Origin of the sequence: Massilia sp. PAMC28688 (assembly GCF_019443445.1) — a bacterium.
Classification (GTDB): domain Bacteria; phylum Pseudomonadota; class Gammaproteobacteria; order Burkholderiales; family Burkholderiaceae_D; genus Telluria_A.
Window position 1 is genome coordinate 4,820,237 of record NZ_CP080378.1, and the last position, 57,671, is coordinate 4,877,907.

The 57,671-nt window shown below is 62.8% G+C and carries 45 protein-coding genes (2 of these 45 running past the window's edge); 21 read left to right on the forward strand and 24 right to left on the reverse strand.

Translation table 11 applies throughout. The features are described 5' to 3' along the window. Nucleotides 1-165: the 5' portion of a uracil phosphoribosyltransferase gene (gene upp, locus KY495_RS21480; RefSeq protein ID WP_219881317.1), read on the reverse strand. The gene continues 486 nt to the left of window position 1, outside the view; only the first 165 of its 651 coding nucleotides appear in the window; the start codon lies at nt 163-165; its stop codon lies off the left edge, out of view. 82 nt (nt 166-247) lie between these two features. Continuing rightward, nucleotides 248-1,924 (reverse strand): isovaleryl-CoA dehydrogenase, encoded by a 1,677-nt coding sequence (locus KY495_RS21485; protein ID WP_219881318.1) that lies wholly within the window; start codon nt 1,922-1,924, stop codon nt 248-250. Nucleotides 1,925-2,165: 241 nt separating this feature from the next. On the opposite strand from KY495_RS21485, the gene KY495_RS21490 reads away from it, so the two are divergent. Then, nucleotides 2,166-3,872 (forward strand): bifunctional diguanylate cyclase/phosphodiesterase, encoded by a 1,707-nt coding sequence (locus KY495_RS21490; protein WP_229518407.1) that lies wholly within the window; start codon nt 2,166-2,168, stop codon nt 3,870-3,872. Further along, on the forward strand, nt 3,869-5,332 hold the full coding sequence (locus KY495_RS21495) for an HDOD domain-containing protein (protein ID WP_229518408.1): 1,464 nt from the start codon (nt 3,869-3,871) through the stop codon (nt 5,330-5,332). The genes KY495_RS21490 and KY495_RS21495 overlap by 4 nt, the downstream gene beginning before the upstream one ends. An 877-nt stretch (nt 5,333-6,209) precedes the next feature. Here the strand turns inward: KY495_RS21495 and KY495_RS21500 are convergent. The 4 genes from KY495_RS21500 to aroC all read right to left on the reverse strand — a co-directional run bounded on the left by KY495_RS21500 (nt 6,210) and on the right by aroC (nt 11,193). Further along, a complete protein-coding gene (locus KY495_RS21500; RefSeq protein ID WP_219881319.1) occupies nt 6,210-7,919 on the reverse strand; it encodes a serine hydrolase in 1,710 nt (569 codons plus the stop codon). Between the two features lie 444 nt (nt 7,920-8,363). Next, the gene (locus KY495_RS21505; protein ID WP_219881320.1) at nt 8,364-8,933 is read right to left on the reverse strand and encodes a MerR family transcriptional regulator; all 570 of its coding nucleotides are present in this window, start codon (nt 8,931-8,933) and stop codon (nt 8,364-8,366) included. Nucleotide 8,934: 1 nt separating this feature from the next. Beyond that, nucleotides 8,935-10,086, reverse strand: coding sequence for an MFS transporter (locus KY495_RS21510; protein ID WP_219881321.1), 1,152 nt, complete (start codon nt 10,084-10,086; stop codon nt 8,935-8,937). A 12-nt stretch (nt 10,087-10,098) separates the two neighbouring features. Continuing rightward, nucleotides 10,099-11,193 (reverse strand): chorismate synthase, encoded by a 1,095-nt coding sequence (gene aroC / locus KY495_RS21515; RefSeq protein ID WP_219881322.1) that lies wholly within the window; start codon nt 11,191-11,193, stop codon nt 10,099-10,101. Between the two features lie 220 nt (nt 11,194-11,413). On the opposite strand from aroC, the gene KY495_RS21520 reads away from it, so the two are divergent. The 3 genes from KY495_RS21520 (at nt 11,414) to KY495_RS21530 (ending at nt 19,289) form a co-directional block, all read left to right on the forward strand. Continuing rightward, on the forward strand, nt 11,414-13,672 hold the full coding sequence (locus tag KY495_RS21520; RefSeq protein WP_219881323.1) for a bifunctional diguanylate cyclase/phosphodiesterase: 2,259 nt from the start codon (nt 11,414-11,416) through the stop codon (nt 13,670-13,672). A 129-nt stretch (nt 13,673-13,801) separates the two neighbouring features. Continuing rightward, nucleotides 13,802-16,906: a ligand-binding sensor domain-containing diguanylate cyclase gene (locus tag KY495_RS21525; protein ID WP_219881324.1), complete on the forward strand. Its 3,105-nt coding sequence runs from the start codon at nt 13,802-13,804 to the stop codon at nt 16,904-16,906. 133 nt (nt 16,907-17,039) lie between these two features. Then, the gene (locus KY495_RS21530; protein WP_219881325.1) at nt 17,040-19,289 is read left to right on the forward strand and encodes a response regulator; all 2,250 of its coding nucleotides are present in this window, start codon (nt 17,040-17,042) and stop codon (nt 19,287-19,289) included. Between the two features lie 24 nt (nt 19,290-19,313). On the opposite strand, the gene KY495_RS21535 is transcribed toward KY495_RS21530, so the two are convergent. The 4 genes from KY495_RS21535 to KY495_RS21550 all read right to left on the reverse strand — a co-directional run bounded on the left by KY495_RS21535 (nt 19,314) and on the right by KY495_RS21550 (nt 21,402). Continuing rightward, nucleotides 19,314-19,529 carry a helix-turn-helix transcriptional regulator gene (locus tag KY495_RS21535; RefSeq protein WP_229518409.1) on the reverse strand — a complete coding sequence of 72 codons (216 nt, stop codon included), beginning with the start codon at nt 19,527-19,529 and terminating at the stop codon, nt 19,314-19,316. A 7-nt stretch (nt 19,530-19,536) separates the two neighbouring features. Continuing rightward, nucleotides 19,537-19,998 carry a hypothetical protein gene (locus KY495_RS21540; protein ID WP_219881326.1) on the reverse strand — a complete coding sequence of 154 codons (462 nt, stop codon included), beginning with the start codon at nt 19,996-19,998 and terminating at the stop codon, nt 19,537-19,539. A 73-nt stretch (nt 19,999-20,071) separates the two neighbouring features. Next, on the reverse strand, nt 20,072-20,944 hold the full coding sequence (locus KY495_RS21545; RefSeq protein ID WP_219881327.1) for a PhzF family phenazine biosynthesis protein: 873 nt from the start codon (nt 20,942-20,944) through the stop codon (nt 20,072-20,074). Between the two features lie 5 nt (nt 20,945-20,949). Continuing rightward, nucleotides 20,950-21,402, reverse strand: coding sequence for a CBS domain-containing protein (locus KY495_RS21550; RefSeq protein ID WP_219881328.1), 453 nt, complete (start codon nt 21,400-21,402; stop codon nt 20,950-20,952). A 299-nt stretch (nt 21,403-21,701) separates the two neighbouring features. Here KY495_RS21550 and KY495_RS21555 point away from each other — a divergent pair, with 299 nt between their 5' ends. Next, nucleotides 21,702-23,012 (forward strand): O-acetylhomoserine aminocarboxypropyltransferase, encoded by a 1,311-nt coding sequence (locus KY495_RS21555; RefSeq protein WP_219881329.1) that lies wholly within the window; start codon nt 21,702-21,704, stop codon nt 23,010-23,012. Between the two features lies 1 nt (nt 23,013). Further along, a complete protein-coding gene (locus tag KY495_RS21560; RefSeq protein WP_219881330.1) occupies nt 23,014-23,826 on the forward strand; it encodes an alpha/beta fold hydrolase in 813 nt (270 codons plus the stop codon). 24 nt (nt 23,827-23,850) lie between these two features. Here KY495_RS21560 and KY495_RS21565 read toward each other — a convergent pair whose 3' ends face one another. Both KY495_RS21565 and KY495_RS21570 read right to left on the reverse strand, forming a co-directional pair. After that, nucleotides 23,851-24,984, reverse strand: coding sequence for a HAMP domain-containing sensor histidine kinase (locus KY495_RS21565; protein WP_219881331.1), 1,134 nt, complete (start codon nt 24,982-24,984; stop codon nt 23,851-23,853). A gap of 162 nt (nt 24,985-25,146) precedes the next feature. Further along, nucleotides 25,147-26,526, reverse strand: coding sequence for a YihY family inner membrane protein (locus KY495_RS21570; protein ID WP_219881332.1), 1,380 nt, complete (start codon nt 26,524-26,526; stop codon nt 25,147-25,149). A gap of 61 nt (nt 26,527-26,587) precedes the next feature. Here KY495_RS21570 and wrbA point away from each other — a divergent pair, with 61 nt between their 5' ends. The 11 genes from wrbA (at nt 26,588) to KY495_RS21625 (ending at nt 39,797) form a co-directional block, all read left to right on the forward strand. After that, complete coding sequence (gene wrbA, locus KY495_RS21575) at nt 26,588-27,196, forward strand: NAD(P)H:quinone oxidoreductase (protein WP_219881333.1); 609 nt, start codon at nt 26,588-26,590, stop codon at nt 27,194-27,196. Continuing rightward, nucleotides 27,196-27,591, forward strand: a complete 396-nt coding sequence (locus KY495_RS21580) for a DUF2069 domain-containing protein (RefSeq protein WP_219881334.1) — start codon at nt 27,196-27,198, stop codon at nt 27,589-27,591. Before wrbA ends, KY495_RS21580 begins: the two co-directional genes overlap by 1 nt. Beyond that, nucleotides 27,588-28,997, forward strand: coding sequence for an FAD-binding oxidoreductase (locus KY495_RS21585; RefSeq protein ID WP_219881335.1), 1,410 nt, complete (start codon nt 27,588-27,590; stop codon nt 28,995-28,997). Before KY495_RS21580 ends, KY495_RS21585 begins: the two co-directional genes overlap by 4 nt. 11 nt (nt 28,998-29,008) lie before the next feature. Continuing rightward, the gene (locus KY495_RS21590) at nt 29,009-29,485 is read left to right on the forward strand and encodes a hypothetical protein (protein ID WP_219881336.1); all 477 of its coding nucleotides are present in this window, start codon (nt 29,009-29,011) and stop codon (nt 29,483-29,485) included. Continuing rightward, on the forward strand, nt 29,479-32,028 hold the full coding sequence (locus KY495_RS21595) for an FtsX-like permease family protein (RefSeq protein ID WP_219881337.1): 2,550 nt from the start codon (nt 29,479-29,481) through the stop codon (nt 32,026-32,028). Before KY495_RS21590 ends, KY495_RS21595 begins: the two co-directional genes overlap by 7 nt. Then, the gene (locus KY495_RS21600; RefSeq protein WP_219881338.1) at nt 32,028-33,104 is read left to right on the forward strand and encodes a carotenoid 1,2-hydratase; all 1,077 of its coding nucleotides are present in this window, start codon (nt 32,028-32,030) and stop codon (nt 33,102-33,104) included. The genes KY495_RS21595 and KY495_RS21600 overlap by 1 nt, the downstream gene beginning before the upstream one ends. A 29-nt stretch (nt 33,105-33,133) precedes the next feature. Continuing rightward, on the forward strand, nt 33,134-34,954 hold the full coding sequence (locus tag KY495_RS21605) for an ABC transporter transmembrane domain-containing protein (protein WP_219881339.1): 1,821 nt from the start codon (nt 33,134-33,136) through the stop codon (nt 34,952-34,954). Further along, nucleotides 34,951-36,081: a low specificity L-threonine aldolase gene (locus KY495_RS21610; protein ID WP_219881340.1), complete on the forward strand. Its 1,131-nt coding sequence runs from the start codon at nt 34,951-34,953 to the stop codon at nt 36,079-36,081. Before KY495_RS21605 ends, KY495_RS21610 begins: the two co-directional genes overlap by 4 nt. Continuing rightward, nucleotides 36,065-36,859, forward strand: coding sequence for a thymidylate synthase (thyA, locus tag KY495_RS21615; protein ID WP_219881341.1), 795 nt, complete (start codon nt 36,065-36,067; stop codon nt 36,857-36,859). The genes KY495_RS21610 and thyA overlap by 17 nt, the downstream gene beginning before the upstream one ends. A 1-nt stretch (nt 36,860) precedes the next feature. Further along, the gene (locus tag KY495_RS21620; protein ID WP_219881342.1) at nt 36,861-37,343 is read left to right on the forward strand and encodes a dihydrofolate reductase; all 483 of its coding nucleotides are present in this window, start codon (nt 36,861-36,863) and stop codon (nt 37,341-37,343) included. A 198-nt stretch (nt 37,344-37,541) separates the two neighbouring features. Beyond that, entirely contained in the window at nt 37,542-39,797 is a 2,256-nt protein-coding gene (locus KY495_RS21625; RefSeq protein ID WP_219881343.1) for an arginine/lysine/ornithine decarboxylase, read from the forward strand. Nucleotides 39,798-39,890: 93 nt separating this feature from the next. Here KY495_RS21625 and dcd read toward each other — a convergent pair whose 3' ends face one another. Both dcd and KY495_RS21635 read right to left on the reverse strand, forming a co-directional pair. Further along, nucleotides 39,891-40,457, reverse strand: a complete 567-nt coding sequence (gene dcd / locus KY495_RS21630) for a dCTP deaminase (RefSeq protein WP_018058479.1) — start codon at nt 40,455-40,457, stop codon at nt 39,891-39,893. 56 nt (nt 40,458-40,513) lie between these two features. After that, nucleotides 40,514-41,323, reverse strand: a complete 810-nt coding sequence (locus tag KY495_RS21635) for an alpha/beta fold hydrolase (RefSeq protein WP_219881344.1) — start codon at nt 41,321-41,323, stop codon at nt 40,514-40,516. A 159-nt stretch (nt 41,324-41,482) separates the two neighbouring features. Between KY495_RS21635 and KY495_RS21640 the strand changes: the two genes are divergently transcribed. Beyond that, nucleotides 41,483-42,157 (forward strand): alpha/beta hydrolase, encoded by a 675-nt coding sequence (locus KY495_RS21640; protein WP_219881345.1) that lies wholly within the window; start codon nt 41,483-41,485, stop codon nt 42,155-42,157. A gap of 137 nt (nt 42,158-42,294) precedes the next feature. Here the strand turns inward: KY495_RS21640 and KY495_RS21645 are convergent, their stop codons facing one another. The 10 genes from KY495_RS21645 to KY495_RS21690 all read right to left on the reverse strand — a co-directional run bounded on the left by KY495_RS21645 (nt 42,295) and on the right by KY495_RS21690 (nt 55,688). After that, a complete protein-coding gene (locus KY495_RS21645; RefSeq protein ID WP_219881346.1) occupies nt 42,295-44,310 on the reverse strand; it encodes a UvrD-helicase domain-containing protein in 2,016 nt (671 codons plus the stop codon). Beyond that, nucleotides 44,259-46,190 (reverse strand): ATP-dependent endonuclease, encoded by a 1,932-nt coding sequence (locus tag KY495_RS21650; RefSeq protein ID WP_219881347.1) that lies wholly within the window; start codon nt 46,188-46,190, stop codon nt 44,259-44,261. Before KY495_RS21650 ends, KY495_RS21645 begins: the two co-directional genes overlap by 52 nt. Nucleotides 46,191-46,558: 368 nt before the next feature. Next, the gene (locus KY495_RS21655) at nt 46,559-46,702 is read right to left on the reverse strand and encodes a hypothetical protein (protein ID WP_219881348.1); all 144 of its coding nucleotides are present in this window, start codon (nt 46,700-46,702) and stop codon (nt 46,559-46,561) included. A 498-nt stretch (nt 46,703-47,200) separates the two neighbouring features. Further along, nucleotides 47,201-49,576, reverse strand: a complete 2,376-nt coding sequence (locus tag KY495_RS21660; protein WP_219881349.1) for a DNA internalization-related competence protein ComEC/Rec2 — start codon at nt 49,574-49,576, stop codon at nt 47,201-47,203. Nucleotides 49,577-49,673: 97 nt separating this feature from the next. Continuing rightward, nucleotides 49,674-50,834: a papain-like cysteine protease family protein gene (locus KY495_RS21665; RefSeq protein WP_219881350.1), complete on the reverse strand. Its 1,161-nt coding sequence runs from the start codon at nt 50,832-50,834 to the stop codon at nt 49,674-49,676. A 111-nt stretch (nt 50,835-50,945) separates the two neighbouring features. Beyond that, nucleotides 50,946-51,746: a TatD family hydrolase gene (locus KY495_RS21670; RefSeq protein ID WP_219881351.1), complete on the reverse strand. Its 801-nt coding sequence runs from the start codon at nt 51,744-51,746 to the stop codon at nt 50,946-50,948. A 2-nt stretch (nt 51,747-51,748) separates the two neighbouring features. Then, nucleotides 51,749-52,447, reverse strand: a complete 699-nt coding sequence (gene lolD / locus KY495_RS21675) for a lipoprotein-releasing ABC transporter ATP-binding protein LolD (protein WP_219881352.1) — start codon at nt 52,445-52,447, stop codon at nt 51,749-51,751. After that, complete coding sequence (locus KY495_RS21680; protein WP_219881353.1) at nt 52,440-53,705, reverse strand: lipoprotein-releasing ABC transporter permease subunit; 1,266 nt, start codon at nt 53,703-53,705, stop codon at nt 52,440-52,442. The genes lolD (KY495_RS21675) and KY495_RS21680 overlap by 8 nt, the downstream gene beginning before the upstream one ends. Continuing rightward, nucleotides 53,702-54,430: a lipoprotein-releasing ABC transporter ATP-binding protein LolD gene (gene lolD / locus KY495_RS21685; protein ID WP_219881354.1), complete on the reverse strand. Its 729-nt coding sequence runs from the start codon at nt 54,428-54,430 to the stop codon at nt 53,702-53,704. Before lolD (KY495_RS21685) ends, KY495_RS21680 begins: the two co-directional genes overlap by 4 nt. Further along, nucleotides 54,423-55,688, reverse strand: coding sequence for a lipoprotein-releasing ABC transporter permease subunit (locus KY495_RS21690; RefSeq protein ID WP_219881355.1), 1,266 nt, complete (start codon nt 55,686-55,688; stop codon nt 54,423-54,425). The genes lolD (KY495_RS21685) and KY495_RS21690 overlap by 8 nt, the downstream gene beginning before the upstream one ends. Nucleotides 55,689-55,859: 171 nt before the next feature. Between KY495_RS21690 and KY495_RS21695 the strand changes: the two genes are divergently transcribed. Then, nucleotides 55,860-57,041 carry a hypothetical protein gene (locus tag KY495_RS21695; protein ID WP_219881356.1) on the forward strand — a complete coding sequence of 394 codons (1,182 nt, stop codon included), beginning with the start codon at nt 55,860-55,862 and terminating at the stop codon, nt 57,039-57,041. A gap of 24 nt (nt 57,042-57,065) precedes the next feature. Continuing rightward, nucleotides 57,066-57,671, forward strand: the 5' portion of a protein-coding gene (locus KY495_RS21700) for a ferritin-like domain-containing protein (protein ID WP_229518410.1). The gene runs 186 nt beyond the window's last position; the window shows 606 of its 792 coding nt (coding positions 1-606); its start codon is at nt 57,066-57,068; the stop codon falls past the right edge of the window.

The window sequence follows — 57,671 nt, forward strand, 5'->3', positions numbered from 1 at the left end:
CGGCAGGTCGCGCGTGATCTCGTAACCCATGAGCAGCGTGATTTCCTTGAGCAGTTCGCGGAAGGTGCGCGTGGAGGTGTCGCGCTCGCGCATGTGGCTCAGCTTATGCTGGATCAGCGGGTGGTCGAGGATGAACAGATTGGGAAAGCGTGGATCTTGTTTCATGGTGTGGTCTTGTTCCTTATGGGGCCTGGCGCCATTATCCCAGCGCCTGACAGGTTTGTGCGCATTTTGACAAATATAGTTGCTATATCGGCGTAGGCAGCGATGCCGGCAGTGATACAGGCAGCGCCCGCGCCAGGATCGCGCCGCAGTCCACGCCGTCGGGCAAGCGTCCAAACGCGCCGCCGGCATCGCGCGCGATGCGCGAGGCGACAAAGGCCTCGCTCACATAGCCTGGCGCATGGCGCAGCAGCAGGGCTGCCTGCACCGCCACCACGATACGCTCGGCCAGCCGCCGCGCCCCGTATTCGTCGCCCTGGGGATGATCGAGGTCGGCCAGGAGCGCCTCGCGGAAGGCATTGAAAGGGGCGTTGTCATTGCCGGCCAGGGCCAGTTCGCCCGCCAGTGCCGCGCGCGCGGCCGGTGTCTTGCCGAAGGCGCGCAGCAGGTCCAGGCACATCACATTGCCCGACCCCTCCCAGATGGAGTTGACCGGCAGTTCCCGGTACAGGCGAGCCAGCGGGCCGTCTTCCACATAGCCATTGCCGCCCATGACTTCCATCGCCTCGGCGCCAAAGGCGGGGCCGCGCTTGCACACCCAGTACTTGCCGGCCGGCGTCAGGATGCGTCCCAGCAGCGCCTGGGCCGGATCATGGAGCTGGTCGAAGCAGCGCGCCAGGCGCAGGGCGAACACGGTGGCCGCCTCCGATTCGAGCGCCAGGTCGGCCAGCACATTCTGCATCAAAGGCTGCTCGGCCAGTGTGCGCCCGAAGACGGCGCGCCCGCGTGCGTGATGCAGCGCATGGGTGAGCGCGGCGCGCATGATGCCGGCGCTGCCCACCACGCAGTCGAGGCGCGTATAGCCGCCCATTTCCAGGATGGTCGGAATGCCGCGCCCCGCCTTGCCGACCAGGTAGCCGGTGGCGCCGGCAAACTCCACCTCGGACGACGCGTTTGAGCGGTTACCCAGCTTGTCCTTGAGGCGCTGTACGCGGATCGCGTTGCGGCTGCCGTCGTCCAGAAAGCGCGGCACGAAAAAACACGACAGACCGGCGCTGCCTTCGGCCTCGGTCTGCGCCAGCACCAGGTGGGCGTCGGACTGCGGCGCCGAGAAAAACCACTTGTGCCCCACCAGGCGCCAGCTGCCGTCGGCCAGTTCCTCGGCACGCGTGGTGTTGGCACGCACGTCGGTGCCGCCCTGCTTTTCCGTCATGCCCATGCCGATCAGGGCGCCGTGCTTCTGCGCCACGGGCAGCGAGCGCGGGTCGTAGCGGCGCGAGAGAATCTTGGGCAGCCACTTGTCGGCCAGCGCGCCGCCGGCCTGGCGCAGCGCCGGCACGCAGGCGTAGGTCATCGTGACCGGACACTGGGCCCCGTTTTCCACTTGCGCGAACAGCAGGTACTGGGCCGCGCGGGCCACCTGGGCACCCGCTTCGCCGCCATCCCATGGCGAGGCGTGGGCGCCGTTCTCGATCATCAGCGTCATGAGCGCATGCCAGGCCGGGTGAAACTCCACTTCATCGACGCGCCGTCCGCTGCGGTCGAAGGTATGCAGGCGCGGAGCGTTGATGTTGGCCTGGCGGCCCAGGTCCAGCACCTCGGCGCGGCCGAGCTGCGCGCCCAGCGCATGCAGGCGTGCTTCGGCACTGCCGCCACCCTGGTGCTGCAAGGCTTCCTGCAGCGCGGTATCGGCGGCGAACAGGTTGACATTCTCGAACGGCGCTGCCTGGTTCAGGACTTCATGGGTATCAAATGGGTGCATCTGGCTCTCCGTAGGGACTGCGAAGCAGGCTAGCGCAAAGCCATGGCGGTGGCAAGTATTGACAAAAAATGATGCATGCCGGCGCTGCTTGTCTGACCTTGATCAAGGAAGCTGCAGTCATTGCCGCATGGCGCCGTTTTTCATGCGATTCGGCATTTTTTGATGCTACATTTCTTGCCTTTCCTGTCGCTAACAGCTGACCCATCTGATGATGCAATCGCATACACGAGGAAAGTGAACCATGAATAGCGCAAGCGGCCCGTCCGGCCAGCACAGCTTACCGAACGCCTTCGAGCAAGTGATGGATGCGGCCGGCGACATTGCGCTGCGCCTTGACGCCAGCGGCACGGTGGCTTATGCCAGCGCGCGCAGCCGGCGCGCACTGGACCTGGCGCCCGGCATGTCGCTGCTGGCGCTGGCCCATGACGACGACCAGGCGCGCCTGCGCGCCGCGCTGCAGGCGTGTGCAACCGGCCACGCCAACGCGCCGACACTCATGCCGGCGCACCTGCACGCCCTTGGCAAGGCCACCTGCTACGAGCTGCGCCTCTCGCGCCTGGCCGAGGGCGACGAAGCCCTGCTGCTCATCGGGCGCGACATCAGTACCCAGAACGCGACCGAGCAGCGCCTGCGCCACCAGGCCACGCACGACGCCCTCACCGGCCTGCCCAACCGCCTGCTGCTGTCCGACCGCATCCGCATGGCGCTGGCGCGCTCGCGCCGCCTGGCCGAAGGCTTTGCCGTGGTCAGCATCGGGCTCGATGGCTTCAGGAAGGTCAACGATGGCCTGGGGCACACGGCCGGCGACGCGGTACTGCGCCAGGCCGCGGCCAGGCTGCGCAAGACGCTGCGCGACAGCGACACCTTAGCGCGCGCAGGCGGCGATGAATTCATCGCCCTGCTCCCTGCCACCCACAGCGAAGCGCAGGTCAAGCTGGTGACGGGCCGCCTGCTGGCGGCGCTGCAGCCTGCGTTCGAAGCGGAAAACCATGCCGTCTACATCGGCGCCTCGGTGGGCGTGGCACTCTACCCGGAGCACGCCGAAGACGAGGCGCGCCTGATCGCGCTGGCCGACGCCGCCATGGCCATGGCCAAGCAAGCCGGCAAGGCGCGCTGCGTGGTCTACAGCGCCCCTTGCGGTCCGGACGCGGAGCACGACATCTCGCTGGAAGCTGCCATGTTCAGTGCCGTACGCGAGGGTGAATTCATGTTGTTCTATCAGCCCATCGTTGACGCCTCCACGCGTGAAATCCAGGGCTTTGAAACCCTGATGCGCTGGAAGCATCCCACGCTCGGCCTGGTTCCGCCTGCCCGTTTCATTCCCATTGCCGAGACCAATGGCCTGATCAACCTGCTCGGCGCGTGGGCGCTGCGCTCGGCCTGCATGCAGCTCAAGCAATTCGAGGCAGCCTGCGGTCGCAAGCTGTACATGTCGGTCAATATCAGCCCGCGCCAGTTCCGCAGCGACCACTTCCTCAAGGTGCTCGACGAGGCGCTCGCGTTTTCCGGCGTCGACGGCCGCCAGCTGGTGCTGGAAATCACCGAAGGCACGCTGATGCTGGACCCGGCCCATGCCGAGGCGGTGCTGGTCAAGATGGCCGAGCGCGGCGCGCGGATTGCCATCGACGACTTCGGGACCGGCTACTCCTCGCTCGCCTACCTCAAGCGCTTCCCGATTTCCGTGCTCAAGGTGGACCGCGCCTTTGTCAAGGACTTGCCCGCGTCATGCAAGGATGGCGCCATCTGCAGCGCGGTGCTGGACCTGGCGCGCCACCTCGAACTGTCGGTGGTGGCCGAAGGCGTCGAAACGGAGGACCAGCTGCGCTTCCTCGACCGCCAGGGCTGCCACTACGTGCAGGGCTACCTGACCGGCCGCCCGATGCCGGCGCACGTGGCGCTGGCTGCACTGACCGACACCTACAACGAACTGCGCACAGGCCTGGCATGAACTCCAACACACTATCTCCCGTCCAAGCCCGGGCGGCGGCAGGCGCCACCCTCACCTTGTTATGGGAGCGCATCGGCCAGCACGGCGACATGCCCGGTTTCACGCGCGCCATCGGCGCCATCCTGTGCGCCATGCGCGGCGAAGACGATGCGCAATTCAACATGACGCGCACCGTGCTGTCCGATCCCGTCCTCACGCACAAGGTGCTGCGCCTGGCCAACAGCGGCATGTACGCAGCCTTCGGCCAGCGCGTGAGCACCGTCTCGCGCGCGGTACTGGTACTGGGCGCGGACGCCATCGGTCACCTGGCGCTGGGCCTGAAGGCAATCGAAGACGTGGCGGGATCGGCCAGCAGCGCCGTCAGTGCCCATGCGGAGATGGAAAAGGCGGTCCTGTCGGGCGTGGTGGCGCGCCAGATCGCCGACGCCGGGCTCCGGGGCGACGGCGAAGAAGCCGTGGTGTGCGCCATGCTCCATTCGCTTGGCCGCATGACCGTGACCTACTATCTTCCTGAGCGCTGGGCGGCCATGCAGGCGCATGCCGGCCAGGGTCTGGAAGAACAGGCCGCTCCCGCCGTGCTGGGGTTGACCCTGGAAGATGTCGGGCAGGCGACCGCCCAGCGGTGGGGGCTGCCACGCCGGCTGGTCGAGAGCATGCGCGCCAGCGGTCCGCGCAGCGCAGGCCAGACGGGAGCCGACGGTGACTGGCTGGCCACGGTGGCCACCCTTGCCTCGCGCTGCGCCGCCGCGCTCTGGCATGATGATGACCGGTCGCGCGCCACGCTGCGCGCGCTGGCGCACAGCTTCGGCCCCGTGCTGGGCCTGCAGCCCGGCCAGATCATGGGGGCCGTGGACCTGGCGCGCGGCGCCGCCGCAGCCCAGCTGTCCCTGGCGCCGCTTGCCAAAGACGTGGCCGTGGCGCCCGTGCCAACCGTGCGGGCGGCGCTCGCGCGCCGGATTGCCGATGGCGTGGCCGACATGCGCCAGGCCGGGGGCAGCGCCCGCCCCGGCCAGATGGTGGCGATGGCGCTTGAGACAATTTACCAGGGCCTGGGCTTCACGCGCGCGGTGGCCTTCCGGCGCCACCGCCAGGATGCGCGCTACGTGGCCAGCATGGGCCTGGGGGAAGACATCAGCGCGCGCCTGCCAGCGCTGCACTTCGATGACAGTTACCTGCCCGACGTGTTTCATGCGGCGCTGGCGAGCGACCGCGTGATCTTCATCGCCAATGCGTGCGAGCCGCAGTTCCGGCGCAGGCTGCCGGCGTGGTGGAGCGCGTCATTGGGGCAGGCGCGCAGCTTCGTGATTTTGCCGCTGTGCAGGAATGGCCAGCCTGTGGGATTCCTGTACGGCGACTGGGTGCCGGACCTGCCGCAGCCTCAGCTGGACCAGCAACAGTTCGCCGCGCTCAACGAGCTGCGCGCCATGGTGGTGGCATCGATCGCGGGACGCCGCGCGTGAGCGGAGGTTGGAGGTGCAGTGGAACGGTTATGCTCAGCTGAACATAAACGTTCTTATGGAAAGCATATTGTTATGCGGAGTAAACGGACTTGGGACGACGGCGACGCCTGTTTTGCCTGGTTCCTATCCACCACCCCGCTCTGGTTCTCTTCACATAACGCCGCAGTCCTTCAGGACAAACCTGCAAGGAGAGCACATGCTTACTTCCTCTTCAAATCCGCGTCGACCATTGCGCGGTGTCGGGGAGTGCCGGCCCACATCTTGATCGGTTCGTCGATTGGCTGGTCGATTGGCTGGTCGATCAAGGCTACCGACGTGCTTCCATAAGGCGTCATGTTCGCGAGGTGGTCAACTTCGCCGCGTGGGCGGAATCCGTCGGACTTGGCACTGCACCGCTGCACCATGACGCGCTGACGCAACTACACGACCATCCCACGACGCGCGGTCGACAGCGCGACCCACGCGGCAACCGCCCCATACCAATCAAAGCGCCTGCGTTTGTGTGCATTTCCTGGAAGCAGTTGGCGCCGTCGAGCCGAAGGACCTTGTCCAAGCGGACGAGGAGACAGCCTTGTTTGTCGAATTTCACGATTGGATGCCCCCCATCGCGGCACCCGCAGCATCACGCTGGCCAGCTACCGCCGTCCAGTGGAGAATCTACTTCGAACGCTGGGGCGGCCGGACACCTATTGGTCAAAGCGCCTGCGCGAATTCTTTCCCAAGTCAATCCGACCCAGCCGGCGAAGTCCAAAAATCTGGCTACAGCCATGCGGATGGCGTTTGGAACGTCATTGTTCAAGCCTGCTGCCTGTCATACCCAAACCAGCCGTCACTGCGGCGAGAAACAAGCTTGGGATGCCCAAGGCTACCGAATGTCTCAACGCCCTTGCCGGCCTGATGGCTGCGCGCCGCCTGAGGTCTTATCAAACTTGAGGCCAAGTACCCGGATATTGTCGGCGCTCAAGCCAGTGACGCGACCGGTCTTGTCGCGCATAAACCGGATCAGCTCCGTGCCAGCGCGAAAGCCATCCTGAAACACTGGAATCATCGGCGTATCGGCTGCGCGAACAGTCTGAATCGCCAGTTCGCCATCCTTGAGCACGACGGTCCAGGTAGCGCCAATTTCCTGGCTTGTATAAGTCCCGAGGTATGCCTGGCGTTCGACATCACGCGACGAGACCGGCACCACTTTGGTGAACTCGGAAGGCTCGCCATTGACGGGATGAAAACGCATCTGCTTACCCGGGACCGGGAAGCTGAGAAACGCCGAGCTGCCTTCCACGTCAAAGCCACGCTCGTTCGAGGACAGTTCACTGCGGCTTTTTTCGTTTCTGACGTACCAGAGCTTGCCGTCGGAGATCTCGATGCGGCGGATAGACTGATCAAACCGCTCAACGTACGTTCCGGCGATACGGGCCGTGTCCGGTCTATTGGCTCCCGCAGAAATCGCCGCAGTGCGAGTCGCGACCGCTGGACGCTGGGTGAAGTCGAGCTTATCGGCCAAGTACAGGTGGCTCACTCTACGCGCCAGGTTATCGACCCCGTTATAGCTGTTATTGCAAAGCACTGCGACCGAAAAGTGCAAATCGGGCAGGCGTAGCAGCTGCGACGCATAGCCGGCAGTGTTGCCGCCGTGATGGATCAGCGTCTGCCCGCCGAATCGGTCGACAAACAGGCCCTGCGCGTAATTGAGCTCAACGCCATCCCGGCGCCTTGATTTTTTTTGCATCTGCGTGAACACACTGGTATTGCCGACAACCGGTACATAAAAATTGCGATCCCACTTCGCTAGGTCGCCGATCGTGCTCAGGACGCGCGACTCGCCCACGTGCTCCCAGTTATTCATTGAAAGGGAAAAACCTTCGCTGGCTGACTTCTTATAAGCGCTAGCGAGATGCGGCACGATCTCATCGAAGTGTTCACCGATACGCGTCTGATGCATTCCCACCGGAGCAAAAATGCGCTCTTTCATAAATTCACCGAAAGGGCGCTGACTCACCTTCGCGACGATACGCGCCAAGAGAAAATAGTTCGTATTGCTGTACATGAAGTGTGTGCCAGGGGCGAAATTCAGCGCCTTTTGCTTTGAAATGAGGGCCATCCCCTCATCCGCAGAACGGTAGTCGCTTTCCAGGATGCCTGTTCCCATTGTCATGAGGACGGTATTGTCACGCAAGCCGCTGGTGTGCTGCAGCAAGTCACGTACGGTGATGACTTGGACATAGGCCGGAATCTCGGGAAGCCAAGTCCGTACGTCATCGTCCAGACTGAGTTTTCCTTCGCTCACTAACAGCAAAACTGCCGCCGCGGTAAACTGTTTGGAAGTGGAGCCGATGTTAAACACTGTCTGTTGCGGGTCGATCGGTACGTCGTGTTCCAAGTTGGCCAGACCGTATCCTTTCTCGTAGATCAGCTTACCGTCGCGGATGACACCGACCGCGCAACCCGGGGCGCCCGGCTTTGCAAACTCAGCAAAGATTTGGTCGACGCCCTGTTGCAGCGCTAATGAGTCAGAGCTGGCGTTGGCAAGAGAAGCGAAGCCGTACAGGAAAGCTGCGATTGTTACTTGAGTGCGAGATGTGGGCATGTAAGGAATTCAGACGTGATGACGTACTGGAGGCAATGAAGGCGGCGTAAAACGACAAACCGTTCACCGAAACTGGAAGAGCGTGACCATTATAACAATAGTTGGCGTTGGAGGAATGCCAGACTAAGCCCATCGACGGTCGCCCGCTCATCGTGCCACCCCTGCTGTAGACCGGCAACGCGATCGTGGCCGCCTGGTTTAAGCCGGTTAATCAAAAGATAGAACGCCGCTCAGGAACGGCTTACATGTCCGCTTGGGGCGTAACCGGTCATCCCCAAGTTGCTGACGCTGCCGATGCCGCCGGGGGGCGCTAGTGAAATATTATGAAAAGCAAAATTAGCTTGTGGCCCGCTACGTACGGCGTTTTAGACGGCAGCTTTCCATAAGCATCTGCTTTTCATAAGAACGGTTATGCTCAGCTGAACATAACCGTTCCACTGCACCTCAGCCCCCTGAACTGCCAGCAATCGCGGACGCTTGCGCCCCCCCGGCGCCGCTCGATTGGCGAATCCTGGCCACATCGGACTCCGAGATGCCAAGCGAGAGGAGAAATGTCCTGTGGGCGTCAGGATTCTGGCGCTCGAACACGGCGTGCCAGCGGTGCATGGCCGCGTCGTTCAGGCTGGTGGTGCTGAGGAGCTCGTCAATTGTTTCCGGCTCGAGGGCGGCATCGGCACTCTGCAGGCGCAGCAGTGCGTCGCGCTGCTCCTTGAGGAGCCGGATCGTATGATTGATGTCGCTGATGCGGCGCGCGATCTGTTCCGGCTCGCTGGCACCGGCCATGAGGGCACGGATCGCGTCCAGCGTGAGGCCGGTGGCGCGATAGTAGGCGATCTGGCGCACGCGCGCCAGCTCCCGCCCGCTGTACAGGCGGTAGCCGGCGTCACTGCGCCCGGCCGGTGCCAGCAGGCCGACCTGCTCGTAATATTGAATGGTGGTGCGGGGCAGGCCCGCTTCACTGGCCAGCTGGCCAACCGTCATCATGCCGCCCATGGCATCCTCCTGTTTTCCCATATCATAAGCCTGTTTTACCCTGCCGGCGGAAAGAATAGCTGGCCGCCGCCGCGCCCGCGACGCACAGCCCGGCCGCCACATAAAACATGGGCTGCGGCCCGATGCTGTCCCAGCAGGCAGTGAGCAGCAGGCCGCCCACACTGCAGCCAATCCCGTACCCCACACTCATGTACAGCGCCTGCCCGCTGGCCTGCAGCGGCCCGGCAAACCAGCGCTGCATGGCGATCACGGTCGCGCTGTGATGCGCGGCGAAGGTGGAGGCATGCAGCAGCTGGGCCATGACCAGGATCCACAGCACGCCCGGGAAAGCGCCGGTGATGACAAAGCGCAGGGCGGCCAGGGCAAAGGCACTGAGCATGAGCCGCCTGGCTCCGAAGCGGGCAAAGAACGGTGCCTGAAAGTAGAAGAACAGGACCTCGGCCACCACGCCGAGCGCCCACATGGCGCCGATGACGACCTTGCTGTAGCCGGCGCGCTCCAGGTACAGCGAATAGAAGGCGTACAGCGCCATGTGGGCGCCGCACATGAGGGCGGACGACAGGAAGAAGCTGGCCACTTCCGGCTTTTTCAGCACGCTCCACAGGGGCGGCTTTTCGTGCATGGCGTGCAGCGGCGCCCCGTCCCTGATCGGCAGGCTGGCCGCCACCACGGCCAGCAGCAGGAAGCAGCAAAACCCGAGCAGCGCCTGCACCCCGAACCACTCGAAGAAGTAGCCGGCACCGACGACGGCGGCCACAAAGCCGAGCGAACCCCACAGGCGCATCTTGCCGTAGCCGGACAGGTCGCCCCGCATTTCGGCCAGCATCAACGCTTCCATGAGCGGACTTTGGGCGCTGGTAAACAGGTTCACCAGCAGCATGATGGCGACCAGCTGAAAATAGGTATCGGCGAAATACAGCAGTGCGAACGACAGCAGTGCCCCGCATGCGGTCAGGCGCAGCGTGCCGGCGCGCCGGCCGTTGCGGTCGGCCAGCCAGCCCCACAGGTTGGGGCCGACAATGCGCATCACGGGAATGAGCGACATCAGCACCCCGATCTGGGGCACCGTCATGCCACGCGCGGCAAAGTACAGGGTGGCGTAGGTGCCGAAGGTGCCGGCGTAGGCGTAATAGGCGAACAGGAACAGCGAAAAATTGAACGCCTGCCTGGGCATGGCTCGCCCGCGTTACGCGATGGCGGGGGTGCTTACCTTGACGTCGCCGCACTGGGCGCGGTGCATGAGCGCATGGTCCATGATGACCAGGGCCAGCATGGCCTCGGCAATCGGGGTGGCGCGGATGCCCACGCAGGGGTCGTGGCGGCCAAAGGTTTCGACCGAGACCGGTTCGCCGGCCTTGTTGATCGACTGGCGCGGGGTGCGGATGGACGAAGTCGGCTTGATGGCGATCGATACCGTAATGTCCTGGCCGGTTGAAATGCCGCCCAGCACGCCGCCGGCATTGTTGCCGATGAAGCCGCCTGGCGTGAGCTGGTCGCCATGCTCGGAACCGCGCTGCGCCACCGAGGCAAAGCCGGCGCCGATTTCCACGCCCTTGACGGCATTGATGCCCATCATGGCGTACGCAATGTCGGCGTCGAGTTTGTCGTAAATGGGCTGGCCCAGGCCCACCGGGACATGCTGGGCCACCACGTCGATGCGCGCGCCGATGGAGTCACCGTCGCGCCGCAGCGCATCCATTGCCTCTTCCATGTGGGTGATCAGGGCGCTGTCGGCGCTGGCGGCAAAGAACGGATTGGCATGGACGTGGTCAAACGACTGGAACGGCACGGCGATCTCGCCCAGCTGGCTCATGCAACCCTTGAATACGGTGCCATATTGCTCGAACAACCACTTCTTGGCCACGGCCGCCGCACCCACCACCGGCGCCGTCAGGCGCGCCGAAGAGCGCCCTCCCCCGCGCGGGTCGCGCACGCCGTACTTGTGCCAGTAAGTGTAGTCGGCGTGGCCGGGACGGAAGCTTTCCACGATATTGCCGTAATCCTTGCTGCGCTGGTCCTGGTTGCGAATGAGCAGCATGATGGGCGTGCCGGTTGTCTTGCCTTCGTACACGCCGGACAGGATTTCGACCGTGTCCGCTTCCTGGCGCTGGGTTACGTGGCGCGAGGTGCCGGGTTTGCGGCGGTCCAGGTCCGGCTGGATGTCCGCTTCCGACAATGCCAGGCCCGGGGGGCAGCCATCAATAATGCAGCCAATCGCGGGGCCGTGCGACTCGCCAAAGGTGGTAACGGTAAACAGCTTGCCAAATGTATTGCCGGACATGGTAGGGGAAGAAGTGTCGAAAAGTTCATTCTACCAGCGATGGCGCCCGCGCTGTGGCGGCGGTGCCCGCAGAGCGCCGGGCGCAGCCTGGTCCGTATATAACGGGCGACAGCTTTTGTCCAGTGCCCTTGCCATCCCTGGTTTTTCTCATCGTTAACTCGCGCAGGACGCTGATTTCGTGGCATGCTAGCAAAAAGCGCATTTCTGGAGAAGCAAGCCCATGCCCCCATCGAGCACGCCCCTGGACCGTGCCAAGGACGATCACGACAACCTGGAATTTCTGGAAGAGCACCCGGCGTCGCTGGACGCTGACGGCATGCCCGGCGTGTGGCGGGTGATGATCATCGACGACGACGAAGATGTGCATTCCACCACCACCTTCGCGCTTGGCAACCTGGACATGCAAAACCGTCCGCTGGAATTCGTGCACGCCTATTCTGCGGCCCAGGCGCGCGAACTGCTGCGTACCGAGCCCGACATTGCCGTCATCCTGCTCGACGTGGTCATGGAACAGGACGACGCCGGCCTGCACCTGGTGCGCTACATCCGCGAAACGCTCAAGCTGGCCGACGTGCGCATCATCCTGCGCACCGGCCAGCCCGGCTACGCCCCGGAAATCGACGCCATCCGCGACTTCGACATCAACGATTACAAGACCAAGTCCGAGCTCACCCGCATCAAGCTGTACACCACGGTGACCTCGGCCATCCGTTCCTACGAACAGATCCGCGCCATCAGCAGCAGCCGCCGCGGCCTGGACCAGATCGTGCGCGCCAGTACCGAGCTGATGTCCCTGCATGGGGTACAGAATTTCGCGGCCGGGGTGCTGACCCAGGCCGCCGAGATCCTGCAAATGCCGGCCAACGGGGTCCTGGTGGTGCAGGAAGACGCTGCCGCCCACAAGGAACTGTCGATCATGGCCACGGCCGGGGCTGCCCGGCGCCTGGGCAATGGGCGCCTGACCGCGCGCGAAGACGTGCAGATCCACGCCATCATCACGCGCACCCTGGCCCAGCGGCGCAACATCTACGAACAGCATGTCGTGAGCCTGTATTTCGCGGGCAAGTCGGCCCGCGATTTCGTTGCCTGCCTGACCCTCACACGCTCCCTGAGCGATATCGACCGGCGCCTGCTTGACGTGTTTGCGGCCAATGTCTCGGTCGGCCTGGACAATGTGGAACTGGTCAGCCACCTGCATAACGCCGCCTTTTACGACCAGCTCTCCAAGCTGCCCAACCGCACCCGGCTGGTCGAGATCCTCGACGCCACCCTGGCCGGCCCGGCGCGCGACGACACCACCCTGTCGCTGGTGGACCTGGACCATTTTGCCGAAACCAATGACGCCCTGGGCCACCAGTTTGGCGACACGCTGCTGGTCGCGGTGGCCGCGCGCCTGCAGGCATGCCTGGGCAAGCAGCTGACGGTGGCGCGCATCGGCGGCGACATCTTTGCCGTGCTGGGCGAAGCCGATGCGGTCAATCCGGCGCGCATCCTGGCCCAGTTTGAAACCCCGTTTTCCATCGAGGGCCAGGATGTGCGCCTCTCCGCCACGCTGGGCCTGGTACGCCTGGGCGAACATGACGGCAGCGGGGCAGACGCCCTCAAGGATGCCGATATTGCCTTGAAGCGCGCCAAGACCCAGCAGCGCGCCGGCCACTTTTATTTTTCGCGCAGCATGGGCGTGGAAATCCGCGAGCGCGTGCGCCTCATGCATGCACTGCGCACGGGCTTTGCCAGCGGCGAACTGTTCGTCGTGTACCAGCCACAGATCGACCTGGCCACCCGCCGCCCGGTGGGGGCCGAAGCCCTGCTGCGCTGGCGCATGGCCGATGGCACCTTCATTTCGCCCGACCGCTTCATCCCCATTGCCGAGTATTCGGGCCTGATCATCGATATTGGCGAATGGGTGCTGCGCTCGGCCTGCCAGGAAGTGGTGCGCCTGCGCGAGGCCGGCCACCGCGACTTCACGATGTCGGTCAATGTGTCGCAGGTGCAGTTCCGCCATCCTTTCTTCCTCGATATGCTGCAGGCCGCCCTGCACGACACCAAGGCGCCGCCTGAATTCATCGAACTGGAAATCACCGAATCGATGGCCATGGAAGAGCCCGATCTGCTGATCAGGATGCTGGCCCAGGTCAAGCATACCGGGGTTTCCATTGCCATTGACGACTTCGGCACCGGCTTTTCTTCCCTGTCCTACCTGCAGCGCCTGCAGGTGGACCGGCTCAAGATCGACCGCGCTTTCGTGACCGAGATCACCGGTTCCGCGCGCGGCAGCAGCATTGCCGAAATGGTCATCCAGCTCGGACGCAACCTGGGCCTGTCGATTGTGGCCGAGGGGGTGGAAGACGAGCGCCAGGCCCAGATCCTGCGTTCACTGGGCTGTCCGCTGGCCCAAGGCTTCCTGTTTGCACGGCCCATGCCCGCACCGGCCCTGTACGAGTGGCTCAGCGCCGATGCCCTGAACCGGGTGGCCTGACCTCGTATTTATGTTGCAGAGCGCCAACGCCCGCGTGCGTACGCGACGGGTTCGGCCGTGTCCCTGCCCTGTTGTGCCTTAAAATCGATACCAGCCCCGGCCATTGCCGGGCCACCTTCGGGACCTTGCATGGGTAGGCACAATATTTCGCGTTTACTGGTACACGCTGCCGTGTGGCTGGCGGCGCTGTGCGCGTGCGCCCCCGCGTTTGCCCTCGACCCCGGCAAGGCCTTTCATCATTACGTGCGCAACACCTGGTCGATCCAGCATGGCTTGCCGCAAATTTCCGCCTCCGCCATCGTGCAAGATCATCAGGGCTACATCTGGGTGGCAACCCAGGCTGGCCTGGCGCGCTTCGATGGCGTGAAATTTACTAATTACGTGCCCGAAACCCACCCGGGCCTGACCGGCCTGTGGGTCCGCACGCTGCTGGTGGACGGCCAGGGGCGCCTGTGGATCGGCACATACAAGGGCTTGTCGCTGTATCAAAATGGCAGCTTCAGCGCCATTCCCACGGCCGACGGCGTGAAGTTTCCCACGGTCGACATCAATGCCATCCTGGAAGACCGGGGTGGCATTGTGGCGGCCACCACCGACGGCCTGTTCGACCTGGTCGACGGCAAACTGGTGCACCGGGCCGGCAGCCCCGCACCGGCCACGAGCGTGATGCGCAATGGCGCCGGTCTATGGATCGGCACGCTGGGCGCGGTGCACCGCCAGCAAGGCGCAGTCAACCAGGCCTTGCCCCTGCCGCAGGGCATGCAGACCGGCGTGGTGACGCGCCTGGCCGACGCCCACGGCAAGGTCTGGGCCGGTACCAGCCTGGGCTTGATGGTCTTAAACGAAGGCCAATGGGAGCACGCCACCGACAGTCCCGTCCTGCGCACCTCGCCCATCACCATGCTGTACGAAGACAGCAACCGTACGCTGTGGGTGGCCAGCAATGCCGGCCTTGGCCGCCTGCGCGACGGCGTGCTGACCGAAGTGATCCCGGAAAAGCATCCCGCCGGCATCAAGGGCATCATTTCCGCGTTTGAAGACCGCGAGCGCAACCTGTGGATGGGCAGCCAGTGGCAGGGCCTGATCCGCCTGTGGAATGGCTCCACCCGCCGCCTGTCCACCACCGAAGGCTTGAACGATCCCATCGTGTGGTCCGTCGCACGGGGCCCCGACGGGCGTACCTGGGTGGGCACCAATGACGGCTTGTCCGTATTTGCCGGCGGCCGCTTCACCACCGTCCTGCGGGGCGACCAGCTGCCCCATCCCCATGCCTACAATCTGCTGGCCGACGCCGACCGGATCTGGATCGGGACCCGGCGCGGACTGGTGATCTGGCAGGACGGCAAGGTCGTGGCGCCGCCGGAATACGCGCCCATGGCCTCCAGCCAGATCAACGGCATTGTGCGTGACAGCGACGGCGTGATGTGGTTCCCTACATCCGACGGCCTGTTCAGCCATGACGGCAGCGCCATGAAGCACTACGGCAAGGACGAGGGCTTGAATGACATCCGGGTGCGCCAGATTCGCGAACTGAAGGATGGCCGCTTGCTGGTGGCGACCCAGGATGGCTTGTACGAAAAACAGGGGGAGCGCCTGGTCCAGCTGGGCCTGAACACCGGCTTGCGCGGCAACCTCGATGTGACGGCAATTACCGAACTCAAGGGTGGCGAGATCGTCATCGGCACCCTGAGCGAAGAAATGTTCATGTTCAACGGCAAGCGCTGGACCAGGTTCGGCCGTGCCCAGGGTTTTCCGGCCAACACGCCTTTTTTTCTGACGGAAGACAATGCCGGCTATCTGTGGGCGGCAGGCATCCGTGGCATCACCCGCGCCCCGCTGGCGGAAATGCGCCAGGTCCAGGCCGGCAAAGCCAGCACGGCCTACGCCCAGATGGTGATGAACGAGCGGGGCGACCGCCGCAGCGGCGAACAGGGTTTCTGTTGCAACGGCGCCGGCAATGCGAAGGGCTTCATCGATCCTGCCGGCGTGCTGTGGCTGCCAAGCCGCGATGGCGTGGTCACGGTCGACACGCTGGGCCTGCAGAAAAATGCCACGCCGCCCACTGCCGTGATCGAACGGGTGCGCGTGCTTGACCAGTGGCAGGACGTGCGCGCCGCCCAGGCATACCACCTCGATTCAGAAGCGCGCGACCTGGCGTTTGAATTTACCGCCCTCAGTTTCCAGGACCCCGGCAGCGTGGTACTGCGCTACCGCTTGCTGGGCTACGACAAGGATTGGCGCGAGCTCGACGGCGGCATGCCGCGCGCGGTCAACTATACCAACCTGCCTCCCGGCAGTTACAGTTTCGAGATCAAGGCGAGCAACAATGCCGACGTGTGGAGCACGACCCCGGCCCGGCTCGACTTCACGATCGCGCCCCATTTTTACGAGACGGGGTGGTTCAAGGCCCTGGTGGCGGCCATGCTGGCCGCCCTGGTCTACCTGGGCTACCTGTTGCAGCGGCGCGCCCACGAACGCCAGCGCGCCGAACTGGCGCAGCAGGTGGCCGAACGCACCCAGCAGCTGCACGTGGCCAATCTGGCCCTGGAACTGGCCAGCCAGACCGATCCGTTGACCGGCTTGCACAACCGCCGCTACCTGAGCAACCAGATTCCGGCCGACCTCGCCTTCTACGAGCGCGAAACGCGGCGCGGCAGCGAAGACAATACGCTGCTGTTCGCGCTGGTCGACATCGACCATTTCAAGCGCATCAATGACACTTACGGCCACAAGGCCGGTGACCGGGTGCTGCAGCAAGTGTCGGAAGTGCTGCGGCGCCAGGTCCGGGTGGGCGACTACCTGGTGCGTTGGGGCGGCGAGGAATTCCTGCTGGTGTGCCGGCCCAGCACGGCCCAGTTCGTGCCGGTGCTGGGCGAGCGCATCCGCGAAGCCGTGGCCGGGCATTCATTCGACCTCGGCGACGGCGTGTATGTCTCGCTCACCTGCTCCATTGGCCTGGCCGAAAGCGGCCAGTTCCTGACCGGGCAGTACTCGGTAGGCTGGGAGCAACTGGTGGAACTGGCCGACGCGGCGCTGTACTGGGTCAAGGAAAACGGGCGCAACGGCTGGGCCGCGCTGCGCCCGAATCCGGATGTCAACATTCCGGAACTGATCGAGAAGCTGCACCTGGGGGCGCAGACCATGATCGACACCGGGCGCGTCGTGCTGATGAGTTCGCACGACGGCGCGCCGGGCCAGCAACAGGCGCCCGCGGCGCACGATATTGTCATATAGGACAGGTAAAATTCACCCTCTCATTGCAAATGAGCAACACCTTATCTGTTGCGGTAGTGTAATATCGAGGCTTCGTAGCTGTCCGCAATACTAACCGGTCGCCAGATGCTGGCGCCAAGACGGAGTCGTCGGCGTGTCCTTTACAGATTTTGCAATCATTTTCGCTGTGGCGGCGGCCGCATTTGCCGCCTTTGTCCTGTACCGCCGCGCCAAACGACGCGACGAAGTGGCGCCGCCACGCCAGCACCCCTTAATTGACGAACACAGCCAGATCAATCCCGATACGGTGGCACTGGAAGAACAGTCGCGCCTGGACGCGCTGCGCGTGGCGGCCGATGAACTGGAGCAGGCCGAAACGCGCGCCGCCAACACCACCATCCTGGGACCGGAGACAGCGCTCGACCCGGAAGCGATCTTCCGCGCCGAGGATGAGCGCATCGCCGCCCACCATGCCGCGCGCGAAGCCGAGCGGCTCGAAGCCGAAGCGCGCGCCCGGGAACACGCCGAGGATGACGCGGCCGCCCTGGCCGCTGCTGCCGAGCGCGTGGAGCAGGAACGCCTTGCCGCTGCCGAGCAGGCCATGCGCGAGGCTGAACGTGCCGCCGCGGCCCAGGCCCGCATCGATGCCGAGCGCGCCGCCGCCGAACAGAACAAGCATGTCGACTTCCTGATCGAAGCCGATGACGCTGCCCTGCTGGCCGAAGAGCGCCGCATGGCCGAAGAAGAATCCGCCCGCGCCTACGCGCGCCGGGTAGCCGACGAAGCGCTGGCCCGCATTGAAGCACGCCGCCTCGAGGAGCAGCAGGCACGCTCGAAGGAGGCGCCGGAACAGGCCGGGGAGGCAGCCCCTGAACAAGCACCGCGCCTGACCGCTGCTGAAGAAACGGGCACCGAAGCGGCCGAAGCGGAGGAAGCGGACGAAGCGGCCGACGACGCTGCCGAACGCGCCGCGGCCGAGGCCGCCGAACAGGCGGCCAAGGCCCGCATCGATGCCCTGGAAACGGAGCGCCTGGCAGCCGAACGTGCGGCGCAGGAAGCATTCGAGCTGGCCGAAGCGGAACGTATTGCGGCCGAAAACGCGGCCAGGGCCCATGCCGAACATCTGCTGGCCGTGGAAGCGGCGCGGGTGGAGGCGGAACGGCGCGCCGCCGAAGAAGTGGCGCGCCTGGAAGCGCAGCGTCTGGCCGCCGCCGAAGCGGTCCGGATCGAAACCGAGCGCCTCGCTGCCATCGAAGCGGCGCGGCTGGAAGCCCAGAAGGCCGCCGCCGCCGAAGCGGCGCGCATCCAGGCCGAACGCGAAGCAGCCGAGGAAGCGGCGCGGATTGAAGCGGCCCGGATCGAAGCGGAGGAAACGGCACGCCGCGAAGCCTTGCTGCGCGCGGCCGAAGAAGCGGCGCGCGCTGAAGCACGCCGCCTGGCCGACGAGGAGGCAGCACGCGCCCTGGCAGAGCGCATCGCCGCCGAAGAAGCCATCCGGCGCGAAGATGAACGGGTCGCCGCCGAAGAAGCCGCGCGGGTACTTGCGGCGCGCCTGGCCGCCCAGGAAGCGGCCCGGGTCGAAGCGCGGCGCCTTGCCGACGAGCGGCGCGCGAAAGAAGAAGCCGACCGCCTGGCGGCCAAGGAAGCGGCGCGCGAAGCAGCCGCGCGCGAGGCAGCCAGGGTGGAAGCCGAGCGCAAGGCCGCCGAGGAAGCGGCGCGCCAGAAGGCCGAGCGCATGGCCGCTGCCGAAGCTGCCCATGCGGAAGCGGAACGGGCAGTTGCTGCCGGCAAGGCACGCCAGGAAGCCAAGCGCCTGGCGGCAGAAACGGCGCGCCGGGAAGCCGAACAGGCTGCCGCGGCAAGCGCCCCGGTGGCGGAAGCTGCGCCCGCTGAAGCGCCGGCCGAAGCAGCGCCGGTGCAGGCGCCGGCCGAGGCAGCGCCGGTGGCCGAGGCAGCGCCGGTGGCCGAGGCAGTGCCCGCAACATCGGCGCCGGCTCCCGCCCGGCCCCATGTGCCCAAGGCAGCAGCGGACGCGGTGGTGATGATCGCGGACGACTCCAAGGTAGTGCGCGTCAAGGCCAACCGCCTGCTGGTGAACAACCAGTTCCAGGTGCAGCAGGCCGAAGATGGACTGGACGCGGCCAGGCAGATTGCCGCGCGCATGCCGGACGTGCTCATTACCGACGTTGAAATGCCGGGCATGAACGGCTTCGAGCTGACGCGCCACCTGCGCGAAAGCCCGCTGACGGCGCATATCCCGGTGATCATGATCAGCGCCGAGGAAAGCTACGGTCCCAAGGCAAAAGAGGCTGGCGTCGATATCCTGCTCGGCAAGCCCTACTCCGACGACGTGATGCTGGCCCACATCCAGCGCTTCCTGCGCGAAGGCCGCCCGGCTGCGTGATGCGCCAAGCTGGGCGCCGGCGTCCTATCCGGGCCCAGGCGCCAGGCTGAACAGCGCCTCCACGCTCACCCCGAGCGCGCGCGCCAGCTTCAGGGCCAGCAGGACCGATGGCACCATGTGGCCCATTTCAATGGCGTTGATCGACTTGCGGCTGGTGCCGGCCAGCTGCGCCAGTTCGGCCTGCGTCAGCGAGCGCGCGCAGCGCTGCGCCTTCATGGTCGTGGCCAGGATCTCTTCCACGGCCACCTCAGCGGTCGAGCAGCAGCATTGCGCCCAGGAGGACGGCAAGGCCCACAAACGCGCTGGCGCTGGCCATCAGCAGCACCGGGTACGGCATCGTCACCATCGTCAGCAGCAGCGCCAGGAGCGGCTGGGCGAGCATGACGGCCACCAGCGCATAACGGCAGCCCGTCGCCACGCTTTGCCGGCGCAGTTCGTCGTCATGCAGGCGGCGCATGCCGGCAGCGCGCTCGCTGGCCGAAACGCCTCTGAGCGAAGAACCCACTGCCACCACCGCGATCACGATCGCGACCGGCATCAGCATCATGAGCCGCTGCGTCATGGCGGCGGCCCCGGGATATAGATTAATGGCCAGCGCGCAGGCCGCCAGCGTCGTCACGGCCAGCAAGGCCATCCACAGGCCACGGCGTGAAAACCGGATGAATTGATCGGCCTGGCGTGCGGCCCGCTGGTCGGCGTCACTGGGCATGATGAACAATCGCGTTGATGGATGGAGATCGCAATGTAACATATTGGTTACACTGTGTCACCAATAAGTTACATCACTGCGGATGAATGACGCCGTCGATCACCGTCACCGAATCGCCGCCGATCCATGGTGCGCCGTCGGCGTAGTGCACGCGGATGCGGCCGTCGCAAGCGAGCTTCGTACCCTGGCGCGCGCTGTATCCTTGCGCGCTGCGCGGGCCATCGGGAAAGCCCTGCGCCTGCAGCACGCGCGCAATGCAGGCGTTGGCGCTGCCGGTGACCGGGTCTTCCGTGATGTCGCCCATCTTGGTGAAAATGGCGCGCACTTCGTAATCAGCCGGGCCGCCTTCCGGATGGGCGCCATACATGGCCACGCCCGTCACGCCCACCTGCATCAGGTCGCGCAGGGCCTGCGCATCCGGCTGCACCGCCAGGCAAGCCTCGGCGCTGTCCATGCGCACCACCAGCCAGCTGATGCCCATGGTGGCGATGGTGGCCTCGCCAAATGCTTCGCTTTGCAGCATGCGGGCCAGGGTGGGCCGCATGCTGTCGTGCAGGGCGCGCAGCTCGGCTTCGGGTGAGCGAAATGCCAGCGCGCCCTCGCCGTCAATGGCAAGCTGCACCAGGCCGACACCGCATTCCTGCACCAGGCGGCCCGGCGTTTTCGGTACCAGACCCGCTTCGAGCAGCGCGTGCGCCGTGCCCAGCGTGGGGTGGCCGGCGAAGGGAAATTCGGTCCCGGGCGAGAAAATGCGCACCCGGTAGTCTGCCTCGGGCGCCACAGGCGCGAGTGCAAAGGCGGTTTCAGACAGATTGGTCCAGCGGGCGATGGCGTGCATCTGGGCGTCGGACAGGCCGTCTGCCTCCAGCACCACGGCCAGGGGATTGCCCTTGAAGGGCACGCGCGTGAAGACGTCTACCTGCTTGAAGGGGCGCGTGCCTGGCATGCGTGTCAGTCTTCCTGCACTGTCTCGGCCGGCCAGTCGCGGATGTAAGCCTTGAGCATGCGGTTTTCAAAATTCTGCGCTTCCAGCATGGCGCGCGCCACATCGTAAAACGAGATCACGCCCAGCAGCGTCTTGGCATTCATGACCGGCAGGTAGCGCGCGTGCTTCTCGAGCATCATGCGGCGCACTTCGTTCACTTCGGTGTCCGGCGTGACGGTGATGGGATGGTCGTCCATGTGCTTGCGCACCGTGCCCGCACCCACGGCGCCGTTATTGGCATGCAGGACCTTGATCACTTCGCGGAACGTGAGCATGCCCACCAGATCCCCATATTCCATGACCACCAGCGAGCCAATGTCCTTTTCCGCCATGGTGTTGACGGCGTCCACCAGCGGCATGTCGGGCGTGGCGGTGTAAAGGATGTTGCCTTTGACTTGGAGGATTTCTGACACTTTCATGATGGCCGCCTTGTGCGTTGGGGTTATAGGAGAGGTGGCTGTTATTGCTGGCTTTTTGCCGGCTTATTGCCGGCTTATTGCTGGCTTCATGCTGACTGCCGGCTGACTCGCATCAGCCTTGCCTCCGAATGTAGCGTAAGCGTGGCAAAAAATCCAGCATTGCGCAAAATCAAACCGTCCTCGGTGACCTTGGCGGCCCGCTCGCTGCCATTTTCACCATTTTAGCGAGGAAACCATTTTTTCGTGCGGTATCTGCATGCTACGATTCGGCCCATCCTTGTCAACCACCAGAGTCCACCATGAGCGGTCCTCGATATCCCGGCTTCGACACCCTGTCGCTGCATGCCGGCGCCACGCCAGACCCGGCCACCGGCGCGCGCGCAACCCCTGTCTATTTCACGTCCTCGTTCGCCTTCCAGGACTCCGATCACGCCGCCTCGCTGTTCAACATGGAGCGCGCCGGCCACGTGTATTCGCGCATTTCCAACCCCACCAACGCGGTGCTCGAAGAGCGCATCGCCGCGCTCGAAGGCGGCGTGGCCGGCATTGCCACCGCCAGCGGCCAGGCCGCCATGTTCCTGGGCCTGTCCACCATTGCCGGCGCCGGATCGCACATTGTCGCCTCGCGCGCGCTGTATGGCGGCTCGCACAACCTGCTGCACTACACGCTCAAGCGCTTCGGCATCGAGACCACCTTCGTCGACCCGCGTGATCCGGACGCCTGGCGTAGCGCCATCCGCCCCAATACCAAGGTGCTGTTCGCCGAGACGCTCGGCAATCCTGGTCTCGATGTCCTCGACATCGGCAAGGTGGCCGCCATCGCGCACGAGCATCACCTGCCGCTGATGATGGACTCCACCTTCACCACGCCCTACCTGCTGCGGCCATTCGATCATGGCGCCGACCTGGTATTCCATTCGGCCACCAAGTTCCTGTGCGGGCATGGCACGGCCATCGGCGGGCTGCTGGTCGATGGCGGCACCTTCGACTGGCAGGCGGCCTACGACAAGACCGGCCACTTCGCCGAACTGTGCGAGCCGTATGACGGTTTCCACGGGATGGTGTTTGCCGAGGAATCGACCGTGGCCCCGTTTTCGCTGCGCGCGCGGCGCGAGGGCCTGCGCGATTTTGGCGCCGTCATGAGCCCCCACAACGCGTTCGCCGTCCTGCAGGGCATCGAGACGCTCAGCCTGCGCATGGACCGGCACGTGGCCAACACGCGCAAGGTCATCGAGTGGCTGCTCAAGAACCCTGCGGTGGAATCGGTGTCGTATCCGGAACTGACCAGCCATCCCGACTACGAACTGGCCAAGACGCTGCTGCCCAAGGGTGCCGGCGCCGTGTTTTCCTTCAGCCTGAAAGGCGACCGCGCCGCCGGGCGCCGCTTCGTGGACAGTCTCAAGGTGTTTTCGCACCTGGCCAACGTGGGCGACGCCAAGTCGCTGGTGATCCACCCTGCTTCAACCACCCACTTCCGGGTCCCGGCCGAGAACCTGGCCGCTGCCGGCATCACCGAAGGCACCATGCGCCTGTCGATTGGCCTGGAAGACGCCGACGACCTGATTGAAGACCTGGCGCGCGGCCTGAAGCTGTCGCAGAAAGGGGCATGACATGATTCTGACAGTACAAGGCGTTGACGCCTACTGCTACACCGGCGGCAAGGCATTCAACGGCGCCCAGCCGACGGCCGTGTTTATCCACGGCGCGCAGAATGACCATTCGGTATGGGCGCTGCAGACGCGCTACTTTGCCCATCACGGCTGGAACGTGCTGGCAGTGGACCTGCCCGGCCATGGCCGCAGCAAAGGCCAGGCAATGCCGCGTGTGGAGGAGATGGCCGACTGGGTGCTGGCCGTGCTCGACGCCTGCGGCGTGGACCAGGCCTTCATGATTGGCCACAGCATGGGGTCCCTGGTGGCGCTGGAGGCATCGCACAAGGCGCCCGCGCGCGTGACGGCCCTGGCCATGCTGGGGACCACGTATCCGATGAAGGTGTCGGATGCGCTGCTCGATACGGCAAAAAACCATGAGCAAGGCGCCATCGACATGGTGAACATTTTTTCGCACTCGTCGATCGCGCACAAGCCTTCATGCCCCGGTCCCGGATTTTCCGTCATGGGCGGCGCCCGGCGGCTGATGCAGCGCATGTCGGCCATCAATCCGGAGCAGCTGTTCTACACCGATTTCTTCGCATGCAATGCCTACGCCAATGGCCAGGTGGCGGCAGAAGCCGTGCGCTGTCCTGCCCTGTTCATTTTCGGCAGCAAGGATATGATGACACCAGCCCGTTCGACCAAGCAGCTGACCGGCGCGATTGGCCACGGCAAGGTGGTGCAGGTGGACGCGGGACATGCGCTGATGGCCGAACAGCCCGACGCCGTGCTCGATGCACTGTTCGCGTTTGCGGGAACCCTGGCGCGCTAGCTGCCGGCACTGGCCGCAGCCGGCTTACAAGGCCAGGCGCGGCAGATCGATCCGGAAAATGCAGCCGACGTTGGGCAGGTTTTCAACCGTGAGGCGGCCGTTGTCGGCTGCAATGCTCTGGCGGGCGATCGACAGGCCAAGGCCCAGCCCGGTCTTGTCGTCGCCGCGCTGGCTAAACGGGGAAAACATCTTTTCCGCGTCGCCGATCCCCAGCCCACCGCATTGGTCCCGCACTTCAATATACACGCGCTCGCCACCATCATTGGCCGCCAGGGTCACCCGGGAACCGGCGCGGGTGAACTTGAAGGCATTGTTGAGCAGATTGGCCAGGGCCGCGAGCAGCAGGTCGCGATTGCCCTGGATGGCCAGGGTGGCATCCACGGGGGCCACTCTAAAATCGATTCCCCGCTCGGTAGCGTCAAGCTGAGCCGCACCGCTTGCCTCTTCGATAAACTGCGCCAGCGAAAAGATCTCTGCCGCACCCTTGCCGGCACCGCTGGCCCGCACCTCGTCGAGCGATTCGGCAATCAGGCGCTGCATGGCGGTGTGGCTGCGTTTGAGAATGGCTCCGGTGGCGCCCTTGATCGGTAAGGTGCCAGCTTCCATGGCGGCAACAGCAAGCATCGCCACGCTGAGCGAATTGCGCAGCTCATGCATCAGGAAGCCCAGCTTTTCGTTGACATCGGCTGACTGCACCAGGGCAATGGTGGCATCACGCTGGAAGGTGAATTCCGTGACGGCGTCGGCAATCGCGTTGTCCAGGCAGCGGTTCAGGGTGCGAAATTCGTCCACTGAAAAAGGCGCGTCGCGCTCCACGGCCAGATCGGTGATGGCCTGGCACAGGTCCCCATAGTCGTGCACCACCTGGTCGACCGTATAACCAAGGCTCAGCAGTGCATTGCCGTGGGCCACTGCGCTCACGCCCATCTCGGACGACGCGGCCGCGTCGCCGCCACCGGACGCGCCGGAAATGACCAGGCCCGCCCCCGCACCGTTTTCCTGCTCGGCTTTCAAAGTTTTGATGAGTTGACTGAGAAACATCGGAATGCCGTTGCGCAGCTGCAGTTCCGTCGCCCTGCGGTGGGGCCGCTGGGCCACCTTCGCGGCGCAGCGATCGACAAGCTCGTCCACATTATTGTCTAGGAATTGGTATAGCATTCGGGTGACTCCTGCTCGGTCTGCGCAAATGGCGTACCACCATACTTTGTGGGCGATTAAGCAGACATACTACTCCGTAACGCGTAATGACAGTCAAGACGCGTGTGCGCTGTCCCGCCTCGGCCATCGACCAGCCAGGCCAGGCGCGCCTGACAGGTCGGGTCAGGCAGGCTCGGCCTCGGGCGGGCCGAGCGTGCCTTTGGCAAAATGGGCGGCCACGGATTGCTCCAGGCCCTCTTCCACGGCCATCTCCACCTGCCGCGCCAGGGCGCCGGTATCGAGTTCCATGGGTGACTTGTTGTCGGCGTCCGGCGCGCGGGCGGAATCGAGCGCCGCGCCGCGGAACACGAACAGGCGATACACGTCGGCCAGGCGCAGCTGGTTCAGGTTGGCCAGCAGCACCCAATTGTCGGTGCCCTCGACCGTGCGCTTGCGCCACGGTGAGGGGGGCGTAACATCGGCCGTCACCCGTCCCACCCAGCCCACGGCGAGCATGCGTTCGAGCAAACTGGTCATCTCATCGTAGCCAAAGCGCGTATGGGCGCGGATGGTGGCGCTCGAGACCATGTGCGAGCCGTTCACCTGGGCGCTGCCGTGCAGTACCTTCAGGATCGCCATGGCATCGACAAATGCGCCGCCCGGCACCGGCTTGTACCACCAGCGCTCGTACTTCACGACCGGCAAGGCGGCCGTGAGGACGGCGCCGACCAGGGTGATCATCCACGACAGGTAGATCCAAACCAGCAGCAGCGGCAGCGCCGCCAGCGCGCCATAGATCACGGAATAGGTGGGGAACTGGCGCACGAACATCGCAAACACGCGCTTGGCAACTTCAAAGGCGATGGCAGCGGCCAGCCCGCCCCAGATCGCATCGCGCCAGTCCACTGTCTTGTTGGGCACGAGCATGAACAGCGCCGTGTAGGCGCCGGCGGTCAGCAGGACCGACACGGCAGTGTAAAACACCGTGCTGACCATGGGCGGAATGCTTGCCAGCGAACCGGTGGCCAGGAACAGCTGGGTGGTGGCGGTGATGGACAGGCCAAACAGCAGCGGCCCCAGCGTCATCAAGGCCCAGTAGATCGTGACGCGCTGGCCGAGGGGCCGCTTGCGCTTGACCTTCCAGATCTGGTTGAACACGCGCTCGATCATGCTCATCATGGCGGCCGAAGTCAGCAGCAGCGCCACGGCGCCCACGGCCGACAGGCCCTTGGCCTTGTCTGCAAACTGGGTCAGGTTGCTGGTGACGGTGTCGGCAATCCCCTTGGGCATCATGCTCTGGATAAAATACGACTCCAGCGCCGCGCGGAAATTGTTAAAAACGGGGAAGGTGGTGAAGATGGCCAGCACGATGGTCAGCAGCGGCACCAGGGCCAGCGTGGTGGTGAAGGTCAGGCTGCCTGCCACCTGCTGCAAGCGTTCTTCGGTCAGGCGGCGGCGCGCGAACAGGATCAGGTCGCGCACTTCGCGCCAGGTCAGGCCGCGAACCACATCTGCGCCGGCCTGGAACTTTTGATTGGTGGAACGGGAAAATGTGGAAAGCATGGTGGTAAAAAGGTGGCGCGCTGCCGATATCAATAAGCTAAAGCGCCCTATAATACCAACGATGAACACCTCTTCCCCGAATATTCTCGTGTTGTACTACTCGCGTCATGGCGCCACCCGCAAGCTTGCCGAGCTCATCGGCCAGGGCATTGACAGCGTTCCCGGCATCGAGGCGCGGCTGCGCACGGTGCCGGCCGTGTCGGCCGTCAGCGAGGCAACTGAAAGCGCCATCCCTTCCAGCGGGGCGCCTTATGTGGAATTGGAGGATCTGGAAGAGTGCGCCGGGCTCGCGCTGGGCTCGCCTACCCGCTTCGGCAATATGGCCTCGGCCATGAAGTACTTCCTCGATGGCACCTCGGCCCAGTGGCTGTCCGGCAGCCTGTCGGGCAAGCCGGCCGTCGTGTTCACGTCCACCGGCAGCCTGCATGGCGGCCAGGAATCGACCTTGCTCACCATGATGATTCCCTTACTTCACCACGGCATGATGGTCATGGGCCTGCCCTATACCCATCCCGAACTCATGACGACCGCCACCGGCGGCAGCCCGTACGGCCCCACCCACTGGTCCGGCCTGGATGGCGACAAGCCCATCAGCGAGGACGAGAAGCGCCTGGCCGTGGCCATGGGCAAGCGCCTGGCTGAAGCCGCACTCAAGCTGGGAGCGCGCTGATGGACTCGCCAAAATTCTTCCATATGGGTGCCATCATCAGCCTGGTCACCCTGATCGGCTGGCTGGTGGCATGGGAAATGGTGGTGGCGCCCTATTCCCCGGGTGGCTCGTGGCTGGCGCTCAAGGCGCTGCCGCTGCTCATTCCCCTGGGCGGGGTGATCAAGCGCGATATCTACACGCTCCAGTGGTCGTCCATGGTCATCCTGATTTATTTCACGGAAGGCGTGGTGCGCGCCTGGAGCGCCACCCGTCCGCTGTCGCAATTCATGGCCTGGGGCGAAATCATCCTGGTGCTGGTGTACTTTACCTGCGCGCTGCTGTTCTTGCGGCCTTATAAAAAGGCAGCCAAGCGCATTGCCAAGGAGTTGCTGGAAAAGGTCAATTCCACCAGATGACGGCGTTTCTCGCGCGCTGCCGCGCCATTGCCGGCAGTGCCCACGTGCTCACGGCCGAGGCCGATAAGGCGCCCTTCCTCACCGACTGGCGCGGCCGTTTTACCGGCAAGGCGGTGGCCGTGCTGCGTCCCGGCAGCACAGGCGAAGTGGCGCAGCTGGTCGCCGCCTGCGCCGAGCATGGCGTACCCATCGTGCCGCAGGGTGGCAACACCGGGCTGGTGCTGGGCGGGGTGCCGGACGGGGCCGGCAATGCGGTGGTCCTGTCGCTGGTGCGCATGCACAGCGTGCGCCAGGTCGACCCGGTCAACCATACCATCACCGCCGACGCCGGCTGCCTGCTCCAGCAGGTCCAGCAGGCAGCCACTGAGGCCGGCTGCCTGTTTCCCCTGTCGCTCGCCTCCGAGGGCAGCTGTACCGTGGGCGGCAACCTGTCCACCAATGCCGGTGGCACTGCGGTGCTACGCTACGGCAATACCCGGGACCTGTGCCTGGGGCTGGAAGTAGTCACGCCCCAGGGGCAGATCTGGGATGGGCTGCGCGGCCTGCGCAAGGATAATACGGGCTACGATCTGCGTGACCTGTTCATTGGCGCCGAAGGGACGCTGGGCATCATCACCGGGGCCGTCATGAAGCTGTATCCGCAGCCGGCGGCCTGCCTCACTGCACTGGTGGCCATGAATTCGGCGCGCGCCGCGCTCGACCTGCTGACCCTGATGCAGGACCAGTGCGGCGCCGGCCTGACGGGGTTCGAGCTCATGTCCGATCTGGCGCTCGAACTGGTGGCCACCCATTTTCCTGCGCTGCCCAGGCCATTTTCCGTGCGCCACGCCCAGTACGCCCTCATCGAACTGTCCAGCAGTCAATCGCAAGACCACGCCGAGACCCTGCTCGAACGCGCCATTGCAGCGGCACTCGAGCAAGACATTGCCGACGACGCCGTGGTGGCGACCTCGCTCGCGCAGTCGCGTGCCCTGTGGCAAGTGCGCGAACACATATCCATGGCGCAAGCGGCCGCGGGCAAGAACATCAAGCATGACGTATCGCTGCCCATCTCCCGCATTGCCGACTTTATCGCCCATACCGACGCGCTGCTGGACGCGGCCTATCCCGGCTGCCAGGTGGTGTGCTTCGGCCACCTGGGCGATGGCAATCTGCACTACAACATCGCCCCGCCCCACGGGACGCACCACGATGCCTTCCTTGCCGAACAGGAAGCGGTCAACCGTATCGTGCACGACAGTGTGCATGCCCATGCGGGTTCGATTTCTGCGGAACACGGAATTGGCGCCTTGAAACGCGATGAACTGGTACGCTACAAGTCAGATGTCGAATTGAACATGATGCGTGCCATTAAGAAGGCACTCGACCCGCTGGGCATCATGAACCCCGGTAAAGTCCTGACTTGAGGAGTGTAATCATGCAACGCGCAACGTCCCTGCTGTTTCCCCTCGTTCTGCTGCTCGCTGCCCAGGGCGCACACGCGTCCGGGCAAACCCTCTACAAGTGCCGCATTGACGGCAAACTGACCTATTCCGGCTCGCCCTGCAAGGGCGCGCCCAGTACGGAGATTGCCGTGCCGGAAGCGCCGCCCACGCCGGACGACCTCGATCAAAAGCTCAAGCGCCAGCAGACCGAGTCTGCCCGGCTGCAAAAGGAACGCGAAGCGCGCGAAGCCATTGAGCAGCGCCAGGAACTGTCGGAGGCACGCATCGCCGAAATGCGGCGCCAGCGCTGCGCCACCCAGCTTGACAGTGCCACCACCCCGTCGGACGTCGCCGTCGACGCCGCGAAGCAAAAGCTCGAAGACAAAGTGGCCCGCTCGGCCGATGAAGAAAAGGCAAGGGTACGGCGCCAGGCTGAGCGCACCATCGGCAGCCTGACGGAGGAATGCTAGGCTTGAATTTACTGTCCCGCTGGCTCTTGCTGGGCGAGTGGCGCGCGCATCCGGTGCGCGCACTGCTGGCCATTGCCGCCATTGCCGTCGGCGTGGCCATGGGATTTGCCATACACCTCATCAACGCTGCTGCCTTTAACGAGTTTGCCGCCGCCACCAAGAGCCTGTCCGGTCAGGCCGACGTGCAGCTGCTGGGGCGCGAAGAGTTTTTTGACGAGTCCATCTTCCCGCGCCTGGCCGCGCATCCTGCCATCGCGGTAGCCTCGCCCGTGCTGCGGGTCAAGGCGGGCATCCCCGGCAAGCCAGGTGGCCTCGATATCGTCGGCATCGACGCCTTCCGGGCCGGCTTTGTCACGCCCGGCCTGATTGGCGCCGGCAGCGGCGAGCAGGTATTCGACATCCTGGCTGACGACGCCATCTTCCTGTCACCGGCCGCCGCCAGCTGGCTGCAGCGCATTGACGGCGGCGACCTGCTGCTGCGTTCCGGTACCCGCGACTTCACGCTGCGCGTGGCCGGCGGCATGCCCCAGGCGCGCCCGGGCCAGCGCATCGCCATGATGGACATTGGGGCGGCCCAGTGGCGCTTCGACAAGGTCGGCGTCCTCTCGCGCATTGACCTGAAACTGCGGCCCGGCATCAACCGCGACCAGTTCCAGCGGACGCTCTCACAGGAGCTTGAGCGCGACTTTCCCGGCCGCTTCCTGGTCGAGCAGCCTGACGACGCAGATCGCGAAAGCCGCCAGTCCGGCATGACGCGCGCCTACCGCGTCAACCTCACAGTGCTGGCGCTGGTGGCCCTGTTTACGGGCGCCTTCCTCGTGTTTTCCACCCAGGCCCTGTCGGTCATGCGCCGCCGCAGCCAGTTTGCGCTGCTGCGGGTATTGGGCGTGGAGCGCCGCCAGCTGCTGCGCCAGGTGCTGCTGGAAGGGGCCAGCCTGGGCGTGCTGGGCGCAGCGCTGGGGATCGGGGCCGGCTATGCGTTCGCCGCCACTGCCCTGCATTACTTTGGCGGCGACCTTGGCGCCGGCTTTTTTGCCGGGGTGCGGCCGAGCGTCGACTTCCCGCCCGTGGCCGCGGCCGTGTTCTTTGCCCTTGGCCTGGCCGTGGCCATCCTCGGTTGCATGACACCGGCGCTGGAAGCGGCGCGCGCGGCGCCGGCCGTGGCCCTCAAATCGGGCAATGACGAAGCAGCGCTGTCGCGCCTTGCCCGGGTGTGGCCCTCGCTGCTGTGCTTTGCGCTCGCCGCCCTGCTGGCGCTGGCGCCTCCCATTTTTGAGTTGCCGCTGGCCGGATACGCCGCCATTGCGCTACTGCTGGTGGGCGGCATCGGCATGATGCCGCGCCTGGCTTCAAGCGCGTTTTCCATCCTGAACCGCCTGTCGATGGCACGCCCGCGCCAGCATCCGGTGCTCGCGCTCACGCTGGCGCGGCTGGCCAATGCATCCGGCCAGGCCGGCATCGCGCTGGGCGGCGTGCTGGCAAGTTTCAGCCTGATGGTCGCCATGGCCATCATGGTGTCGAGCTTTCGGGTTTCGCTTGACGACTGGCTCACACGCCTGCTGCCGGCAGACCTGTACGTGCGGGTGCAAAACAGCGGCACGGCCGGCGGCCTCGATGCGAGCCAGCAAGCCGCCCTGCGCGCGCTGCCCGGTGTGGAACGGATCGACTTTATCCGTGCGCGCGGCGTGTCGCTGGACCCGGCGCGGCCCAACGTGATGCTGCTGGCGCGCCGGATCGATGCGGCCGACCCGGGCGCGACCCTGGTGCTGCAGGGCGACGGCGCGCCGATACCGGCCGGCGTGCGCCCGGTGTGGGTGTCAGAAGCGATGCTGGACCTGTACCCTGTGCGCGTGGGCGGCACCCTGCGCCTGCCGCTTGACGGCGTGCTGCACAGCTTTTTTGTGGCCGGCGCGGTGCGCGACTACGTGAGCCAGGCCGGTTCCGTCTACATGCCGCTGGAGCACTACCGCAATCTGAGCGGCGACACGGTCGTCAACGACGTGGCGGTGTGGGCGCGCGGCGACGCCGGCGCCACGGCGCTGGACGCGGCCATGCGCGCCCTGCCCTTTGGCGGCGCGCTCGAGTTTGCGCGGCCGGGCGAAATTCGCAGCATGAGCATGCAGGTGTTCGATCGCAGCTTTGCCGTTACCTACCTGCTCGAAGCCATCGCCATTGCGATCGGCATGGCCGGGGTGGCGGCGACGTTTTCGGCCCAGACGCTGGCGCGCGCGCGCGAATTCGGCATGCTGCGCCATGTCGGGGTCACGCGCGGGCAAATCCTGCGCATCCTGGCGCTGGAGGGTGGCGCCCTGTCGGCGCTGGGCGTGGTCTGCGGGTTCGGGCTGGGTCTCTTGATCAGCCTGATCCTCGTGTTCATCGTCAACCCGCAGTCGTTCCACTGGTCGATGCAGCTGCATGTGCCATGGACGCTGCTTGCCATCGTCGCCGGCGCGCTGCTGGCAGCATCCGTGGTCACGGCCATCGTGTCGGGCCGCCATGCCTTGTCCGGCGGCCCCATTCGCGCAGTCAGGGAGGACTGGTAATGCGCTTTCTCACAGCTCTTCTGCTGGCCCTGCTGATGGTGGCCCAGGCCTGCCGTGCGGCCGCCCCGGCATTCGCGCCGGTCACGCCCGGGCGCACGCTCACCTTCCCGGCCGACTACGGCGCCCATCCGGAATACAAGACCGAGTGGTGGTACGTGACCGGCTGGCTCAAGACGGCAGACGGCAAGCCGCTCGGGTTTCAGGTCACCTTCTTTCGCAGCGCCACCGGCCAGGGCAAGGACAATCCGAGCGCCTTTGCGCCGCGCCAGCTCATCATCGGCCACGCGGCCCTGTCCGACCCGGCCGCCGGCAAGCTGGCGCACGACCAGCGCTCGGCGCGCGAAGGCTTTGGCCTGGCCTATGCCAAAACCGGCACCACCGACGTCAAGCTGGACGACTGGCGCATGGTGCGCGAGGCCGATGGCCGCTACCGGGTCAGCATCAAGTCGCCACACCTGAACCTGGCGCTCACCTTGACGCCGGGCCAGCCGATGCTGCTCCAGGGCCAGCAAGGCTATTCGCGCAAGGGAAAGGACGCGTCGCACGCAAGCTACTATTACAGCGAGCCGCACCTGCAGGTAAGCGGCAGCGCGGCCGGCGGCAATGGCCGGATGCAGGCCGTCACGGGCCACGCCTGGCTCGATCACGAGTGGTCCAGCCAGGCGCTGGACCCGGATGCGGCAGGCTGGGACTGGGTGGGTGCCAACCTTGCCGACGGCTCGGCGCTGATGGCTTTTCAGATCAGAGGCAAGCAAGGTGGTAAACTATGGGCGCACGCGACTTTGCGCGACGCCGGCGGCAAGGTGACCCAGTATTCACCCGACCAGGTCAGTTTTACGCCGCAAGCGCACTGGAAGTCCCCGCGTACCGGCACAATCTATCCCGTGGCGACCACGATCGCCACCGGCGGCACGCGCTGGCAGATCACACCCTTGCAGCAGGACCAGGAGCTCGATTCGCGCCGCTCGACTGGCGCCATCTACTGGGAAGGCGCGGTGACGGTCAAGCGTGACGGAATACCCGCCGGCCACGGCTACCTGGAACTGGTGGGTTATGGCCGGCCAATGACACTTTAAAAATAATAGCAGCAGACTGTATTGACACGATGACCAAGAGCTCCACCAGCAGTAACCAGTCCGACGCCAGCCGCAAGGGAAGCCTGTCCGCCTTCAAGGGCTTGTTTCCGTTCCTGCGTCCCTATCGCCGCCAGTTTATCCTTGCCGGCCTGGCGCTCGTGGTGGCTGCCGCCGCCACCCTGGCCATTCCCGCCGCGTTCAAGCAGATGATCGACCTCGGTTTCGGCACGCAGGCAGGGGCCCAGAGCGTCAAGCATGTGAACCTGGTGTTTTTGGCCCTGTTCGCGGTGGCCACGGTACTGGCACTGGCCACGGCCGCACGCTTCTTTGTCGTTTCCTGGCTCGGCGAGCGCGTCACCGCGGACATCCGCGCCGCGGTCTACCGCCACGTGGTCGACCAGAGTCCCGAGTTTTTTGAAACCACGCAGACTGGCGAAGTCCTGTCACGCATCACCACCGACACCACCCTGATCCAGGCCGTGGTTGGCACCAGTATCTCGGTCGCGCTGCGCAACATGCTGCTGTTCCTGGGCGGCCTGGTCATGCTGTTTGTCACCAGCGTCAAGCTCTCGTCCATCATCCTGGTGCTGCTGGTGCTGGTGATTGTGCCGATCATCGCCTTTGGGCGCCGCGTGCGCACCCTCTCGCGTGACTCGCAGGACCGCATTGCCGACGCTTCTGCCATGGCCGGTGAAATCCTCAATGCCATGCCCACGGTGCAGGCTTTCACGCACGAAAAGATCGAATCGACCCGCTTTGCCGGCTCCGTGGAAAGCGCATTCAAGACCGCCATGCGGCGCATCCGCGCCCGCGCCTTGCTGACAATGCTGGCCATCGTGCTGGTGTTCGGCACCATCGTCTTTGTGCTGTGGCTCGGTGCCCACGCGGTGCTGGCCGGCGACATGACCGGCGGCGACCTGGGACAGTTCATCCTGTACGCCGCCATCGTGGCCGGTTCCATCGGCGCCCTGTCCGAAGTGATGGGCGAGGCGCAGCGCGCCGCCGGCGCCACCGAACGCCTGCTGGAACTGCTGGCGGTGAAGTCGCCCATCCAGAATCCGGGCAGGCCTGTGGCACTGCCGGCCCGCAAGGCTACCGGCGCCGCGCTGGAACTGTCGGACGTGACGTTCTCCTACCCGTCGCGTCCTGAGGCGCCCGCACTGCAGCATCTGTCGCTGTCCATCAGGCCCGGCGAAACCGTGGCCGTGGTGGGGCCCTCAGGTGCCGGCAAGACCACCCTGTTCCAGCTGTTCCTGCGCTTTTACGACCCGCAAAGCGGCGAGATCAGGCTCGATGGCGTCGACATCAGGCAGCTCGATCTGCACACCCTGCGCGACGCGATCGGCATCGTGCCGCAGGATACGGTGATCTTTTCCAACAACGCCATGGAAAATATCCGTTATGGCCGCGCAGGCGCCACCGATGCCGAAGTCATTGCTGCGGCAAAGATGGCGGCGGCCCACGAGTTCATCGAGCGCCTGCCGCAGGGCTACGAATCATTCCTGGGCGAGCGCGGGGTGCGCCTGTCCGGCGGCCAGCGTCAGCGCATTGCCATTGCGCGCGCGCTGCTCAAGAACCCGCCGCTGCTGCTGCTCGACGAAGCCACCAGCGCCCTGGATGCGGAATCGGAGCGCCTCGTGCAAAGCGCGCTGGAAGCTGCCATGGTCGGCCGCACCACGGTGATCATCGCCCACCGCCTGGCGACGGTACAGCGGGCCGATCGCATCGTGGTGCTTGAAGACGGCAAGATCGTGGAAACCGGCACCCACAATTCACTGGTCGCCCTGGGCGGCATCTATGCCAACCTGGCCGCGCTCCAGTTCCATAGCGTGCACGCCGCCCACGCATGAGCGAGGCCGAACTCCTGCAGCGCTGCCACACGGTCCTTCCCGGCCACCGGCAGCGTTCACCGGCAGAGATGTTCGGCGCCATGGCCGCGTGGTGCGAAGTCAATCAGGTGGCCCATGACGTCTACGGCGACGGCGCGCTGATCGCTGCTTTTGAAGACAAGCTTGCGCGCCTGCTGGGGCAGGAAGCTGCCGTTTTCTGCATCACGGGCACCATGGCGCAGGTGACCGCGCTGCGCCTGGGCTGCGAAGCGCGCGGCGCGCGCCTGGTGGCGCTGCATCCGACCTCGCACATCATCGTGCATGAAAGGTCGAACTATCAGATTTTCGGGCACTTCAACGCGCTGCAGGTGGGCGACCGGCACCGGCCCTGGTCGCGCGATGATCTCGCTGCCGTGCCGGACCGGCTGGGCGCGATCGCCATCGAGGTGCCGATGCGCGAAATCGGCGGCCAGAACCCGGCATGGGAAGAACTGGCCGCCATCAAGGCCCATGCGCAGGAACGCGGCGCCCACCTGCACATTGACGGCGCGCGCCTGTGGGAATGCGCCGCCGCATTCGACAAGCCGGTGGCCGAGATCGTGGCCGGCGCCGATTCCGTCTACGTCTCGCTGTACAAGGGCATTGGGGGACTGGGCGGCGCCGTGCTGGCCGGCTCGCGCAGCTTTGTGGCACGCGCCGCCGAGTCCTTTCGGCGCCAGGGTGGCAATGTCATTCACCGCTCGCCGTACATCGTGGCCGCTGCCATGCAGTTCGACGAGCGCCTGGCAGCCATGCCGGCGCTGTTTGCCCGCACCGTGTGGCTGTACGATGTCCTGCGCGACTATCCGCCGCTCATGGTCAATCCGGCCCGGCCGCAATCCAATATGCTGCATCTGCATTTACCGGTGAGCCGCGAGCGCGCCCTGGAGATTCGCAACCAGATCGCAGCCGAGCATGGCGTGTGGCTGTTCGGGCGCGCATCGCACGCGGCCCTGCCCGACACCAGTGTGGTGGAAATCTACGTGGGCGACAACCTGGCCGCCATGGCCGACGAAACGGTGCGCCACGCCCTGGCACTGCTGGTCCGGGGCTTCAGTTACAATCACGCCTTACCCAGACCGAGTTTGCACGATGCGCCAATACCTTGACCTGATGCGCCATGTGAAAGAGCATGGCACCGAAAAGACCGACCGCACGGGTACCGGTACACGCTCCGTGTTCGCGCACCAGATGCGCTTTAACCTGCAAGATGGCTTTCCGCTGGTGACAACCAAGAAGCTGCATCTGAAATCCATCATCCATGAACTGATCTGGTTCCTGAATGGCTCCAGCAATATCGCCTACCTGACGGAGAACGGCGTGAGCATCTGGGACGAATGGGCTGATGCCGAAGGCAATCTGGGGCCGATTTACGGCTACCAGTGGCGCAGCTGGCCAACGCCGGAGGGCGGGCACATTGATCAGATCACCCAGGTGCTCGACCAGATCAGGAACAACCCGGATTCGCGGCGCATGATCGTCTCGGCCTGGAACGTGGCAGACGTGCCCAAAATGAAGCTGCCACCGTGCCATGCACTGTTCCAGTTTTATGTCGCCGACGGCAAGCTGTCGTGCCAGCTGTACCAGCGCAGCGCCGACATCTTCCTGGGCGTGCCCTTCAATATCGCGTCCTACGCCCTGCTCACCCACATGATGGCCCAGCAGGCCGGACTCGAAGCGGGCGACTTTATCTGGACCGGCGGCGACTGCCACCTGTATTCCAATCACATGGAACAGGTGGACCTGCAGCTCTCGCGCGAAACGCGGCCGCTGCCAAAGCTGGTCATCAAGCGCAAGCCAGACTCGCTGTTTGACTACAAGTTCGACGATTTCGCTTTCGAGGGCTACGACCCGCATGGCGCCATCCGCGCACCGGTGGCGGTGTGACATGACGAACCTGACGATTATCGTGGCCATCGACGCCCAGCGCGGCATCGGCGTGGACAACAAGCTGCCGTGGCACCTGCCGGAAGACCTCGCGCATTTCAAGCGCCTGACCACCGGCCACCCGATCATCATGGGCCGCAAGACCTTTGACTCGATTGGCCGTCCACTGCCCAATCGCCGCAGCATCGTGGTCACCCGCAACGCCGCCTGGCATCACGAAGGCGTGGACGCCGTGGGGTCACTGGAGGCGGCCATCGCGCTGGTGGGCGAGGCACCTGCCTTCATCATCGGTGGCGCCCAGATTTTCAAGGATGCGCTGGCGCTGACGGACCGCATGGTGATCACCGAAATCGACCATACCTTCGCCTGCGACACCTTCTTCCCGCCCATCGACAGCACCATTTGGCGCGAAAGCGCGCGTGAGCGGCACCATTCGCCAGCCAACGGCTACGACTTCAGTTACGTGACGTACGAGCGGGTGTAATTAGGTGTGGATTACGGACCGGCGCCGCGCCAAATGTGCGCCGCCTGAGCCCGGTTGTAGATACTCTAACAAAAGTTTTTTCACCGGATCGCCGCGGTTTCTGCGAAAATCCGCTTCTTCTTTTTTATACCGGTGCCGTGAGCGAGGTTCTGCCCCCAGGGGTGACAGCCCTCACGGCGCTCTGCTTTGGAGCCGCACATGAAATTTCGCTTTCCTATTGTCATTATTGACGAGGATTTCCGTTCCGAGAACACGTCTGGCCTCGGTATCCGTGCGCTTGCAGAAGCGATGGAAAAGGAAGGCATGGAGGTGCTTGGCCTGACCAGCTACGGCGACCTGTCGCAGTTCGCGCAGCAGCAGTCGCGCGCCTCGGCCTTTGTACTGTCCATCGACGACGAGGAGTTCGGCGAAGGCTCGGTGGCCGAAACCGATTCGGCGCTGCTGTCGCTGCGCGCCTTTATCAAGGAAATCCGCCACAAGAACGCCGACATCCCGATTTACATCTACGGTGAAACGCGCACTTCGCGTCACATCCCCAACGACATCCTGCGCGAACTGCATGGCTTCATCCACATGTTCGAGGACACGCCGGAATTCGTCGCGCGCCACATCATCCGCGAAGCGAAGTCCTACCTGGACGGCCTGGCGCCGCCATTTTTCCGCGCGCTGGTGAACTACGCCAACGACGGCTCCTACTCGTGGCACTGCCCCGGCCACTCCGGCGGCGTGGCCTTCTTGAAGTCGCCCATCGGCCAGATGTTCCACCAGTTCTTTGGCGAGAACATGCTGCGCGCCGACGTCTGCAACGCGGTCGAAGAACTGGGCCAGCTGCTCGACCACACCGGCCCGGTGGCCAAGTCCGAGCGCAATGCGGCGCGCATTTTCAACGCCGACCACTGCTATTTCGTGACCAACGGCACCTCGACCTCGAACAAGATGGTGTGGCACTCCACGGTCGCTCCCGGCGACATCGTGGTGGTGGACCGCAACTGCCACAAGTCGATCCTGCACTCGATCATCATGTGCGGCGCGATCCCCGTGTTCCTGATGCCGACCCGGAACCACCTTGGCATCATCGGCCCGATCCCGCTGGAAGAATTCACGCCCGAATCGATCGCCCGCAAGATCGAGGCCAATCCGTTCGCACGCGAAGCGGTCAACAAGAAGCCACGCATCCTCACCATCACCCAGTCGACCTATGACGGCGTGGTGTACAACGTGGAGACGCTGCGCGAAATGTTGGACGGTAAGATCGACACCCTGCACTTTGACGAAGCATGGCTGCCGCACGCCACCTTCCATGACTTCTACAAGAACATGCACGCCATTGGCCGCGACCGTCCGCGCGCCAAGGAGTCGATGATCTTCTCGACCCAGTCCACCCACAAGCTGCTCGCGGGCCTGTCGCAGGCCTCGCAGGTGCTGGTGCGCGAGTCCGAAACCGTCAAGCTCGATCAGGATGCCTTCAATGAAGCGTACCTGATGCACACCTCGACCTCGCCGCAGTATTCGATCATCGCATCGTGTGACGTCGCTGCGGCCATGATGGAAGCGCCGGGCGGCACCGCGCTGGTGGAAGAATCGATCTTTGAAGCGCTCGACTTCCGGCGCGCCATGAAGAAGGTGGACCAGGAATGGGGCGACGAGTCGTGGTGGTTCCAGGTCTGGGGTCCGGACACCTTCTGCGAAGAAGGCATTGGCACCCAGGACGACTGGATGATCCGCGCCGAGGACAGCTGGCACGGCTTTGGCAACCTGGCACCGGGCTTCAACATGCTCGACCCGATCAAGGCCACGGTGGTCACGCCCGGCCTGTCGCTGGAAGGCTTGTTCAGCGACTCCGGCATTCCGGCGTCGATCGTCACCAAGTACCTGGCCGAACACGGTGTGATCATCGAGAAGTGCGGGCTGTACTCGTTCTTCATCATGTTTACGATCGGTATCACCAAGGGCCGCTGGAACACGCTCGTCACGGCGCTGCAGCAGTTCAAGGACGACTACGACAAGAACCAGCCGATGTGGCGCATCCTGCCGGAATTCGCCGCTGCCAACCCGCGCTACGAAGCGATGGGCCTGCGCGACCTGTGCCAGCAGATCCACGACTTCTACAAGACCTACGACGTGGCGCGCCTGACGACCGAGATGTACCTGTCGGACATGATCCCGGCCATGAAGCCGTCGGATGCCTTTGCCAAGATGGCGCACCGCGAGATCGAGCGCGTGGCGATCGAGGAGCTGGAAGGCCGCATCACCGCCATCCTGCTCACGCCTTATCCGCCAGGCATTCCGCTGCTCATTCCCGGCGAGCGCTTTAACAAGACCATCGTCGACTACCTGCGCTTTGCACGCGACTTCAACGAGCGCTTCCCTGGCTTCGAGACCGACGTGCATGGCCTGGTCAAGCGCGAAGTGGACGGCAAGCGCGGCTACTTCGTCGACTGCGTCAAGCAGTAGGCATTGCTGCACACGTAAAAAGGGCCCGGACGCATCAAGCGTTCCGGGCCCTTTTTTTCATACGGCCAGCGGTGAACTGCGGCGCCGCGGCGATCAGGTCTTGGGCAGCGTGACGCCGTGCTGGCCCTGGTATTTGCCGCCGCGGTCCTTGTACGAGGTTTCGCACACTTCATCGCTTTCAAAGAACAGCACCTGGGCGCAGCCCTCGCCAGCATAGATCTTTGCCGGCAGCGGCGTGGTATTGGAGAACTCCAGCGTCACGTACCCTTCCCACTCTGGCTCGAACGGGGTGACGTTGACGATGATGCCACAGCGCGCGTAGGTGGACTTGCCAAGGCAGACGGTGAGCACATTGCGCGGAATGCGGAAGTATTCGATGGTACGCGCCAGCGCAAACGAGTTTGGCGGGATGATGCAGACATCGCTCTTGATATCGACGAAGGAATTCGAATCGAAGTTCTTGGGGTCGACAATGGTGCTGTTGATGTTGGTGAAGACCTTGAATTCGTCAGCGCAGCGGATATCGTAGCCATACGACGAGGTGCCGTACGAGATGATCTTGCGGCCGTCGGCTTCACGCACCTGGCCGGGTTCGAACGGTTCGATCATGCCGGTTGCAAGGGCAGTACGGCGGATCCATTTGTCGCTTTTGATTGTCATCGCGGGGCTTTTCCAATTGGTGGTAAATTTCACACGATTTTACGCGAAAACACCCCTCAGTGACTATTTTTGGCCTGCTTGAGCAGCCTGGCGATCATCTCGCGCGTGAGCCGTGCTGCTTTCTCGGGCCGCTCCATCGGGAACAGGTGACCGCCTTCGATCTGGCTGAAATTGTCCTTGACCAGGGCCCGTGTCGCGCCCAGTCCTGCCTGGCGCAGTTCGACCGAATCGACGCCGCCGACAAAGCCGATTGGCACCGGATAGTCCTTGTTCATGAGACTGCCGAGATGGTGCGGCAGACCGCGGTAGATCTCTGTTTCGATCTCGCGCCTGAAGCGCAGCTGCACGCCTTCCGCATGGGGCTCGAGCCCATGCTCCAGGTAGTCGCGCAGCACGCCGGGCGACCAGGCGGCAAACATGGGCTTGCTCATGAAGTGGTCATGGGCTGCCTGGATGTCGGGAAATACATTGCGCCGCTTCTTGGAGAACTTAGCCGGAGAAAAATTGTCGCTCCAATTCTTGCCTTTGGACATGCGCAGCAGCACGGCCCGCCAGCCTGCCACCACGGGCGAATCGAGCATCACCACGCAGCGCACCAGGTCCGGGCGCTGCTTGGCCGCCATCATGCTCAGCATGCCGCCGAGCGAATGGCCGACCAGGATCACCGGTTCGCCATAGGTTGCCAGGCTGTCGATCAGGTGGTCCACCAGCCGGGGCCAGCCGTCCGTGACCGGATAGCGCGGATCGTGCCCGTACATGTCGACCGAGCGGATTTCAAAGTCTTCGCCCAGATGGTCAAAGAATTGCTGGTAGGTGCCGGCTGGATAACTGTTACCGTGGGAAAAGTGGATGAGGGGCTTTTTCATCGGCAAATTGTAATGCGGTTTGACGGGAACCTATCCCGGATTAGAGGAAACGCACTAGAGCGCCGAATTCCGATAAACTGGGCCGGTACACTCAGCGGCATGCGGCGAACCAAAGCCGGCGATTGCGTTCTTATTGCTATTTGAACGGGAGACCAAGCCATGGCCAATCAACCGACCCTCAGCGCGCGGCCCGTCCAGGTGACGCAGGCGGCCCCCACCGGGTTGCTCACCCTGCCGGTGGACGGCAAGCGCGACAGTTATCTGTATGTGCCGCGCAGCTATCGCCCGGAGCAGCCGAGCCCGCTCGTGCTGCTCTTGCACGGCGCCGGCGGCCACGCCCACGATGGCCTGGCCATCCTGCGCGGCATGGCCGATGCAACCGGCCTCATCCTTGCCGCGCCGGCGTCGCAGGACAGTACCTGGGATGTGATCTCGCAAAAGGCATACGGGGCTGATGTAGAGCTCACTGACCGCAGCCTCGCTCACGTTTTCTCCAATTACACCATTGATGCGTCGCGTATTGCCATTGGCGGCTTTTCGGACGGGGCGTCCTATGCGCTGACCCTGGGCCTGGCCAACGGCGACCTGTTTACGCACGTGATGGCGTTCTCGCCTGGCTTTGTCGGCCACATGACGTCGCGCGGGGAGCCGAAGATCTTCATGTCGCACGGCACGGAAGATGAGATCCTGCCTGTTAATCCGTGCAGCCGCAGCATCGAAAAGCAGCTGCGGCGGCTTGAGTATGATCTGACGTATGTCGAGTTTGATGATGGGCATGTCATTCCGCCCGAGGTCACGCAGGCTGCCGTGGACTGGTTTATTGGGATGCCATAGCGTCCTGGTCAACAGCGGTGCGGATCGATGCGCAGGCCCTCAAAGCCAACCAAATAGTTCCATTAAGGCAAGTTTGGTGCCCCTTGCTGCATCGAATTTCGCGGAGGCGAAATTTTCTGCCGTGCCAGATCGTAAATTCAAAGCGTCGCGAAGTCGAACTTCTGAGTGGAGGTGAACGCTGCTGTCAGTAATGCGTCCTCCTCATCGTTTGAAATCAGTCTGACGCAAGTAAGATTTTTAACGGCGCGCGAACAGGCGACGTACACTAGCTTGCGATCCATAGGACGCTCCGCACCGAAACCAGCAATAAGGACATTCTTGAAGTCGTAATCTCGCCAGTAATATTCATCTAGCACGACAATCACCTCGGAAATTCCCGTACCTTTTGTTTTGTGCATCGTAATGTATGGCTTTTCGTCATTCAAATAGCTGTAATAATTTAAAACATCGCTAAATTTAGCAGACTTACTGAAGAGAGCCTCATAGAAAATCCGCTTTTTGTCTCGTCGATTTAATTCTTCAAACAGATATTCATCCATAGCGCGACCCGCGGCAGTCATCTTTAACGCAGTGGTCACTCCAACAGCCTTATCGGCGATAAAGTCTTGGAATACGCCATCCTTCTTTAGTCCATCGAGAAACTCGTCTTTGTAATCGACGAACGCAGTAAACGAGTCCGACTTTGAAAGCAGTCCATAGCGGAACGCATTTTCAATGGTCTCAATCGCCGACAATTTAGAACATGCAATCAAGTTGATACTCGAATGCAATCTCTCTTTATCGCTTTTGGAGTTGAGCAGATATCCCTGCTTTTTCACTCTCACTATTAATTCGTTAGACTCCTTGTTCTTGTGTAGCGTACATAGGAGGGCCAATTCATCGAACTGGAGCACGCTCAATACCCGTTCCATTTCGTCGCCGCGTTCCTGACCATATCGCTCGGTAAATATTTCGTAAAGTTCAAGAAAGCCGACCTCACCTGCAATAGACTTATTAGTAAGCATCAAGTATTTCGCTTCTCCGGCAGCGTTAGCCTTAGAAATAAGTGCCTTCAACTTAAGGAGATATGTCTGCTTATCTTTCTTCGCCCCCTCAGGCGCAATCGCATAGATGAGGTTCACGCCACCCTGCCTGTCTGCGAGATGCTCGATGGTTCCGTCAGCTCTCGCTTTGAGTGCAACTTCTTGTCGCAACGTATCGAGCCGCAGCGTATTCAAAAACTTTATCACCTGCTGTGAGCAACGGAAGTTATCCTCTTTCTCGATTTTGCGAAGTGCACCACTGGCCACATATTTTTCGACATCACCGATGCCGTCTTCATAAATTCCTTGCATTGAATCGCCAAATAGTCCGATAGTAGCCTTCGTCGACCTTCCGATAATATCGATCAGTACTCCGACAATACTCGGGGATGTGTCTTGATACTCATCCACAAATATGAAGTCAAATCTATCTGCCAAAACCCTTCGCAATTTTGGGTATCGCTCGATTAGCGCAGCGGCGACCTTCAGCAAGCCGTCGTGACCATAAGAGAAGTTACGTATACTATTATAAGAACTCTCGTTATACCTGATCTTACTAAGATCAGCCAAAGCAATCGCCGCAGAAAGGGATTCGTTTAGACTATTAATCTCATTAGAAAGCGTCGCCACAAATTTGCGTGGATCCTTGTCATACACAACCTTACCCACAACCTTATCAAACTTAAATTTATCAAAGCGGTAACGAAGTGCGGCAAACTTACCGTACTTCTTTTTATAGACATCGTGTGCAATTTGCACCTGGCCCTCATCCGCAACAACTAATGGCTCTAAAAGAAATACTATAGGCAAAACACTCCTAATATTACTCCTGAAAACATCGATCAGCGAATGCAAAAACGAGTGAATTGTTGAAATATGGTAATGGTCTCCTACCCTATTTTTAATCTCGTCTGCCGCCTTATTCGTCAGGGTTATGCAAGCGGCGGTTGCTGATGGCTGGGAGTCCGCGATGTGTGCCAAGATCTCCTTAAGGGTCTCAGTTTTGCCACTACCAGCCCCGCCCTGGACGACGAAATCTTGGCGTGCCTGAATACATTCCTTAATTTGGTCTAGCGCTATCATGCGACAACCCAATCCAAACCTTGCTTCACATAGAACGGCATTTTCCATTGGACATTTTTGTCTGTCAAAGCAAGGAAAAGGAGGGATGCCGCAAAATCTGACTTCTTTGAAAGCACGGTGTCTATCAACGTATAAGGATCAAATATCGTCGTGAAGTCATCCTTATTCTTAAGCCCATTCAGAGAATCAAGATTTTGCTCGACGGTAGCACGATTGATATGTACGAAAGCATCTTCAAAGCTCCGAGCTTGATACTTATCCTCATCGAGCTGGTAACATACCTTGATATTTGGAGATGCAGACGCCAACTTTCCTTCTTTCAAATTCTGCATCCAGACAGAGAATTCCGGTGTATGAATGTTGGGCGCGGCGTAATAGTACTTTATCGTCTCATTGCTAGTATGGGTGCCTGATGCAACGGGTGAAGCTTCATAAGTAATTTTCGCCTTTTTAACTTGTACCGTCGTATCAATGTCTGTGATGACCAGTCCTTTGATATCGAGGAAGTCGAGCAAGTGGCGGAACGCCTTTGCGTTGGCGCCAGCTTCGACGATAGTTATGTTTTGTGACAAGAGCGGAATATACCCCTCCTCGCCATTGTGTGACTCGTCATAAGCCGCCATAAAGTACGGCAACAATATCGACTCTGTCGTGCCTTCGATGAAGATTACTTTATCAGCAAAAAATAACTCGCAGGTGTCGAGTGTGAGGAACTGCTCTACGAATTGGAAAGAAGCTTTTTCGGCGCCATAGCTTGCGGCCAGATCTTCGTGAAAATTCTTCACCGTCACCACGCCAGCCTTGCATTGAAGGTAGCGAATATCTTTAAAGTCGCATTGCGATACAATGTGCGATGAATGGGTAGTGATAACAGACTGAAGATTTACAATCCCTTTAAGCAAATTCTTTATTTCTCGTGCGAAAACGTACTGCATTTGTGGATGGGTGTGCGCTTCGGGCTCCTCAATAAAGAGCAAATTGATCTGCCGAATATTTCTTTTAAATTCTTCCTTGCGAATTTCGATGGCTAAAAGAACATAAAGGATGTTCATGTGCCCAAGCCCATTGAAAGTTTCAGGAAGATAACCAGGGCCACCCCCATACACTACTTGCGACGCGTCCTCCAAAATCTCTTTCGACTCCAAGTTCGAGATCACTTTAATATCATCGATACCTAGAAACTTTTGTGCCGCACCGAGAAATGGCGAAAAAAACTCTTTGTAAGTTTTCTCAAGCGACCGATCCATATCGAGCATCAGGTCGTTTATTGGCCCGAAGTCATTTCCACCGGTGTTGTTCGCGTTAAAGTACTGTGTCGTCAACTTTGAAAGAACGTTTTTTCCACCTTCCGAACTGGCCACATCACGTCGAGCGTGAATGAATTGGAAATTGATGATATTCCGAACAGCATGCATATCTTTCTTTATGAGCTTTTCGCGCTTATCAAAGATTTCTGACTCGTCTGAATATGCATAAACATCACGTTTGAGATAACGCTGAGTGTTCCTACGCAGGAAACGCTCCCGCTTCTCCCCCGGCTCAGGCAAATCCTTAATTAGTGCATCTTGATCAATAGTGCATTCGAAGAGAATTTTGACGCGGTTAATCGCTGGGTCCAAGTCTGTAATGAATTCAGAAAGGAACCTCAAATTATCGCTGTCCGAATACGTAATCTCAAGCATCATTCGAATGCTAATTTCCGAAAACGCCGGTCTCGCTTCAATTTTTGACAGCAATTTCCTACATTCAATCGGAAAATCGTCGTACGAAAACTTGTTTCCATCCTGATAGAATCGATCGAACAACATCAGGAGAGAGGTTTTTCCGCTATTGTTCTTCCCGATAATTAGGGACAGCTCGCCTCGAAGATCTACATCGACTCGTTTAAAAATCCGAAAATTGCACGCCGTAAATTTTGTTATCTTCACAAAATCCCCTAGTCTTATTTTCAACTGCGTTTGTGAACCACAGTTGCACTAATTATCCTTCGATTGATCTTTTGTTTGCACGCGACTTGTTTTTCCGTCAGTTTTCTCTGGAGCCTTGTTCGAGTTAAGAATAAGTTGCCTCCTGGGCCGCCTATCGAAACTTTTGCATAATGGCACTACTTGGATTTTTCGGCAACAAATAGTCGCTGGGGAAGCTTTACCGGATTTCCAATGACTCGGCACGATTCATTTTAGAGACGCAACGGTTTCATCCCGAATGAACTGCAACTCTTTGAATTCATTAAAAAATCCGACTCGGTTTAGTTCGTCCTGCAAGATCAGCGCGAAGGTGTCAAGGAAGGGGCTCTTCACAAGTACGTGTGCGTCCAGCTGCCGGTTCCCTGGTAGCCGCTCGTAAATTCAGACACTGGCAGATGGCTCTTGCCGTAGATGGGATCATCGATATCGAAGTACTCGCCCCCGCCTATGGTGCTGTAGCCGTAAATGACCATAAAATGCCCGCCACCGCCATTCCAGCCAACGCGCGCCACCGGGCGCCCCTTGTCGATTTCGGCGCGGACCTGTTCAAAGCTAACCGCTCCCGTGATGCTAACAAAGTTGCGCGTGCGCGTCAGCGAGCGGTCCAGTTACCATGGCACATTGCACGCCGCCTGCGAAGGATCTCCGCAGCAGCCACGCTGGCCCAGCGGTCAGGTCTTCCTGCAGAAGCGTGCTGTAAGGCCGCCTCGCCAGATAGGCAAATTCGGAAACATTCAAGATGGACTCCAGGACGTCGGGTGGCGGCCAGGCGACCGCCGTTCACAACGAAGCAGCTGCGGCGGCTTGAGTATGATCTGACGTATGTCGAGTTCGATGATGGGCATGTCATTCCGCCCGAGGTCACGCAGGCTGCCGTGGACTGGTTTATTGGGATGCCATAGCCTCCTGGTCAACAGCGGTGCCGATCGATGCAAGAGCAATGGCGCGCTCGCAGCAGCACGGCCTCGCGCCTAGCGTCCGTACCAGTACCGCGCGTGTTCGTGGCGGTACCGGCGCGCAGTGAAGGCATCGCGGGAGCTGATCGTGATTGCCCCGTCAGCGTCAGTGCGCAGGCGCTCGATATTGAGTTCACCATAGCGTGCGTACACCTCCGCCTTGGGATGCCGATAGCGATTGCGATAGCCCACCTGGAACACGGCCAGTCGCGGGGCCACGGCGTGCAGGAAACCCAGCGTGGACGAGGTACCGCTGCCATGATGCGGCACCAGCAGCACATCGGCCGCCAGCCTGGCGCGCGAGCGCACCACCAGCTCACCTTCCTGCGCAGCTTCAATGTCGGCCGCCAGCAGCATGCTGTTTTCCCCTGCCGTGATCTTCAGCGTGCAGCCGCGCGCATTTGGCTTGAGGGCAGGATTGCCGTAGCTGGCAAGGCTGGGCTGCAGCATCTCAAACAGGACGCCGTCCCAGTGCCACGACTGGTCACCGGCGCAGCGGACATGCTTTGCCGCCCGCGCGACAATCGGATGATCGTGCCGCAGCGACGAGGTAATCCACCCCACCGGGACTTCTTCCAGGATCGACAGCGCGCCGCCTGCATGGTCCACATCACTGTGCGTGACGACGAGCGCATCAAGCTTGCCGATCCCGCGCGCCTTCAGGTACGGCAGGATCACGCGTGCCCCGGCGTTGGACAGTTGCGAATACTGTGGGCCCGTGTCATACAGCAGTCGATGACGGTGCGTTTCCACCAGCAGCGCCGTGCCCTGCCCCACGTCGAGCACAGTGGCCACAAAGTGCCCCGGCACCGGACTGGTGGCCCGGCCAGCGAGCAGAGGCAGCCACGCCACCATGCCGAGCCAGCGCAAGGGCCAACCGCGCGGCGCCAGCAGCCATAAGGTCCCAAACAAGGCAATGCCAAAAACCCAGGGCGCCGGCTGAGGGGCGCTCCAGACGGCCATGGGAAAGGCGCTGAGCCACTCCAGCACCCAGGCCAGCGCGGCCACGCCTGCATGCGCAATGTTCAGCAGCAGCGTCGACAGGGGTGCCGGCAGCATGCTTCCCGCCAGGGACAAGGGCGTCACCACAAGGCTGATCAAGGGAATGGCAATGGCGTTGGCAATCGGACTGGCAAGCGACACCTGCGAAAACAGCAGCATCGTCAGCGGCACCAGCCCCACCGTCACCACGTACTGGGTGCGCGCCGCCAGCAGCAGCTTGCCGCGCCAGGTCCGGTCGCTGGCGCCCGACCGGCCAACCGTGGCGTACAGGATCATGGCGACGGCCCCGAAGGAGAGCCAGAATCCGGGTGACAGTACCGCCCACGGATCGAGCAGCACTACCACGCCCAGGGCGACACTGAGCACATGCGATACGCTCGAGATCCGTCCAAGCCACACCGCCGCTCCCACGACAGTGAGCATGTACAGCGTGCGCTGGGCTGGAATGCCAAAGCCGGCCAGCAGCACGTAAAGAAAGCCAATCACGATGCCTGCCAGCGCGGCCACCTTCTGCGCCGGCAGCAGCAGCGGCAGTTGCGCGCCGGTGAAAAACGAGCGGCGCCACAGGGCAGACACCAGCAAGGCGCCCATCCCCGCGATCATGGTGATATGCAGGCCCGATATGGAAATAAGGTGACCTACGCCGGTTCGGGTGAAGACCTTCCAGTCGGTCTGATCGATGCCGCGCTGGTCGCCCACTACCAGCGCCACGATGACGCCTGCGTACGGTTTGCCGGGCAAGGCCGCCAGGATGCGGTCTCGCAGGGCCGCGCGGCTGCGCTCCACCAGCGTTTTCGGGCTGGCCACGAATTCAGCCAACCTTGCATTGCCGGCTTCCTCGCGCACGTAGCCGGTGGCACGAATGCCCTGTTCAAGCAGCCACACTTCAAAATCAAAGCCATGCGGATTGGCGTTGCCATGCGGGCGCTGCAGGCGCACAGTGAGGCGCCACCGTTCGCCCGGCCGGACGCGCCTTGCCTGGTCCTGCTCGCCGCGAATGGCGCCATACCATGCCAGCGATATCAGCGGCGGCACGCCTATCACAGGGCCTTCCACCTGTTCGACCGAAAAGTTAAAGCGCACCCCTTCGGCAAACTCGTATGGCAGGTTGTGGACCACACCGACAATCGTGACATCGCGCCCTTCGTCCGCCCTGGCCAGGGATGGTCCCAGCGCATTCTGGGCAATGTACGCGGCCCATGCAAACCCGAGCAATATGCCCGAAGCCAGCATTGGCAATGAACGCCAGGTCCCTGGCCAGCGCAGATGCAGCGCCCCCAGCACCAGCGCGCATGCGGCCAGCAGCATCAGCTGCGGCGCGCCCGGCAGCGCGGCCTGCGTCTGCAGCCAGGCCGCGCCTGCGGCAAAACCAAGTATCCACGTGCGCATGCAGTATCCGAGGCGAGCTGGGCCAAGGGGCATACTACGAAAAAAAGCGGCGAGCCCTGCTCATGGTTCGCCGCCCTTTGATCCAGATCAAGCGTCCTCAGGCGCCCATCAGGTCATCCATATTGGCCAATGGCTTGGCCGCTTCGCGCAGGAGGACCAGGGCGTCGGCCAGCTCCACCGGCTGGTACAGCGCAAAGCGGCCCACACTGCGCAGCGGCACCAGCACATCGCGAACCTGCGGGTCTTCCGATGCAATCCACAGCGCCTCGAAATTGAGCGCAGGTACGCGCAGCAGCCGCAGCTCGCGCACCTCGTCTTCCTTGACCTGGGACAGTGCCACCGCCAGGGCGCGCGCGAAGGGTTCCAGGTGTGCCCTGGCCGCGGACATTTGCAGCAGCCGCGCGTCGCCATCTTCGCTGATATCGAAAAATGCGCGCGGGGCGTCATCTTCCACTTCGTACACCCGCAGCCCCACGGCTTCCGGCTGCACGTCGGGGGCGCCCAGCAAGTCTGCCAGGCCGACAGCGTAGATGCGCTGCGCAATGCCGATGTTGGCCGTCTGCGCTTGCGCGATATCGCCCGGGGCCGGCGCGCCGGTGCCGCCCTTGAGCTTGAGCAGGGGGCGCAGCTCCCAGATGCGGCGCAAAATCAGGTCTGTTGGGATGGGCAGGTCGAATGGCATTCTGAAATAGCTCTTCAAAAAGTAGGTGTGCGTCCAGCTGCCGGTTCCCTGGTAGCCGCTCGTAAATTCAGACACTGGCAGATGGCTCTTGCCGTAGATGGGATCATCGATATCGAAGTACTCGCCCCCGCCTATGGTGCTGTAGCCGTAAATGACCATGAAATGCCCGCCACCGCCACTCCAGCCAATGCGCGCTCCCACCGGCCGCCCCTTGTCGATTTCGGCGCGGACCTGTTCAAAGCTGACCGCTCCCGTGATGCTAACAAAGTTGCGCGTGCGCGTCAGCGAGCGGTCCAGGTACCATGGCACATTGCACGCCGCCTGCGATGGGTCGCCGCAGCAGCCACGCTGGCCCAGCTCGGCATTGGCGACGCGGCACTGCGTCCACGTGCTCCAGCGCCAGAAGTAGCGCGATACGCTGACCGCCGTCGCCGCCCAGCACCAGTTGGACTGGGTCTGCGCCTGCATTTCAAAAGGCAATTGCTTCTGCACGAACAAGGTGCCGAAGATCAGGTCTTCCTGCAGAAGCGTGCTGTAAGGCCGCCTCGCCAGATAGGCAAATTCAGAAACATTCATGATGGACTCCAGGACGTCGGGTGGCGGCCAGGCGACCGCCGTTCACAACGACTCTAGAGACAAACAGTTGAGGCCGGTTTGTGGCAGCGCACGTTGCCATGCGCGTCACGGTCAGGGCTGCAGGCCCGCCAGGCGCGGTATGGCCACGAAGGAATTTTCCCGGCTTGCGTCGAGGATAGTTTGAACCGGCACTCCGCGCATTTCTGCCAGCGCCGCGCCAATGCCGGGCAGGTTTTCCGGCTGGTTGACGCCGGGATGAATCCATGCCGGCGCGATATCGGGGGAATCGGTTTCCAGCACGATCGCCTCGAGCGGCAGCTGGGTGGCCAGGCGCCGGATCTGCAGCGCGCGCGTGAATGTCATGGCACCACCGAAGCCGAGCTTGAAACCGAGGTCGATATACATCTGCGCCTGCTGGAAACTGCCGTTGAATGCATGGGCAATGCCGGCCGGGGGCCGGATCTGGCGCAGATGCTTGAGCACCTGGTCTTGCGAACGCCGCACATGCGTGAGCACCGCCAGCTTGTAGTCGCGCGCCATGCGCAGCTGTTCGCGGAAAAAATGATCCTGCTTGTCGCGCATGGCCGGCTCACACAGCATGGGAATAAAGAAGTCCAGGCCAATTTCGCCTACCGCCACAAAGCGCGGGTCGTCGAGCGCGGCCTCGATGGCGCTTCGCAGTGCGGCCAGGTCTTCCTCGCGCGCATTGGGCACGCAGATGGGATGGATGCCGAGCGCGTAGCAGGCATTGGGCGCTGCGTGGCCCAGGCGCGCCACCTCGGCAAAATTTCCCCGTTCGACTGCGGGGATCACGATCATCGATACGCCGACCTCGCCCGCGCGCCGCGCCACGCCCAGCGAGTCGCCATTGAACTCATGGGCGTCGAGGTGGCAGTGGGTATCGATCCACATGGTCAGCGCGGCTCTGGATGCAGACCCGCGTCGGACAAGCGCAGCACGCGGTCGCAGCGATGCGCCAGCTCGTTGTCGTGGGTGACGATCACAAAGGCGGTGCCCAGGGTGCTGGATAGTTCCAGCATCAGTTCAAATATCTGCTGGGCGGTGCTGTGATCGAGGTTGCCGGTCGGTTCATCGGCCAGCACGCAGCCTGGCTGGGTGACGAGAGCGCGGGCCAGCGCAACGCGCTGCCGCTCGCCGCCGGACAGCTCGCCCGGAACGTGGATGGCGCGCTTGGACAGGCCAACGCGGGCCAGCATGGCTTGCGCCTTTTCCACCGCGACTGCGCGCTTTTCGCGGCGGATCAACAGCGGCATGGCCACGTTGTCGAGCGCCGAAAACTCCGGCAGCAGGTGGTGGAACTGGTACACGAAGCCGAGCGACTGGTTGCGCAGCTCACCGCGCGCCGTTTCCGACAGGGTGGCGAAATCGGCGCCCTGCAAGGTCACAGAGCCGGTGGTCGGCGTATCCAATCCGCCCAGCAGGTGCAGCAGCGTCGACTTGCCCGAGCCGGAGGCGCCGACAATGGCCACGTGCTCGCCCCGGTTGACGGCGAAATCCACATTGCTCAGCACCTGCACCTGGTAGCTGCCCTGGGTATAGGTCTTGCCCAGGCCTTGGCAGGACAGTACCGGATTGAGGGTGTGATTATTCATAACGCAGGGCCTCCGCAGGTTTCACGCGCGAGGCGGCAAAGCTCGGATACAGCGTGGCGATAAAGGCCAGCGCCACCGAGACGGCCGCAATCCCGAACACGTCCGACCAGTCCAGGTCCGACGGCAAGGTGCTGATGAAGTAGATATCCTTGGACAGGAACTGCACGTTGAAAGCGCGTTCGATGGCCGGGATGATGACGTCGATGTTCAGCGCCAGCAGCACGCCGGTGCCCACGCCAACGGCGGTCCCGATGATACCCACCAGCGCGCCCTGGATCATGAAGATCTTCATGATCGAGCGCGGCGACGAGCCGAGGGTGCGCAAGATGGCGATGTCGGCCTGCTTGTCGGTAACGGTCATGACGAGGGTGGCCACCAGGTTAAAGGCGGCCACGGCGATGATCAGTACCAGTATAATAAACATCATCTTCTTCTGGCTCTGCACGGCGGCGAACCAGGTGGGATTGTGCTTGGACCAGTCGCGAAACAGCAGCTGGCCGGGCATGGACTGGCGCAGCTGCGTGGCCACCAGCGGTGCATCGTGCATGTTCTCCAGGCGCAGGCGCAGTCCTGCCGGCCCGTCCAGATTGGCCACAGACTGTGCGTCAGCCATGTGCACGAAAGCCAGGCCCGAATCGAACTCGAAGTGACCCGAATCGAAAATGCCCACCAGGGTGAAGTTGATCATGCGCGGCACCATGCCGGCAGCGTCGGTGTTACCGGGTGCGACTGCCAGGGTCACCTTGTCGCCCACTTTCAGGCTCAGGGAACGCGCCAGCTCCACGCCCAGCACCGTGCCGAACTCCCCGGGGCGCAGCGCATCGAAGCTGCCCTGTGTGACGTTTTTGGGCACGTCCGACACCTTGCCCTCCTCGGCCGGCAGCACGCCGCGCAAAATGGCTGGCTTCATCACGCCGTCGTACATCAGCATGCCCTGGGTTTCGGCAAATGGGGCGGCGCCCTTGACGGCCGGGTTGTTCCTGGCAGCGGTAGCGGCGCCCTGCCAGTCGGCCATGCTGCCATTGGCATCATAGACTTCCACGTGCGCCAGCACCGACAGCATGCGGTCGGTCACTTCCTTGGTAAAGCCGTTCATCACCGACAGCACCACGATCAGCGCGGCCACGCCGAGCGCGATGCCGGAAACCGATATCAGGGAGATGAAGGAGATGAAGCCATTACGGCCGCTGCGCTTGCCGGCGCGGGTATAGCGGATGCCCACGGCCCATTCATATGGCAATCTGTCGATAAAACTCATGTGGCTGCACCAGTCTGGTAATTGCGGGAGGCTTCGTCAGGCCGCAGGCCGGCGTCGGTCAGGCGCAGCACACGGTCGCAGCGTCCGGCCAGTTCGACGTCGTGCGTGACGATGACGAACGCGGTGCCAAGGGTGGCTGACAGATCGAGCATGAGGGCGAAAATCTGCTGCGCTGTCGCGTGGTCTAGATTGCCGGTCGGTTCATCGGCCAGTACGCAGGCCGGCTCCGTGACCAGCGCACGCGCCAGTGCCACGCGTTGGCGCTCGCCCCCGGATAGTTCGCCTGGCACGTGAATGGCGCGCTTGGACAGGCCCACGCGCGCCAAAATGGCTTGCGCCTTTTCCAGCGCCAGCGCGCGCTTTTCGCGCCGGATCAGGAGCGGCATGGCCACGTTGTCGAGCGCGGAAAACTCGGGCAACAGGTGATGGAACTGGTAGACGAATCCCAGTGATGCGTTGCGCAGGTCGCCGCGCGCCGTTTCGGGCAGCGTGGCGAAGTCCTTGCCCAGCAGGGCCACGCTGCCGGTGGTCGGCGTATCGAGGCCGCCGAGCAGGTGCAGCAGGGTCGACTTGCCCGAGCCGGAGGCGCCAACAATGGCCACATGCTCGCCGCGGTTCACGCTGAAGTCCACGTTACTGAGCACGTTGACCTCGTAGCTGCCCTGGGTGTAGGTTTTCCCCAGCCCCCGGCAAGCCAGGACGGTGTCGCTGACCGCTCTATTCATAGCGCAGCGCCTCCGCAGGCTTGACGCGCGAGGCGGCAAGGCTTGGGTAGATGGTAGCCAAAAACGCCATGATGGTGGCAATGCCGCCGATGCCGATCACGTCGGACCATCGCATGTCCGACGGCAGCGCAGACACCATGTAGATGTCGCTTGGCAGCACCTGCGCGCCGAACAGGCGCTCGAAGAACGGCACGATGGTGCCGATATTGAGCGCAACCACAACGCCCAGCAGCACCCCCGCCATGGTCCCCAGGATGCCGATCACCGCGCCCTGGATCATGAATATCTTCATGATCGAACGCGGCGATGAACCCAGTGTGCGCAGGATGGCGATATCGGCCTGCTTGTCGGTGACGGTCATGACCAGTGTAGAAACCAGGTTAAAGGCGGCCACGGTAATGATCAGGCCCATCACGATCAGCATCATCTTTTTTTCCGTTTGCACGGCGGCGAACCAGGTCTTATTTTGCCTGGACCAGTCGCGCACCTGCAAGCCCTGCGGCAGCATGGCCTGCAGCTCGTGCGCCACGCGCGGCCCCTCATGGATGTCGGCAATACGCAGCCGGATGCCGGACGGCGCGGACAGGCGCTCCATCTTCTGCGCGTCTTCCATGTGCACGAAGGCCATGCCGTTATCGAATTCGTAGTGGCCCGCTTCAAAGATACCCACCAGCGTGAATGTGCGCATGCGCGGCACCATGCCAGCCGGCGTCACCTGGGCTTGTGCCAGCGCCATGGTGACCTTGTCCCCCAGGGCCAGGCCCAGGGAACGGGCCAGGGCATAGCCCATGACGATATTGAATTCGCCGGCGCGCAGGTCGGCAAGGCTGCCATCGCGCACCTTGGTGGCCACGTCCGACACCTTGGGTTCTTCACTTGGCAGCACGCCGCGGATGATGGCCGGACGCATGCCGCCGTAGCGCAGCAGCATGCCCTGGGTCTGCACATAGGGCGCGGCACCCTTGACATCGGGATGCCTGGCCGCGTCGGCCATCACGTCCTGCCAGTTGGCCATGCCGCCCTGGGTGTCGAGCACCTCCACGTGCGCCAGCACCGACAGCATGCGGTCGGTAACATCCTTGCGAAAACCGTTCATGACCGACAGCACCACGATCAGCGCGGCCACGCCCAGGCCAATGCCGGAAACTGAAATGAGGGAGATAAAGGAGATGAAACTGTTACGGCCACTGCGCCGGCCGGCGCGCGTATAGCGCAGCCCAACCAGCCATTCATACGGCATCTTGTGGGTGATACTCATGGGCTCCGGCAATGTATTTTTTCCAAGTGCGCCAGTGTGCCATACAAACCTCATCCTTGACAGGGTTGCCACAATTGAATCGTGTATTGCCGCACGCTCAGTCGCAAAAATAGCGTGAACTCGCCCGTCATCTGCCACTCCAACCGGGACTGCATGATCGAGGAGGCAGCCATGGCATTCAATTTATTCGCGTCAAAGGGCACCAGCATCGACAACCAGCAATTCACCTGGCGCGACCTGGTACAAAAGCCCATCAGCAAGCTCGACGACGATGCATTCACCCGCGTGCGCATCATTCTCATGAACGGCATCGAGCAGGAAGCGCTGCGCTTCGGGCACATGGCAGCCCGCTTCAATGCCTCGCTGCGCCTGCCGCTGGCGCGCATCCGGCGCGCCGAGCATCATCAGGCCACCATGGTCAACTGGCTCATCGGGGCCGATCATTCGCCGCTCGAAACCACCATCGCCTACGAGCAGACCGCCATCGAAATCACTGCGGCGCTGGCCCAGCGCGAGCCAGATCCCTACCTGGCGCAGGTGTACCGCTTCGGCCTGCTGGAAGACTTTGACCATTTGTACCGCTATGCCGCCCTGCTCGACCGGCTGGAGGGCAAGGACGCCAATAACATCTTGCAAAGCTATACCGATATCCGGCCCGGGCGCCCCACTTCCGAACAGCACCGGGCCCCGCCCGACGACCTGCGCACGCCCTACCAGCGCGCCAGCGCTGATTTCATGACCAAACTGCACGCGCTCACCATCGTGGCCGGCGAAGCGCAAACGCAAAACTATTATCTCAATGTGGGGCCGTTTTTTTCCGATCCCCTGGCGCGCCAGCTGTATGCAGAAATTGCTTCCGTCGAGGAGCAGCACGTGACTCAATATGCGTCCATGCTCGACCCGACGGAAAGCTGGCTGGAGCAATGGCTGCTGCACGAGGCAAACGAGTGCTACAACTATTACAGCTGCGTGGAGCACGAAACCAATCATCATGTCAAAGCAATCTGGGAGCGTTTTCTGGACTACGAACTGGGGCATTTCCACGTGGCCTGCGACTGCTTCAAGCAAATCGCAGGGCGCGACCCGGCAGAGGTTGTCAACAGCGAAATTGCCGCTCCTCTGGAATACCGCAGCCAACGCGACTTCGTGCGCCGGGTTCTGGCCCAGGAAGTCGACCTGCGCACCAAGGGCACTGCCTTTGTGCCGCGCGCGCAGGAAAGCGTCGATTCCCATACCTATCGCGCCATCGTCAATGCCGACGGCATGCCGAGCGAAGCGGTGGCTTCCGGCTATCGCTGGTCACCGGGCACGGAACTGCGGCGCCCCGACACCCTGGGCACGGTGGCGCCGTGAACTTTTCAACTTGCAGGAGTAATCATGGCAACACAGACAGCACACGTGGGCATGAACCGCACCGGTATCCAGATGTCGCCGCTCGACAGCAAGGCCATGCAGCAAGGCGACCCTGCGCTGCCCGTGACCGATACGCCCGATGAAGCCGCACTGGCGGAAATGCGCAACGAATACATCATGAATGCCGACGGGCTGGGATCGATTCCGCTACCAGGCACGGTCACGGGCGCCGTCACCATGGCGCTGCAGGCCCTCAATGGCGACAGTCCGCACATACTGCTCGACAAGCTCGGCGAGCGCCTGGCCTTTGAGCGGACCGGGACCCGCCTTTACGATGCCCTCATCACCAAGTGCGACGTCCTGCTCAATGGTGATCTCAGCATGACGATTGACGACCTGGAGCAGATTCGCGCCGATGAAGCCCGGCACTTCCGGCTCGTCGCTGATGCCATCGCCTCGTTGGGCGGCGACCCTACGGCACAGACACCGAGCGGGGATCTGGCTGGCGTGGAATCCATGGGACTGGTGCAGGTACTAAACGACCCCCGCACCAGTATTGCGCAATCGCTGCATGCCATCATGACTGCCGAACTGAGCGACATGGCAGGCTGGGAAACCCTGGTGGCGCTG

Excerpts from the sequence above, each read along its gene's own strand:
- KY495_RS21485 (WP_219881318.1), bottom strand. The coding sequence starts at position 1,924 with ATGCACCCATTTGATACCCATGAAGTCCTGAACCAGGCAGCGCCGTTC.
- KY495_RS21490 (WP_229518407.1), top strand. The coding sequence starts at position 2,166 with ATGAATAGCGCAAGCGGCCCGTCCGGCCAGCACAGCTTACCGAACGCC.
- KY495_RS21495 (WP_229518408.1), top strand. The coding sequence starts at position 3,869 with ATGAACTCCAACACACTATCTCCCGTCCAAGCCCGGGCGGCGGCAGGC.
- KY495_RS21500 (WP_219881319.1), bottom strand. The coding sequence starts at position 7,919 with ATGCCCACATCTCGCACTCAAGTAACAATCGCAGCTTTCCTGTACGGC.
- KY495_RS21505 (WP_219881320.1), bottom strand. The coding sequence starts at position 8,933 with ATGGGAAAACAGGAGGATGCCATGGGCGGCATGATGACGGTTGGCCAG.
- KY495_RS21510 (WP_219881321.1), bottom strand. The coding sequence starts at position 10,086 with ATGCCCAGGCAGGCGTTCAATTTTTCGCTGTTCCTGTTCGCCTATTAC.
- aroC (WP_219881322.1), bottom strand. The coding sequence starts at position 11,193 with ATGTCCGGCAATACATTTGGCAAGCTGTTTACCGTTACCACCTTTGGC.
- KY495_RS21520 (WP_219881323.1), top strand. The coding sequence starts at position 11,414 with ATGCCCCCATCGAGCACGCCCCTGGACCGTGCCAAGGACGATCACGAC.
- KY495_RS21525 (WP_219881324.1), top strand. The coding sequence starts at position 13,802 with ATGGGTAGGCACAATATTTCGCGTTTACTGGTACACGCTGCCGTGTGG.
- KY495_RS21540 (WP_219881326.1), bottom strand. The coding sequence starts at position 19,998 with ATGCCCAGTGACGCCGACCAGCGGGCCGCACGCCAGGCCGATCAATTC.
- KY495_RS21545 (WP_219881327.1), bottom strand. The coding sequence starts at position 20,944 with ATGCCAGGCACGCGCCCCTTCAAGCAGGTAGACGTCTTCACGCGCGTG.
- KY495_RS21550 (WP_219881328.1), bottom strand. The coding sequence starts at position 21,402 with ATGAAAGTGTCAGAAATCCTCCAAGTCAAAGGCAACATCCTTTACACC.
- KY495_RS21555 (WP_219881329.1), top strand. The coding sequence starts at position 21,702 with ATGAGCGGTCCTCGATATCCCGGCTTCGACACCCTGTCGCTGCATGCC.
- KY495_RS21560 (WP_219881330.1), top strand. The coding sequence starts at position 23,014 with ATGATTCTGACAGTACAAGGCGTTGACGCCTACTGCTACACCGGCGGC.
- KY495_RS21565 (WP_219881331.1), bottom strand. The coding sequence starts at position 24,984 with ATGCTATACCAATTCCTAGACAATAATGTGGACGAGCTTGTCGATCGC.
- KY495_RS21570 (WP_219881332.1), bottom strand. The coding sequence starts at position 26,526 with ATGCTTTCCACATTTTCCCGTTCCACCAATCAAAAGTTCCAGGCCGGC.
- wrbA (WP_219881333.1), top strand. The coding sequence starts at position 26,588 with ATGAACACCTCTTCCCCGAATATTCTCGTGTTGTACTACTCGCGTCAT.
- KY495_RS21580 (WP_219881334.1), top strand. The coding sequence starts at position 27,196 with ATGGACTCGCCAAAATTCTTCCATATGGGTGCCATCATCAGCCTGGTC.
- KY495_RS21585 (WP_219881335.1), top strand. The coding sequence starts at position 27,588 with ATGACGGCGTTTCTCGCGCGCTGCCGCGCCATTGCCGGCAGTGCCCAC.
- KY495_RS21590 (WP_219881336.1), top strand. The coding sequence starts at position 29,009 with ATGCAACGCGCAACGTCCCTGCTGTTTCCCCTCGTTCTGCTGCTCGCT.
- KY495_RS21595 (WP_219881337.1), top strand. The coding sequence starts at position 29,479 with ATGCTAGGCTTGAATTTACTGTCCCGCTGGCTCTTGCTGGGCGAGTGG.
- KY495_RS21600 (WP_219881338.1), top strand. The coding sequence starts at position 32,028 with ATGCGCTTTCTCACAGCTCTTCTGCTGGCCCTGCTGATGGTGGCCCAG.
- KY495_RS21605 (WP_219881339.1), top strand. The coding sequence starts at position 33,134 with ATGACCAAGAGCTCCACCAGCAGTAACCAGTCCGACGCCAGCCGCAAG.
- KY495_RS21610 (WP_219881340.1), top strand. The coding sequence starts at position 34,951 with ATGAGCGAGGCCGAACTCCTGCAGCGCTGCCACACGGTCCTTCCCGGC.
- thyA (WP_219881341.1), top strand. The coding sequence starts at position 36,065 with ATGCGCCAATACCTTGACCTGATGCGCCATGTGAAAGAGCATGGCACC.
- KY495_RS21620 (WP_219881342.1), top strand. The coding sequence starts at position 36,861 with ATGACGAACCTGACGATTATCGTGGCCATCGACGCCCAGCGCGGCATC.
- KY495_RS21625 (WP_219881343.1), top strand. The coding sequence starts at position 37,542 with ATGAAATTTCGCTTTCCTATTGTCATTATTGACGAGGATTTCCGTTCC.
- dcd (WP_018058479.1), bottom strand. The coding sequence starts at position 40,457 with ATGACAATCAAAAGCGACAAATGGATCCGCCGTACTGCCCTTGCAACC.
- KY495_RS21635 (WP_219881344.1), bottom strand. The coding sequence starts at position 41,323 with ATGAAAAAGCCCCTCATCCACTTTTCCCACGGTAACAGTTATCCAGCC.
- KY495_RS21640 (WP_219881345.1), top strand. The coding sequence starts at position 41,483 with ATGGCCAATCAACCGACCCTCAGCGCGCGGCCCGTCCAGGTGACGCAG.
- KY495_RS21645 (WP_219881346.1), bottom strand. The coding sequence starts at position 44,310 with ATGGAAAATGCCGTTCTATGTGAAGCAAGGTTTGGATTGGGTTGTCGC.
- KY495_RS21655 (WP_219881348.1), bottom strand. The coding sequence starts at position 46,702 with ATGGTCATTTACGGCTACAGCACCATAGGCGGGGGCGAGTACTTCGAT.
- KY495_RS21660 (WP_219881349.1), bottom strand. The coding sequence starts at position 49,576 with ATGCGCACGTGGATACTTGGTTTTGCCGCAGGCGCGGCCTGGCTGCAG.
- KY495_RS21665 (WP_219881350.1), bottom strand. The coding sequence starts at position 50,834 with ATGAATGTTTCTGAATTTGCCTATCTGGCGAGGCGGCCTTACAGCACG.
- KY495_RS21670 (WP_219881351.1), bottom strand. The coding sequence starts at position 51,746 with ATGTGGATCGATACCCACTGCCACCTCGACGCCCATGAGTTCAATGGC.
- lolD (WP_219881352.1), bottom strand. The coding sequence starts at position 52,447 with ATGAATAATCACACCCTCAATCCGGTACTGTCCTGCCAAGGCCTGGGC.
- KY495_RS21680 (WP_219881353.1), bottom strand. The coding sequence starts at position 53,705 with ATGAGTTTTATCGACAGATTGCCATATGAATGGGCCGTGGGCATCCGC.
- lolD (WP_219881354.1), bottom strand. The coding sequence starts at position 54,430 with ATGAATAGAGCGGTCAGCGACACCGTCCTGGCTTGCCGGGGGCTGGGG.
- KY495_RS21690 (WP_219881355.1), bottom strand. The coding sequence starts at position 55,688 with ATGAGTATCACCCACAAGATGCCGTATGAATGGCTGGTTGGGCTGCGC.
- KY495_RS21695 (WP_219881356.1), top strand. The coding sequence starts at position 55,860 with ATGGCATTCAATTTATTCGCGTCAAAGGGCACCAGCATCGACAACCAG.